The organism is Paenibacillus sp. JT31N11 (assembly GCF_056269285.1).
Window position 1 is genome coordinate 346,030 of sequence record NZ_JBWDNQ010000007.1, and the last position, 57,671, is coordinate 403,700.

Genomic DNA, 57,671 nt, shown 5'->3' on the forward strand with positions numbered 1-57,671 from the left:
TGACCATCAGCCCTTCAAGGCCGATATTGACAATCCCGCTCCGCTCGCTGAACAAGCCGCCCAAGGCCGTAATCAGAAGGGGGATCGTAAACATAATCGCATAGGGAAAAATTTGTTCAATCGTGGTCCACATCGTTTATCCCCCTTCCTTTCTTTCCAGCTTCCGTTCATCGGCAGGCGCGCGGCGCCTTGCCTTCAGCCAGCTGATCAGCCGGTCCATCAGCACGCTCGTCGCCGCAAAATAGATAATGATGGCGATGATGGAATCCGCGATCTCCGGCGGAATCTCCGTCATCGCGTTCATGAAGCCTCTTCCCGAATACAGCAGACCGAAGAAGAGGGCTGACACGAGCACGCCGACAGGGGAGTTCGCGCCTAAAAGAGCAACCGCAATGCCGTCATACCCCTGCGTGGGCAGAACCCCGATTTGAATATTCGAGCTGTTGCCCGCATACTGCGCAACCCCGCCAAGTCCGGCCAATCCGCCGGAGATGACCATGGACAAAATAATGCTCCGTTTAACCGGCATCCCGCCATATTCAGCCGCATGCCGGTTGAAGCCAACGGCTTTCAATTCGTAGCCAAGCGTAGTTTTATTGATGATAAAGGAAATGACGATCACGACGATGACAGCAAGAAACAGACCCAGGTTCACATAGGAACCGCCGAACATATCGGAGAGAAATGGCGCCTGCAGGGATGCATGCGCTGGCAGAGGCCTTGATTCCGTCTCCAGAAATTCCGCCTTCAAGTAGTAAGGCACGGCATAATAAATGGTCCAATAGGCGATCCAGTTCATCATAATGGTCGAGACTACCTCATGTACATTGAACCGCGCCTTCAACAAGCCGGGAATAAACGCCCAGCAGGCTCCGCCCAGGAATCCGGCGATAATCATGAGCAGCAGCAGCAGCGGTCTTGAGACATCGAGATTCAATCCGACAGCCGTCGCGCAAAAGCCTCCGAACAGCATCTGTCCGGCCGCTCCAATATTGAACAGGCCTGTCCGGAAGGCAAAGGCAACCGACAATCCCGTAAAAATCAGCGGCGTTCCCGTAGCAAGCGTATTCCCGATCCGCTCCGGGTTCTTCAGTCCGCCTTCGAACAGGAATCTGTAGCCTTCCATCGGCTGATGTCCGGTCAGGATCATCAGCAGCGCGCCTGCCAATAAGCCGAACAGAACGGCCAGCAGGGATATGATGATTTTTCTCACTGGTCATCCCCTTCTTTCCAGCCTGCCATCATCAGCCCGATTTCATTCTCATTGGACTCCTCCGGCTTCACGATACCCATCAGCTCACCGTTATACAGAACGGCGACCCGGTCCGAGACATTCATAATTTCATCCAGCTCCAGAGAGATGAGCAGAACGGCTCTTCCCTTATCCCGGTGCTCAATCAATCGTTTGTGGATATATTCAATGGAGCCGACATCCAGCCCCCGTGTAGGCTGTACGGCAATCAGCAGCGAAGGATTACGTTCAATCTCCCGCCCGATAATCGCTTTCTGCTGATTCCCGCCGGAGAGCGAGCGGGTCAGGGAGAGAGGGCCCTTGCCGGACCGGACATCGTAACTTGTAAGGACGCTAGCAGCATATTTGCGGATGGCGGTCTTGTTCATAATTCCCCCGCGGGAGTATGGAGCATCATTGTATATCTCCAGAATCATATTCTCCTCCAGCGTATAATCGAGAATCAGTCCCCGCTTCTGCCGGTCCTCCGGAATATGGCCGATTCCGCTGTGGATCCGCTCCCGGATTGTCCGGTTCGTAACATCCTGCCCTTGAACCGTGATCGTCCCGCCGCGCACCTTGCGTAGTCCCGTAATGGCTTCCACCAGCTCGGTTTGGCCGTTCCCCTCGACCCCGGCAATGCCCACAATTTCACCGGCACGCACCTCCAGCGAGAAATCCTTTAACGCCTGACTGTTCTTGTTATTATAAACAGAGAGATCCTCAAGCTTCAGCAGGACATCACCTGGAGTACTCGCTTCTTTCTCCACCTGGAAGCTCACATTGCGCCCGACCATCATCTCTGCCATCTTCAATTCGCTGGTCGAGCGGACATCAACCGTCCCGACCGTCCGGCCCCTGCGGATTACCGTACAGCGGTGGGCCACGGCTTTGATTTCCTTCAATTTATGCGTGATCAGAATGATCGACTTGTCCTCTGCAATGAGATTCAGCATAATCCGGCCCAGCTCCTGGATTTCCTGCGGCGTCAAAACCGCCGTCGGCTCGTCCAGAATCAATACATCCGCATCGCGATAAAGCATCTTGAGTATTTCCACCCGCTGCTGCATGCCAACCGAAATATCCTCGACCCGCGCATGCGGATCAACGTTCAGCCCATACTGCTTTGACAGCTGCTCGATCCGGCGGGCAGCTTTGGCAATGTTCAGCACGAAGCCCCTGGAGGGCTCATTGCCCAATATAATATTCTCGGTTACCGTAAAATTGCCGACTAGCTTGAAATGCTGATGCACCATACCGATGCCCAGCCTGTTCGCCACATTGGGGCTTGTGATCTTCGCATTCTTGCCATTAACCGTGATCGTCCCGCGATCCGCCTGATACATGCCGAACAGAATGCCCATGAGCGTGGATTTCCCCGCCCCATTCTCGCCAAGCAGCGCATGAATTTCGCCCCTCTTGAGCTGCAGCGTAATATCGTCATTGGCTACCACGCCAGGGAACTCTTTACGGATATTGATCATTTCCACGACAAAATCCATACCGCACGACTCCTTTCCTAAAATTACACGTAAATGCAACGAAGCGGCGTAATTCCGTTAATTCGAAGAGCGTCAAGAAGAAACCCAAATTTTATACCTTCTGATCGTTTGAAAAATGCTTCTTCCCTCAAAGATAGCAGAAAAGATCAGGTTTGAAACTTAAACAGGCTAAATAATTTAAAAAGAGACGGAGTTTCCCGTCTCTTTTCCGGTCTATTGGGCAAATGCGGCCATTACTTGATTAAGCTGCCCTGCTCGGCCGCTACTGTAATTTCTCCGCTTTTCAGTTTGTCCGTTACCTCGCCGACCTTCGCAATCGTGTCGTCGCTTAGATTCGGGTTCTCAGCCGGAAGCCCTACACCGTCGTTTTTGATATCGAGGGTCAAGGTTTGTCCACCCGGGAATGTTCCTTCCTTCTCCGCTTTGACCATGTCATAGGAGGCTTGGTCAATCTTCTTCATGGCAGAAGTCAGGATGACCGATTTCTCCCCTTCATAGACGCCATCGGCAAACTGATCCACGTCTACTCCGACAACCCATACGTCAGACCCGGCTTTGACACGGGTCTTCGCTTCGTTAATGGCGCCCACGCCAACACCACCGGCAGCGGCAAAGATGACTTTAACGCCACGGTCATACATCTGTGCAGCCAGCTGGCCGCCGGCAGCTACGTCGTCGAAGCTCCCTTGATAAACCACATTCTCCGGCTTGATCGTCAGCTTGGTGCCCAGATTGTCGTTGGCATATTTGACGCCCTGCTGGAAGCCCCAGTTGAATTTCTGTACAGACGGAATCTCCATTCCGCCAATAAAGCCCGCTTCCGCTTCCTTGAGCTGCAGCGCTGTTGCCACGCCGGCAATAAATCCGGACTCATGCTCCGCAAAGAAGATCGACACGGTATTCTCCTTCACTACCGGAGTCGGATCCTCAGCCGTATGCGGCGTTCCGTCGACGATGACGAATTTGGCATCCTTATACTTGTCCTGAGCGGCAAAGATCGCCGTTTCAAATTTAAAGCCCGGCGCCACGATAAATTTGTAGCCCGCATCGTAGAGATTGCCCATTTCCTTCAAATAATCCGCTTCCGTTGTTCCCGTTGGCCGCAAATATTTGGTTTCCAGTCCGAACTCGTCGCCTCCGCGCAAAATTCCTTCCCAGGAACCCTGGTTAAACGATTTATCGTCAATCGTACCGGCGTCCGTTACCATGCCTACCTTAAATCCAGCCGGCTCGGCCGCGTTCCCGCCATTGCCTGCATTTGTTCCCGCGTTTGTATCCGTGCCGCCCCCGTTATTGCCGTTTCCGCATCCGGCCGCAAAGGCAGCCACTATCATAACCAGAACCAAAGTAAATAAACTTTTTTTCATTGTCTCTACTCCCCATCTCATAATTTTCACGGGCCTTGCTCTTTATTCTTCTCTAATCTCCCTTCCCCCATAATTGAACAATTGTAAAATCGCGAATTTGCCATTTGTTTGATCTGTATTAAATATAAAACTCATCACACTATTTGTAAACTAATATTACATATAAAATTTATTTTTCACTGTCGAATTTGAAGAAATTTAGGCGGGACAAATCGTATCTGTTTTAGCCTCTTGAGAACTCGATGCATAAATATGACATGTAAGTAACATTTTATTCACCATATCATTTACCTAATAGAGGATAAATAAGGAAAATTACGGTTTGATTATGAATACCCCCGAAAGCCATGACGAATAAACGTTTGCCGGTTCGACAAACGCAAATGTCATAGGATGGCAGCCTGCACAGGCAGACGCACGAAACCGTGAGGCTACTGTTTTTTATAATAATCCAGCAGCTCCGAGGTTACTTCAACCAGCCTTTCGTGCAGGGAGCGCGGTTCCACGATCCGGACTGACCGCCCATAAAGCATGAGCAGATGCGGTACCATCCCGAGCGCTTTCTCTTCCATCCTCACATGGACATGGCGCTCCGAACGGTCGACGAGCATATGCCCGAACAGCCAATGATCGCATAAATCATTAATGGATTGCTCCATCCCTTCGATCCGGACGGAAACCAGATTTTCCGCATGCCCGGAGCGGGGAAGCAGATCCTGAAGAAGAAAGGCGCGCGCAGAAAAATCCTCCGGACGCTCGAACACAGCTCCGGTCCGGGAAATGCCGTGGATCCGGTCCACCCGGAAGCTGCGGACCGCCTGGCGGAGATGGCAGTAGCCGACGATATACCATTTGCCTTTCCACAGGACAAGGCCGTAAGGATCAATCGATCGCGGTTCAGGCTGCTTGCCGTGCGATTTCCTGTAAAGCATCAGCAGCGTAAAGCCGCCTGCCGCTGAGAGCTCAAGCTCCTGCAGCACGGATTCCAGCAAACCATTGTAGGGCGTGCTGATCACATCTATTCCGGCTTCATGGCGGTTGATCAGATTCAACTGGTCCTCGTTGGTATACTTTTTCAGCTTCGCCACTGCGCTTGTCAGCGACTCGCCAAACGGATACCCCGCCTCCTGCGCGAAGATCGCCGCATGGATGAGGGCTTTCTGCTCATTCATGTCAAAAAGCAGCGGAGCCTCATTGAATTCGGTGAGCAGGCTGTAGCCGCCGTTGTGCCCCGAATCCGAGATGATGGGAACTCCGCTTGCGCATAGAGCATCAATATAACGATAGATGGTGCGTATATGGATTTCCAGCTTTTCCGCGAGCTCCCTGGCCGTAATCCGCTTCTTTGTTTTGAGCAGCCACAGGATGGATAGCATATTGTCGGCTTTTGACACGATTAATTCCCTCCCTAAATCCCTCCTGAGGAGGGACCCCAAGGGCCCCGGCCCTCTGGACACCCGGAATGGCATAACGTCTGTGTTACAGAGAATCGCTTGTTAGCTGCTGCCTGCATGGATCGTTTTCGTCCCTTGCGGGACACACTTCCATTTACCGCTCCCGTGCCGCCTGGTGGACTTCGTCCCATCATAACGTTGGCGGGAATGAGATGCGTTTTTTGAACCCTTATTGTGTGGATAAAGTTTACGGTTTGATTTTCCTTAACGGAAAATGGAAACCTTAAAGGCTGATACATGGATAACTATAGTATATGGTATCCCGGAAGAGACGTAAATTGCGGTAATACCATGCTCACCGATCGGGTGTTCAAGAGATATTAATCAGAATGGGGAACATGAAATCCAACTAGCTGACCAGCCCTCTTAGATAGGGGATAAGCAGTTGGCTGAGCTCCTCCCGCTGAAGGCCAATCTCCAGGATCGCCTTGATATATCCGAATTTATCGCCTATGTCATACCGGCTGCCCTGCAGTTCAAGGGCAATTAATCCTTGGCTATCCCGGCGGGAAACCGTATTCGGCGCAATTTCTTTGCTGCTGCAATATGCATTCAACGCATCCGTGAGCTGGTATTCCCCGCCTGCACCTTTCTCTGTTTTCTCAAGAATATCAAAGATGGAGGGCTCCAGAATGTACCGGCCCATAATAGCCATATTGGAAGGCGCTTGATGAATCGCCGGTTTCTCTATAAGTCCCATTACTTCATGAACGCCTCCCCATTTGGGGACCGAATCGATAATCCCATATTTGTTCACTTCAGCATCTGTCACATGCTTGACGCCGATGACAGGTTTGCCGAACTCTTCATACACATGCACCATCTGCTTTAATGCAGGCGGTTCGGATACCATAATATCATCGCCCAGCAGAACCGCGAATGGCTCATCGCCAATGAACTGCCGCGCACAGAGAATCGCATGGCCAAGACCAAGCGGCTCCCTTTGACGAATGTAATGAATGGTTGCCATGTCGCTTATCGCCTGCACTTCGCCGAGCAGCGTAAGCTTGCCCTTCTCGAGCAAAGACTGCTCCAGTTCAACCGATTTGTCAAAATGATCCTCAATCGATTTCTTATTGCGACCCGTTACGATAATAATGCTTTCGATGCCGGATTGAACAGCTTCTTCGACAATGTATTGAATCGCCGGTTTATCTACGATGGGCAGCATTTCTTTGGGCTGCGCTTTGGTGGCCGGCAGGAATCGCGTTCCGAGACCTGCGGCTGGAATAACGGCTTTTCGTATGGCGGTCATAGGATGATCACTCCCGAAGCGTATTTTGCGACGAACGATGTTGATTGCCGAATGCCCAATACCGGGTGCCGATATAATTAATACCGACACTGAAGACGGTTGCGGCAATCTTGCATACCAGCAGTGAGAAAGGTGTATAAGCATGTAAAATCATCAGCAGCACGGTTGTCGCAGCGAGTGCAGCCAGATTCACTGCCGCAAACCGTACAGCCTGGCCTGACGCTTTCTTGTTCTTGTGAAACGTCCAGCTCCTGTTCATATAATAGCTGTTCAGAACTCCGCAGCTGTAGGAAATGACTTGCGCAGGCACAGCAGAGACACCAAGTACGGTCAATGCCGTGAACAGCGCAAGATCAATACCTGTATTAATGATCCCAACCGACCCGAATTTAACGACAGTTATGAACCTGGAGAAAATGATTCGCCGCATTAAGCATCACCCGCTTTAGCTGCTGCAGCCGGTACTGGATTTCTTCCTGCTCCTGTCCCCAGCGATCGGAACATCCACAGCAGGACGAATAGATTTACGATTGCCATCCAAACACCGGTCCCGTAATTGACGTTGTCATCCAGAACGATGATCAGGTTCATCAGAACCGTCAATGTGAGCAGCCCTGCGGGCAGCGTCCACTTCTTATCCTTCAATAGCACCAGCAAGGTAAACACAAGGGCAGGAATGCTGTAGCGTTCATGAATTTCAGTAGGAAGCATGAAGAATGCCAGGCATAGAGACGCTGAAGCTTTCAGAAGGACAGTGATGCTTTCTTCCCGAGAACGATAGATATAAAGACATATTCCGACCACCGCGAGGAATAATAACAGAAATCCAAAATTCCGCATGGTAATGCCGATTGCCATGTACTCCGTATCAGGGGTATTCGGATCGGTCCCCATGACATAAAACCAAATATTCATGGCATTCATCGTTGCAGATGTATAGAAGCCTACGGCATCTGTATAGGCTTGGCTGATCATTTTCCCCAAACTGCCGGCTGCGCCAAAATAGCCCAGTGTCGCGATCCATGGACAAACGAAGCCTGCAGCCCACATCAGAAGCGGACGGAATTTCCGATCCTTCGCAAGACCAGTCAGGAGCCATATCCCAATGACCGGAAATACGGTTATGGCTTGGAACTTGGTCAGCATCGCCAAAGCAAATATTATCCCGCTCATGAAAGGTCGCCGAGGCAGCCAGATAACGGCAAACAGCATCAGCATACTATGCAGGATATCGACTTGTCCCCAAACTGCGCTGTCGGTCATCAAGGCCGGATTGAGCGCGAAGAGCACGATAGTGAAAGAGCGCCAATTATAATTGCCCACACTTGAAGCAAGCTTTATCACAAGCGCAATGGCTGCCAGATCAATAAGAATAAGAAGAGATTTAAAGGAAACCGAACCCGCATTGGCGGAGATACCAAGTGCATGAAGCAAATCACCATACAGACCCATAATCCATAGAAACAGCGGCGGATAGTTAATTTGGCCGTTTGCTGCGAAGGCGCCGCCCAGTCCGAGTTCCCGGACCGACTCCATCCACTGTATGAACAATCTTTGATCGGATATAAAACCCGGATACTGCTCTGCCAGTGCAAGTCTTACCGCTGCTGCGCACAGGACGAGCAGAATAACGAATCCGGCAAACTTGCGCTTGTCCGCAATGCTTTCCAATTCAAGCGGATCATTCATAACGGCTTTTCCCGCTGGCCGGCGGGCCAGTCCTGACTGGCAATCCCGTAGCTGTCGCGGACGATATATAACGGCCTTCCTTTGGTCTCATCGTATATCCGCCCAATGTACTCCCCCAGTACGCCAAGCATTAACAGGATGAAACCATTAAAGATGAGCAGAACGCCAATGATGGAAGGCCAGCCTCTCATCGTCACATCCGTAAAGAAAGCCATGTAAAGCACATAAATGAAGTAGAGGAAACCTGACCCCGACAGCATGGCACCCAAGTATCCTGCCAATTTAAGCGGTTTGAAGGAGAAGGATGTAATCCCGTCCAGGCTGAGTTTGATCATTCGTTTCAGCGGATATTTGGTTTCACCTGCAGTCCGTTCATCCCTCTCATATTCCAGTGCGGTTTGGCGAAAGCCAACCCAGCTGACCAAGCCTCTCACAAAACGGTTATTCTCAGGCAGCCGCCTCAGCTCATTCACCACACGCCGGTCCATCAGGCGAAAATCGCCGGTATCGACGGGTATCGGCACATCAGTAGAAGCCTTGAGCACCCGGTAGAACAGGCTAGCAGACCATTTCTTGAATTTAGACTCGCCATTGCGCTTCGTTCTTTTCGCATAGACAACCTCGAAACCATCCTGCCATTTTGCGATCATTTCCAGTATCAGCTCCGGGGGATCCTGCAGATCGGCGTCAATAATAATAACCGCGTCTCCTGCGGCATAGTCCATACCGGCTGTGATTGCGATCTGATGTCCAAAGTTGCGGGAGAAATCGATTAGCTTAATAGTAGGGTCCCAGTAATTGTGCTCGCGAATGATCTCTGCGCTGCGGTCCCTGCTGCCGTCATTGATGAAGATAAGCTCATACGTTTCTCCTGCCCTGTTCATCACAGACTTCAGTCTTAGGCAGGTCTCCTGTATGACAGCTTCCTCGTTATACATCGGGACAATAACGGAATAGCGGATTTTGCTCTTCATTCTATTCTCCTCCTAAACTGTATTGGCTATGTCCATTTCCCACAGGCATAGTTAATTCAAAGAAACTTCATACAGCGTCTCGCCTCCGCCGCGGGAACCTGAATCATTAGCATCATTAGCCGTCGTGCCCGCTATCTGCTGATTTGATCCTGTACCCGTACTCTGCCATTCCGAGGACGGTATTTCGGTTCCGTTCTCCTGGATCCACTGCAGTACCTCCGAGTTTCCGCCGCGGCCGCCTACGATGAAATATTTCAGCTTGCCGGATTGAACAAGCGACTTCACTTCATTCATAGACAAGACCGGATCAGAGCCGGAGAACCCGCCCGTTATAATGATCTTCTCGCCGGAGTCGATAATATAAGGAGCAGCCGTTGTATAGCTTGTCGTTGCAAACAAGTAAGTCTCACCCGTATTATGAGTCTGCAAATATTGCAGAGACGTTTCGTCCAGGGTCGAAGTTTGCCCGAAGCCTCCGGCGGCATTCATTCCTCCGCCCATTTTTCCATCCGCGGCTATGCCTCCAGGCATTCCGGCTCTATTCGCTTTGCCTGGTCCTGCTTGCGGAAGCATACTGTCCTGTCCATACGCAATTGGTGTTGCAGCCCAGTACAGCGGGCCAACGAGCAGCATGAATAATCCAATCAATGCCGCCGGACGTGCAGCGCGCTCCACACGCTTCATTACAATCAGAAGAATTGAAGCAAAGAGGCTGCCTGCCAGCACCAATATCGACCAGCCGATTCCGATCGTATCGTCATAAGGATGCATAATGTACAGCTCGAAGCTCGCTGTAGCCGGGATTCCAGCCGGCAGCAGCCATGCGGTCCAGCCAGTTGATTGACGATATAGATTGACCAGCTCCTTCCAGCCTGCCCCTGCAAGAGCCGCGATCGGTGCAGCCAGCATGATTAAGTAATACTGATGAAAAAATCCGGCTACGCTGAAGAATCCCATCGCCGGAACAAGCCAGGCGAGCCAGAACATAGCTTCTTTGTGCTGCTGTGTAAAATGGCGTCTGCGCAGATTAGCAAACAATCCGATGCAGGCGAACGCCACGAATGGAAGAAGCCAGCTTGCTTGACCGGACAATCCGGATTGGAACAACCGCAGAGGTCCAGCCGGACCTGTCCCGAATCTGGATCCTCCCTGGCTGCCGCCGCCGAATCCGCCGCCTGCAGCCTGCCCTTGCCCGAAGCCTCCGCCGTCTTCACCGGGAGAAGATCCTCCCTGCGTGCCATTGCTTCCATCTGCTTGGCCTTGCTGCGGCGATTGAGCCGCATCGCTGCCGCTTGCTTCGACGTTCTGCTGGCCCCGTCCCCCTGAACCATCGCGCTGCATGCCGCCGCTTCCCGTCATTTCGCCGCCAATCTGTCCGCCGGCTTGAGTGCCATCGCCGCCACCCATCTGTTGGTCGCCTTGTGCATCGCCCGTCTGTCCACTGCCTTGGTCACCGCTGTCTTGTGAGCCGCTGTCTAGTGATCCGCCGTCCATCATTCCGCCGCCTTGTGGGCCGGCACCGCCGCCGCCCATCATTCCGCCGCCTTGTAGGCCGGCACCGCCGCCGCCCATCATTCCGCCGCCTTGTGGGCTGCCTCCGCCTCCTCCGCCGCCTTGTTCACCGGTTAGACGGGAAACGCCATTGTAGCCAAACGCAAGCTCCATTACGGAATTCGTTTGACTGCTGCCGACATAAGGCCTGCTGCCAGCCGGCACAGCATCAACGATCAAAGCCCAAGACATCGAGATAAGCAGCATAAGCGCACTGGCTCCGGCCAAGACGCCCAGCTTCTTTTTCCAGTTGATTTTCCAGGCTATGAGCGTGATGAAGAAGAAAGCCGGCAGGACCATAAAGGCCTGCATCATCTTCATATTGAAGGCCAGGCCGATCATCGCAAAAGCACCGATCAGGCTCCATATCCGATTGTTCCTGATACCACTTAACAGCAGCCATGCTGCGATGAGTAAAGCAAACACGAGCATACTATCGATATTATTGGTACGGCTTACCGATGCGACCACAGGTGTGCTCGCCATGACGAGGGCGCTGATCCTGGCAGCCGCCAGTCCGAAGGGCTGTTTAACCAGCTTGTACATCAGAATGACGGAACCTGCGCCTGATAGCGCCTGAGGCAGAATGACGCTCCAGCCGTGAAGACCAAAGATATACGCGCTTAGTGTTTGAATCCAGAATGTCAGAGGCGGTTTATCCACCGATACGAAGCCTGCTGTATCAAGCGATACAAAGAAAAAGTTATGAAAATTTTGCAGCATGCTTGCGACTGCAGTCGTATAGTAGGTGTTCGCATACTGATCATTCCATATTCCGTAGACATTCAAGAATAAAGCCAACAGGACAATTAAAGTTAAAGGAATATCCAAACGAAATTTAGATGTTATGTTCATTAGTACGAGTTCACTCCCTGAATTCACGATTTGCTCCTATAATCTGTTTGGTCCAAAGGATCGTGATCCCGGTTATCTTCCCCCTTGGCTTGCTCTCATTATGCCTTCCCTAACTGAAGTCTGCATGAATGATCGCTGAATGTTCGCTGAATGCTCTTTTGCTGCTCGATAACGGAGCCATCCGCATTCAGACAAAATTCAGCAAGTTAGGCCATAATAGAAGAAATAACGGACGGCGTTCAGGAGGTTAGCAAGATGAAAGCAATTAAAGGGGTCAAAATATTGCTTGTAGACGATGAAGCGCATATACTGCAATTTCTGGAAATGGGATTGATAAATGAAGGGTATGAAGTCAAGACAGCTCCTGACGGCCATGCTGCCCTGGAATCTCTGGAGAAATTCGCCCCGCATGTCATCATATTGGATGTGATGATGCCGGGTATGGATGGCTTCGAGGTCTGTAAGCGAATCAAGGAAACAGCTGATCATACCGCTGTCATTATGCTAACCGCCAAGGACGACGTCAGAGACAGGGTCAAAGGCCTAACGCTGGGTGCAGATGATTACCTGGTTAAACCGTTTAACTTTGAAGAGCTGTTGGCCCGAATCGGAGCGCGCTTGCGCAATCAATTTCCCGATTTGCTTGGTGAAGTGGTTCACGGCCCCTTCCAGATTGACGACCGGAGGAAAGAAATCAAGTACCGGGAAGAACCGCTTGCCTTATCGCCTACGGAATATGAGCTGCTCAAGTTCATGGTACTGAATCATGGAATTGTGCTTAGTAAAACGATGATTTTGGATCGCGTGTGGGGTTATGATTTTGGCGGGGAAGAAAATATCGTGGAAGTTTATATCCGTTCGCTTCGGGACAAGCTGCGCGACAAGGAGCATCGGCTTATTCGCACGCTCAGAGGCGCGGGCTATCGGGTGGATTTGATATGATCGCCAAATTTAAGCGGTACTCCAATAAACTGGCCTCTTCCCGCTCGCTCCGGTCCCAGCTATTGACCCGTTCCCTGTTCATATTGGCTGCGCTGCTAATGCTCATCGGCTTCCTGCAATTTCTGTTGACCAAGGATCTGCTCTACCGCAGCAAAGCCGACTCCATGCATGCTCAGATCATGATGCTGCCCAAGGATTTAATTAGCCGTTTTATGGACAGGAACGATGACCCGAGCCGCCCCGGTCAAAGCTCGAATATGGATAGAAATGACATGCCGCTGAATAATCGTCCTTTATTCTTGATGCCCGGCACTTCCATTGTCATTGTCAATCAAGACGGTACCGTGACTGATGCCGGAGCAGACAATGGAATTCCCGCTCCGCAGCTGAGTTTGGAAGATCTTCAATCGCTTGCCCGGGACGGCTTCAGAGGTGAAGGGAGACGAACCGATTATAAACTGGTTCGGGATGCGAACGGTAATGAGCAGCTTGTCATCGCAGGTCATCTGGGATTGCCAAGCAACCCGGATTCGGAAGATTATATTCAGATGGGTACGGAGACGGCTCCCATTACGAGGACATTAATGCAGCAGCTGCTAACCTTTATTTTTTTATCCCTGTTAGCACTGGCCGGCGGTTTGGCGCTATATGCGCCTGTGCTGAGGCGCACACTGATTCCGCTGTCCAGGATGATCAGCACGGTAGAGCAGATAGATTCCGGCAAGCTTGACCAGCGGCTGCCTCAAAACCAGGGCCAGCAGGAAATCGACCGTTTATCCCGTTCTTTTAACAGTATGCTGGGGCGGCTGGAGACCTCATTCGAAGCGGAGAAGGAAGCGAAGGAACGGATGAGACAGTTTATAGCGGATGCTTCCCATGAGCTTCGCACGCCATTAACGTCTATCCACGGCTTTCTTGAAGTGCTGCTCCGCGGCGCGGCAGCCAATCCCGAGCAGCTTAACGGTGCGTTAACCAGCATGCATGGTGAATCCAAACGGATTAATAAGCTCGTCGAGGACCTGCTCGTTCTGGCGAAATTCGATCAGGATTCCCGGATTCATACCGAGGACATCTCGTTGACCGAGCTTATCCGGGAGATGCAGCCTCAGCTTCGAATGCTTGCGGGGGACCGTGAGGTGCGTTACGTATTGACAGAGGAAATTCGCGGGAAATATGATTCGGACAAGATGAAGCAGGTTATTCTGAATCTATTCCAGAATGCCGTTCAGCATACGGATCCGCAGGCAGGCAGCATCATAATCCGGTTGATTCATGAGGGTGAACGTACCAGGTTGTCCATTCGGGATAACGGTGTCGGCATTGATGAGGATCATCTTTCAAGGCTGTTTGAGAGGTTCTACCGCAGCGATCATTCGAGGGCGCGCAAATACGGCGGAGCGGGTCTCGGGCTCTCCATCTCGCAATCCATTGTGGAGGCGCACGGCGGGGAAATAACCGTACGCAGCCGCATCGGTCATGGATCCGAATTTGATGTTATTTTTCCGGTCATCCAGCAGTAAAGCAGATGCTGCGGGAAGATTCCAAGCCTTTTATTATAAAGTAAGGTTCTTGACCCGGATTGAAGTCAAGAACCTGTGATGCAGGCCGGGTAATGACAAGTTGATATTGCCCGGTCGCAGCGGGTTAACCCCCGCGGTATGCTTTAATCCTTAATCGGAGCCAAGCTTTTTAAGCGCTTTGGTCGCCGGTCCTTCGATAACCTCTCCGTCATAGGAGAATCTTGAGCCGTGGCAGGGGCAATCCCAGCTTCGGTCGCCATTGTTCCAATCCAGCTCACAGCCCATATGGGTGCAGGTTGTATCAACCAGATGAAGTATCCCGTCAGGATCCTTGTAGGCGCCTGCGCGCTTTCCATTGAACGATACGACTCCGCCTTCCCCCTGCGCGAGCTCTTCGACATGCTTATGCACCATTTCCAGCTTTCCGGCGATCAAGTACTTGGCCACGTTCGCATTCTCCGATATCACGTTCTTCATGCTGGCACGGGCGTGAAAACGCTGAGGCGTATACAGCTCCAGATAGGGATTGCCGCGCCCGACGATGCTGTCGCTCAGCATCATCGCCGCAGCCGTTCCGCCGGTCATTCCCCATTTGCCAAAGCCGCTGGCAAGCTGGACATTAGGCATGCCCGAGGTGACAGCTCCCACATACGGCACCTTGTCGAGAGTCAACAAATCCTGGGCGGACCAGCGGTACGGTATCGAGGCCACGTTGAAATGCCTTACCGCATAATCCCGCAATGCCTCATAATACTGTATTGTGCACAGACCCTGTCCCGTCTTGTGGTTTTCCCCGCCGATCAGAACCAGCTTCTCACCATTCATCGTAGACGCCGTACGGATTGAGCGCTTCGGATCGTCGGCGCTCAGATACATGCCCTCCGGGAATGGTTCCTCATCCGCCATGCGTACTCCAAGTACATAGGAACGCTGGGCATGCAGCCGGGCAAAATAAAAACCATGCCGGTCGATAAACGGATAATGCGAGCAAACGACCACATGGGATGCTTTCACCCGATGCCCGTCCTTGGTGATAACAACAGGCTCCTCTCCATTCTCCACATCCACCGCCGTGGTATGCTCATAAATGCGTCCCCCTGACTCTGTGATACGGGGAAGCAGCGCGCTCAAGTACTGCAGGGGGTGGAACTGCGCCTGATTATGCATCACAACGGCGCCATGGGTCGGCACATCGAGCGGTATTTTGTCGATATAGCCGCCGGGAATATCCAGCTTGGCATAAGCCTCGGCTTCGTCATGCAGCTTGGTCAGCGTATCGACCGTTTGCGCATAGAGGTATGCATCCTGCTCGGAATAGCCGCAATCTATGTCCAGCGACTTGATCGTATGCCTGACAAAATCGAGAGCGTCGCGGTTGGCTTCATAATATAATCTGGCCTGATCCTCGCCCAGATCCTTGATCAATTGGGCGTAAATCAGATCATGCTGGGCGGTCAGCTTGGCTGTCGTATGCCCGGTGGTTCCCCCAAGAAGGGAATCCGCTTCAAGCAGCACCACGTTGACGCCTGCCTCAGCTAAGCGGTAAGCGGTCGTTATTCCTGCGATTCCCCCGCCTATAACGACGGTATCCGTCGATGTATCTTCTTCCAGCCTCGGGTAATCGGGAAGCTGTACGGAATGGCGCCAATACGATTCGGGTAGCTGCGGCAGCTCTCTTAACGGCTGGTTTGTAATTAACATCTGTCATCACTCCGGTCTATGGGCAGCCCCACTCTATTGTTCGCGGATAGGGTTTACAGATTTAACCTCTTTTATGTAAAGATGGCGGATATTGCGATGAAATCAGCCTCTCCTTAAGGTATAATGAAACAAATCGTGTTTATGCAAAGGAGAGAATGAACCATGTCTGAGTTTGACTGGATTCGCAATATTTATTGTGTGGGGCGCAATTATTCCCTTCACGCCAAGGAGCTGGGCAATGATGTGCCGAAAGAGCCCATCCTCTTCTCCAAACCCACGCATGCCCTTCGACCGGCCCATGGAACGACTGGGCTGCCCGGCCATATCGGCATTATCGATTATGAAGCCGAGCTGGTGCTCCGGATCTCTTCGGCTTACGACCCAGACAAGCCTGTTGGCGAGCTAATTGACGGTATCGCCCTTGGCATCGACTGGACGGCAAGAGACGTGCAGTCCCGTTTAAAAGCCAACCAGCATCCCTGGCTGCTGGCCAAAGGCTTTAAAGGCTCCGCTATTCTTTCCGAATTCCACAGCGTCTCCAGTCTGGAGCAAATCGCAGCTCTGCGCTTCAGTCTCCATATCAATGGACAAGCCGTCCAAACGGGCAACCCGAATGACATGACCTTCTCTGTGGAACAATTGGTTACCTATATCGGCAGCACCTATGGACTGGATGCGGGGGATATTATTTATACCGGCACGCCGGCCGGCGTCAGCGCTATCCATGATGGGGATTCGGTGGAGCTGAGGCTCACTGGATTGGACTCTGCTGCTGCAGGCGGGGAGCAAACCTTAGGCTCCTTTGAAGTTAAATTTCTAAACCAGTAAACTGTTAATCAGATGTAAAGAAAAGATCTTAATCCCATGATTAATTCGTGATATTAAATAAATATGAAGAGTGCGGCTCAAAGGTTTGCACAACGGACAAGTAGGGTAATATAGAAGCGTGCTTACATAATGAAAGGAGAGGAATTGCTATGAGCGTTATCTACACTGCGCATGTCACATCACGCGGAGGCCGGGAAGGCGTTGTCCGCTCCTCTGATGGTCATTTGAATTTGAAAACCACTCAGCCCAAGGAAGGTGCTGAAGGAACGAATCCGGAGCAGCTGTTTGCAGCCGGATATTCGGCCTGCTACCACAGCGCGCTGAAAGCCATTGCCAAGGGCAAAGGAATCGAAACGGAAAAATCGGAGGTTACCGCAACTGTCCAGCTTCATAAGGACGATGACGGCTTCAAGATCTCCGCCGTTCTTGCCGTGACTGTTCCGGGTCTCGACGAGAAGCAGACGATGGAGCTTGCGGAAGCGGCGCATCAAATGTGCCCTTACTCCAAGGCTACACGCGGCAATATTGATGTGGAGCTTAAAGTTGGAGCGGCACAAGCCTGATCTTATACGCGGCAGCTGACAAAAGGCTGTATCCTCAAGCGGGTAATCGACCCGCCAGAGGATACAGCCTTTCTTTTGAGCTTACAGCAGTAATACCGCATGTTATATCGTCAGCCCTGCAGCAGAACGCTTTTCCGCAGAAGGTTCCCTTATAACGACACCACCGCTCCGGCTATCCTGTCATGTCCGGGATAATTTCCTGCCTCGGTGCTCCACAGGCTGCTGCGGCTCCTCTTTCTGCGGAAACTGCAGCTCATAGAGCTGTTTGTATCGGCCGCCCTGCTCCAGCAGCGATTGATGCGTGCCCACCTCGACGACCTTTCCTTTGTCCAGGACATAGATCCGGTCTGCCCGCTGAATGGTTGATAAGCGATGGGCAATAACAAGCGACGTGCGGTTCTCCAGCAGATGCTCCAGCGCGTCCTGAATGGCCTTCTCCGATTCCGTATCAAGCGAGGAGGTCGCTTCATCGAGAATAATGAGCCGGGGATCCTTCAGAATTGCCCGGGCGATGGACAATCGCTGCTTCTGGCCGCCGGAGAGCTTCACTCCCCGTTCCCCGATTTGCGATTCATAGCCCTGCGGGAACGACATGATGAAATCATGGGCGTTAGCGGCGCGTGCAGCCGCTTCGATCTGGGCCGGTGTCGCTTCCGGCTTCCCGTACACCATGTTGTCTCGAATGCTCCCGTTCAGCAGAACGATATCCTGGGAAACAATTCCCATTTGCCGCCGCAGCGAGCTCAGGCTAAGCTGTGTCAGCGGATGCCCGTCAATAGTGATGCTCCCATGCTGCGGATCGTAGAAACGGGTGATCAGATGGGTGATGGTGGATTTGCCCGCTCCCGAGGAACCGACGATGGCGGTAACTTTGCCGGGCAGCAGCTCGAAGTTAAAATGCTCCAGCACCTTTGGACCTGTTTGGTAGGCAAAGCTTACATCATCGAACAGGACATGGCCGTGAACGCGGTCAAGCTCCCGGGCATGATCACTCTCCACCACCTGGGACTTCGTCTCGAGGATTTCCACTATCCGCTCGTAAGCTGCCGCCGATTGCTGAATGGTATTCAGCGTCCGGCTGAAGCGGCGGACCGGATTTTGCAGGAGCCGCAGATAAGCGAGAAAAGCAACGACGTTCCCTACGGTCAAAGCCCCGTCCATCGTTTGCTTGGCCCCATAAATCAGGACGGCCGCCATCCCGACGAAGTTGATCATATCGATAATCGGCTCATAGACCGAACGCAGCTTCACGGCGGCCAGATTCGCCCCCATATTCGCCTGTGTACGAACGGCGAAGCGCTCCGTTTCGTAGTCCTCCGTGGAGAAGGCCTTCATCAGCCGAATGGAGGACAGGGTATCCTGCAGATGATTGGTCACCTCGGCAACCGACTCCTGAATCCGTTTGGATGCGGCGCGAATCCGTTTGGAGAAGAACCGCGTCGTCAGAATCATCACAGGGAAGGTAATCATAATGATGACGGTCAGCTGCCAATCCACCCACAGCATATAGGCAAGAACAGCCACAAAGGTGAACAAATCCGTTACGATCGACATCATGCCGGACGATACCAGCTGCTGCAGCATCCCTACGTCGCTGGTTACGCGCGACATCAGATCGCCGGTCCGGCTGCGGTCGAAGAAGCCGACATCCAGCGATTGCAAATGCCGGTACAGCTGCTGACGCAAATCAAGTACGGCCTTCTGGCCGATAGAAGCCATCGCCATGCCGCTCGAATAATTAAAGATTCCCTGCAGGATTGCGGCAGCCAGGATACCCAATGCAATCCATACCAGCGTCATATAATGCTTGCCGGGAATAACGTGGTCAATGGTATACTGCGTAATCTGCGGAATCACAAAAGCCAGCAGGGAAACGGCCAGGATCGAGAAGAAGGCCACAAGGATAAGCCCACGCTGACCGCGAATATGGAAAAACATCCGTTTATACATGCTCCAGATGCTGCCGGGATTCGGTTTGGCAGGCTGCATGCTTATTCGTCGTCTTGCTAAATTGTCCATTCTTTCCATCACTCCGTATCGGCGGGCCCGGCATCTGTCGCGCCAGAGTCCAGATAAGCTTTTAACAGATTATTCATATCCGCAACCATTCCGGCAAGCTCTTGCTGCCTCGCCTCACTGCCGGCTGCGGATCGTTCCGCTCTCATCAACTGCCGCAGCACTTCATACGATTCTATACTTAGACCCAGCTTTCTGCGGAACCGCTCATGCCGGTGCAGATCCTCTTCTTCTCCCCTGTGCCGCTCTCCTCTTTCGCCTTCCCGGCCCTTGCCGCATGCGCCCCGCTCCGGCTCGGGGCTTTCGCTGAGCATCGTGCGGCCTTCCTCCGTAATCCGGTACACCTTCTTGCCACCGCTCTCCGCCGCCGCGATCAGCTCGCGGTCCTCAAGCATCTGAAGAGTAGGATAAATCGATCCTGCACTCGGAATATACAAGCCGCCGGATTGCTCCTCCAGAGCTTTCATCATCTGATAGCCGTGCATCGGCTCCTTCGTAAGCAGCTGGAGCAGCGCATATTTGACGCCCCCCCGGCCAAAATACCGTTTGGAGCTGCGGAAACGGCCTTCGCCGCCATCCTCCCTGCCTCCACGCCCCTCATGCTCTTCGTATCTCCTGCCCCTATGTTCAAAAAAATGATTAAACCGCTCATTCCGCATCGTTCAATCTCTCCCTTGTTAGCGAATACGATATATCGTAATATAAAAATAAACGATATATCGTATTGTGTCAATAACGACATTAATTACAATGCTGGCCGGCAGACGGGTAGAGTTCGTTCACCTTCTCTGGTAAATTATAGTTAGAAAGCGGTTCATGATGATCTGCTGCACAACAAACTGACAGAAAGCTCACGGATTTTTCATAGATCGCTCAAAAGGAGGCGTTTATTTGTCCCATTCTTCAGAATTTAACTTCCTTGCCGCACCACTTGCCGGACAGGCTCTGGCGCCATCCGGCTCCAATCTGGTGCTTGCCGAGTGGACAGCTTCAGGCACTTCGCCTGACATGACCGAGCGGCAGCTCATCGCTCCGCTCCATCTGCATCATTACGACGATGAAGCGTGGTACATCCTTGAAGGCACGCTCGGCTTCCAGATTGGCGATGCGGCGATTGAGGCCTCCGCCAATGACGCTGTCGTGGTCCCGCGGGGGACAGCGCACACTTATTGGAATCCGAAACCGGAGCCTGCCCGGTACCTCATTATCATGACCGTGCAGATTAGTGGGCTGATTGATGCCATCCACGCTGCAGACAAGCGGGATCCGGAATCCATGAAGCAGCTATTCGAACGGTTCGGTTCCGAATTGCTTGAGTAGGACGGGTCGCAGATACGGCAGCATGTATTTGGAGTGGGAGCAGCAATTATACGAGGAGGGCTATGATGAAGCATGATTTGAGCGGGATGAAAACGCCTGGGGGAGTAAGAATGCTTGAGCAGGTGCGCAAGATCTGCAAGGCGCTGCCTGAGGTCGCCGAGTTGATCGATGGGCATGGGCATACGACGTTCAAGGTAGCCAACAAATCGTTTATCATCATGAGCGACTATGGGATCACCTTCAAGTCGGATCTGGAGAATCAGGAGATTCTGATCCAGCAGGAGCGTTTCACGAGGCCTCCCTATATCGGCCATCACGGCTGGGTATCCATCAGCAATCCCGAGGACTGGGAAGAGATGGGCATTCAGTTGAAGGAAGCTTATTTGCGCGCTGCGCCCAAGCGGCTGTTCAAGCAAGTGATGGAAGAGGAATCGATATAACCTTCTGTGAGTCATGATGGGCTGAACGATATATCTATGAAAACGACTGGCTGCATGGTTAAATTTGATTCAGGAGGTGTCGACGATGAAAAAGGCGCTTATTTTGGGCGGAACACGATTTTTCGGCAAAAAGTTAGTGGAACAGTTGATCCATGATCAGGTCGACCTGACCATCGTAACAAGAGGGCTTACTCCCGATTCATTCGGAAGCTCGGTGAAGCGGCTCCAGGCTGATCGTACAGACCCGGCCGCTCTGCGCGCTGTACTGGGTACCTCGGATTATGATGTTGTTTACGACAACATTTGCTTCACGCCGCAAGAGGCGGAGGAAGCTGTGAATTTGTTTGCCGGGCGCACAGGAAGATATATCGTAACTTCATCGCTAAGTGTGTATCCGTTCGGAGAACCCGGAAAAAAAGAGAGTGATTTTGACCCCTACACCTATCCTATTCCGGAGCCCTATCCTGCGAACGCGGACTATGCTGAAGGAAAACGGCTGGTTGAAGCGGTATTGCTGCAAAAAGCGCCGTGTCCGGTGGCGGCTGTACGTTTCCCCATTGTTTTGGGACATGATGATTACACGCGGCGGCTGCATTTTCACATTGAGCATGTTGAGCAGGGGTTGCCCGTCGGAATACCAAACCTGAATGCGCAAATGTCGTTCATCAACTCGGATGAGGCTGCCTCCTTTCTCGCCTGGCTTGGCCGTTCCGATCTGGAAGGGCCGGTCAACGCCTGCTCGCACGGGGAGCTGTCCCCTGGACAAATCATGACGCTTATATCGCAGGCTGCGGGCAAAGAGGCGAATATCCTGAGCGAGACTGATAACATGCATATGTCGCCCTTTGGCATTCCCCAGCCCTGGTATATGGACACGGCCAAAGCCGAGGCTGCCGGCTTTTCGTTCCAGCAGCTCCGCGGCTGGATGCCGAATTTGATCCGGGAGATTGCTGCCGGGCAGGCAAAATAGACAAAAAATAACCGGCCAGACACATTAACCCTGTGTTTAGACCGGTTATTTCTCCTATATTTACCGGCGCTGCCGGACCGTCATCCATTCCGTTTAAACCTTCGCGGCCTGCCCTACCTCAGTCAAACGTTTCTTGGCTTCCTCATAGACATCATCCGCAAGCGGACCCTGATGGGCAAAACGCAGATTCTCCTTCAGATGCTCCGGATTCTTGGTGCCTACAATCGTTGTCGAGAGCTGCGGGTGGGACAAAGTAAAACGCAGCAGGAAGCCTGTCCGGCTCTCTCCTTCTTCGAGAAGCTCGTCCAGCTTCGCCGCTTCCCATGCCGACCAGCGGTCCTGGGAACCGCGTCCTGCTCCAGGCTCGCCCTGTCCTACGCCGCCGCGTATAATAATGCCCGCGCCAGCTTTCCCTGCCTTGGCAATAAGATTCTCATGCTCACGCTCCAGGGCGGAATATGGAATCTGGAAGGTGTCGAACGCACCGGTATCTATGTAGGCCGGGAGATGGGGCAAATAGGATGAAATGCCGATCCAGCGGACTTTGCCCGAGGCCTGGATTTCCTTCAATGCCTCGACGAGTCCGCCTTCTTCCGTCTGCTCCACTGTCGGCCCGTGCAGCTGCAGCAGATCGACATAGTCTGTTTTCATCCGTTTCAGGCTGGTCTCAATATTATGAAGGATATTATCGCGTGTCCAGACATGAGGCGTCTCGTCGTGATCACCCTTGTCCACCAAGGTGCATCCGCATTTGGTTGCAAGGAAATACTCATTCCGGCGATGGCTGATATACTTGCCGATCAGCTCCTCGCTTCTGCCGTAATCGTATGCGGTATCAATGAAGTTAATGCCGGCGTCCAGCACAGCGTTCAGAATACGCTCGGAATCCTCATCGGCTACGGGGCGCCCGTTCCATACCCGGGGACCGCGAATCTCCATGGCTCCAAAACCAAGCTTTGTCACCTGCAGGCCCGTCCGGCCAAGCAATGCTTTTTCCATTTTCGGTATTCCTCCTTTGATTCGGATCTTGAATACCCTTACATTATACCCTTGTCCAAGTGCCATGAACAATCCTTGTCCGGATTATCCCGGAATAAGCCCCTTTTTCCGACTGAGGAAAAGGGGCTTTCAGATGCGTCTTACGGGTCATCGCATCGCGAAAATCGTTCAACATGGATAACACATCAAGCGCATGAATGGATGAATAGCTGTCTTATCCGCTCTGCTGATTCAGGGCCGGCAGATGCCGTCCTGACCCGCCGCTGCTTACAATTGCTCGTATTCCAGAAAAGGATCCGCGATTTCAATCCTGTACGCTGCGGCATCCCCCGCTCCCACATAGAGATCCGCCAAGCCGCCTTCCCTGCGCACCAGACCGCCGCTGAAGATGACATCGGCAAGATCGGGGCGCTTGGCGGGGCCTGCGGGGAAGCTCCCCCGCCGGGCAATGATTTTCATCGGTGTCTTCTCCAGGGTGTCAGGGTTGAAGGCGAAGGTCATGGCATAGTAATGGCGGCTGCCATCCTCCTCATCGAAGGAGGCGATATGACCGAGTACACCGACAAGGCCATTGTCCAGCACATGCGCCTCATTGGCTCCGCCCCACTGCGTACCGGCAAACTGATCCTCGAATACGGGAGCCTCGCCGATCAGATAAGCGGTTACATCTTCGAGCCGGCCGACTTTGACGAAGCCGATCTGTCCTCTGCCGCCTTTGTAGCCCTGAGGACGGGTCAGCACGCCGATTTCTCCATCCGCAAGCTCGATCAGACGAATATCCTTCATATGGTATGGACCGCTGAGAAAATGCTGCAGGCCGGCGATATCCGCACCGCGATAGAATTCCGTCACCCAAGCCACGATGCAGTGCGGATGCAGCGGATCGGCAATAACCCTTACGCCGCCGAAGATCAGTTCCCCTTTGATTCGTGTAAAGAAGGGATCCTGCAGCTCATAAACCGGATAATCCGGATGGGGCTTCCAGACCTCGCCTTCCTTGCGAAAAAAAATAACCTCCGAAAATTCCGTGCTGCGTCCTTCCACTCGCCCTGCGATAACGAGATTTTCCCGGTCGGCAAAAGCAGCCGATATGTTATACACATCCCGGCCCTCGATACCTTCGAAGCGGATCCGCTCTCCGCCCGTTGCAGGCTCTTGATTCTCAAATTGCTGCAGCAGGTCCCTGCAGGTTTGAACCTTCGTTTGTTGTAGCAGCATACGTCCCGTCCCTCCGTAACCGTTCACGATTAACCGAGATGCTACTTTCGATGATGAATCCATTGATCAAGCGTTCTATACCCTCTTCATTGTTACACTCAGGCGGCTGGGCAATGGCCGCTGGATTGCAGAAAAATGGAGGCGCATCCTCACTGGGCAGGCAGTGCTTTCCATCAGAAATATTCGATGCTTTATCATATACCCGAATGGGTTCTGTCGTTCCGATCTTTTATCGGCAGCATGCTTATGAAATGTCTCTCGTATGCTCCAGCAGAAGGGGACCGCATCGCGACTAGCTCTCTATTGCCGCAATCTTCTGTTGTTCCATTAACTCTTGCTCCGCCCTGGCCTTCTCCTCGGCCTCCGTTAATTTAGCATGCAAGGCCTCATCCTTCCGTCCTGCAGCTTCAAGAGCAGATAGATAGGCATGAACCCCGGAGCGTATGATCGGATCTTCAAAATTACCATTAATATCCTCCTTCAGCATATTAATGGCCTGCTCGTAATCATGCCGGTTGTAATAAATTTGGCCCAGAGCCAGCCTCATCGTCGGGGTAACAATAAACTCATTGCCCTGAAGCTGTCCTTCCGGAAGCGATTTGAGGCGTTCGATCCGGTCCAGCACTTCCTGATACAAGGCAAAGGAGTGATCCCACTTGGCGTTTGCCGCCTGTTCATCCGTCTGCTTCCCGTTCATCCCGGACAAATAATACTCCATCATCCCCGCTTCATAGAAATACATATCCCACGGGAACCTGTCCAGACCTTCGTCGATCGTCTTCAAGGCACGGTCATTGTCTCCTATGCTTTTGTAATATTGGTATTCTTCTCTCAATAACTTATAGTCGTAAGGAGAATAGGATTTTAACTGAGTGATCAGCCGTCCCTGCTCCTGCCGGTACTGCTCATCCCGGGTTGAGTTGAACGCCTGCTTCATCCAGTCTATCTTGAGCAGCGTATAATCGGGATGCTCCGGTGAAATCGCAATCGCCCGGTCGATGTAGGTGAGCAGCTCATTAAGCGGCTTCCTCTCTGCGACTGCCATATTCAAGGAATGATCAAAGCTTGCGCGTGCCTCGTATTCCCTGTACGCCCCGATGAATAGAACAAGCGCAAGCAAAGAAATCGAGGAGGGAAAGACCCATCGCCAATTGACCTTTTGAAATGCTTGCCACGCCGGTATGAGAAATGTCTTGTGATAAGGTGCCAGCATGGCGCCCAGGCACAGGAACACAAGTGCGGAAAGAAACATGAAGCTCATATCGAAGTCGATTACACTATGCGCCAGAATGGACAGGGAAATGATGAAGAAATAAAATCCGCCGCCGCCGCGAAGCCCGGGATTTCTGATATAGGACCGGATAAACAGACCGTAAACGGTAATCAGGAATCCGAGCAGAACGAGGAGCCCCAGCCAGCCGATTTCAACCATGGTTTGTAATAAATAGCTGTGCGTCTGCTGGCTGCCATACGGATTGTTTTGATATTTCTGGTAAAGCGCTGCCCAGGCACCGCCTCCGCCGCCCAGGATCGGATACTCAGCCGAGATTTTGAATGAATCTCTGTAGAAGGTCTCGCGCTCCAGGACGCTGTGCTGCTGCAAATTGATATTTTCCAGGCGGTTCGCAATACTCACAGGCAGCAAGCTTCTGATTCCGCTGCTTGTAAGAACAAGAGTGACGGCCAATGTCCCCAGGATGATGAAGAGCGCAGGTACAGCGGCAATAGACAGCCTGGACTTTTCCAATCCGGTGGTTTTGGCTTCTAGAAAGCCGGATAACCGCGGGTGAATGAAAACAATCAGTGCTGCAAGTACCACAGAAATGCCCAGAACGAAGCTCCAGCCGTTTAAGGGGAGAGGATTCCAGAGGGACATGGTCTTCCCAAGCTCGGAGGCGGGCTCCAGTATAGCCGAGATATCGGTGCCTATTCGCGTCACATGGCTCAGGATCACGAAAGAAAACAGAACAGCCAGAACCATATAAATCAAATAAAGCAGCTGCCTGCCTATTTTCAGAAAAGGAAGAATGAACAAGACGATGACTGGCAGCAGAACAAGCGCCGCCCGGGAGTAAGTCAGCATGAGTGACAACCAGATCGGGACAAGCATGAAACTATGTATTGCCCGCAGGTACCACTGCCTGGTATGGATAGCTGAGAACAGGCCGCCCAGGAAAAGAGCGGTCAGAAATGCGGCATAGGAATTGGAATACTGAAAAACCGAGGTCAGACGGTAAGAGGTATCGGCCAGCCACAGTGCATTGGGATAATACACCTGTCCGAACCAATTCATGAATCCATAGATGACAATCGTGCAGCCGGATATTTGAATGGCCGCTTCCATGATGTTCCTGTGAAGCTTATTTTGCATCATATACAGACCGACGATAAAGAAAGCCGCGGTCATAAATTCAAGCTGAACCATCAGCTTCGCATTATGGGCGGAAGCCGCCTGGAAGGAAGACAGCACATACATAAGCGGGAGCATGAGCACTCCCAGAGACAACAGAAACCTGTAGTCATCCAGTCTCCAATTGTAGAGAAAGCGAATGCCGAGAAGAAAGACGATGACGGACGAATACATCAGGAATTCAAACAGGGGAGCTTCAAAATTCAATACGGCTCCGTTAAACAGCGCGTACCTGAATGGAAAAATAAACAGGAAAAGCGTTACCGCCGCTACGATCGCCCACTGAATGAGCGAAGTATTCGATGCCTCTTTTTCATGGACGCGAGGAAGTGTCTTTTTTTTCGTATTCAATTTCGTGAAGCTCCTTTACGACTGCGGATTTTTACTCATCTATCATTTATAAATTCCAGTTTTCATAATTCGCATAACATTTCCAAATATATGGACGAGAAAAAAAGAAAAAAGTTACAATTTTGGGTGATTTAATTTTTAATGAAATGAAGAGCAGAGGATGCATCAAGGAAGATCTTCCCCTTTGAAGCGAAGGAAAACGACAAAAAAGCCGGCGCCTGATTTCCCGGACACCAGCCTTATATTCACGTCATTGATAATAAGTTCTCTTAAGCTTTCACAGCATTCAGCCAGGCCTTGGCGATCAACGCACTCCCCGCAGGCGATGGGTGAACGCCGTCCGGCGCCCAATAAGCGGGGCCTGTTTGTGTACCCGCTTGAGCGAACAACCCGTCGAGCGGAACATACAGGGCTTGGAACTCGTTGGCGAGCTTGCGGACCACTTGAATCTTCGGGTCCAAATCCTCTCTCCAGGTCTTCTGGGCCTCGTTGACCGGAAGCACGAACGGCTCTACCAGGATCAGTTTGACATTCAGCTGCTCCTTCGCCTGCTTGATCAGTTTGCGGTAGGTGGTCTCATATTCCTCCGCGCTCGTCGGAATGCCCCTATCATACCGGCGCCAGGTATCGTTGATCCCGATATAGATCGACAACCAGGTCGGCTTCAGTTCCAGGCAATCCCGCTCCCACCTGCGTTCCAGATCAACCACGCGATCGCCTCCGATACCGCGGTTAAGGAAGCGGACCTGTTTCTCCGGGTGCTTGCTGGTAAACAGCGCTGTGGCAATATTGGCGTAGCCGCTGCCCAGACTATACCCATCCTCACGGTTGCGTCCTGCATCGGTAATGCTGTCCCCCTGAAACAGCACAACTGCATTGTTTTCGATTAATGTCATCAATAACACCTCCAGTTAACTATTATACATGCGATAATCCGCAGCGGGATAGGGGGATTTCAGCCGACCTTATGGGCCTTCTGCCTATACGGAAGCCGACTCCAGCAAGGAATTTCCGGCTTCCAGCACACGTTTCCCGCTCTACAGCTGGTCCAGCAAGTAATAACCTTACTGCAGACGCGCTCTCCCCGTTCACACCGCTCTCCGCCGACTCCAGCAAGGAATTTCCGGCTTCCAGCCCACCATTCCCGCTCTACAGCTGCTCCAGCAAGGAATAACCTTACTGCAGGCGCGCTCTCCCCGTTTACCCGCTCTCCGCCGACTCCAGCAAGGAATTTCCGGCTTCCAGCCCACCATTCCCGCTCCTGCAGCAGCTCCTGTATGGAGAAACTTTAAGCAGGCTGCAAAAGCGTGTAAACCGGCAGGCTTTTCAACACGGCGGCTTCGATAAACTCGTAACCTGCTGATGGACGCGCACAGAAGCGAGTAATGTTAACGCGCCCCGTCAGTGTCGGACTTCAGCCGCACAAGCGAAGCTTTCTTCGTCAGCAGCATTCCATTTGAAAAAGACGGCTGCCCGCAAACCGCCGGACAGCCGCCTTCTCATAAATCCCTACTGCGCAAATCCAAAATACTGCTGCGCGTTATTGTAGCAAATATCCTGCACAATGGTTCCAAGCAGCTCCCGGTCATGGGGAGCTTCGCCCTTCTCCACCCAGTCGCCGAGCATGTCGCACAGCAGCCTGCGGAAATACTCATGGCGCGTGTACGACAGGAAGCTGCGCGAATCCGTCAGCATGCCGACAAAACGGCTCAGCAAGCCAATGTTCGCGAGCGTGTTCATCTGCACCAGCATGCCGTCCTTAGTGTCGTTATACCACCAGGCGGAGCCAAGCTGCATTTTACCCGCAACGCCGCCGCCCTGAAAGCTGCCCATTACAGTAGCCAGCACCGGATAATTCACCGGATCGAGGGAGTACAGAATCGTCTTGGGCAGAGCATCAGCCGAGTTCAGAGCGTCCAGCAGTCTGGTCAGGGGATACGCAACCTGGCTGTCGTTGATGGAATCGTAGCCTGTATCCGGCCCCAGCTTGCCGAACATAAGGCTGTTATTGTTGCGGGAAGCGTTAATATGAAGCTGCATGGCCCAACCGAGCTTGTTGTACTGCCGGCCCAGGAACAGGAGCGTATGCGTCTTGTATTTTTGCTCCTCCAGGAGGCTCACTTCCGCGCCTTGCAGCGCTTTGGCGAAAATCTCCGCGGCTTCCTCTTCCGTCGTATCCGCATATGGCACATAATCGAGCGCATGATCCGATACCCTGCAGCCAACCGAATCGAAGAACTGTATCCGCGATTCGAGCGCGGAGAGCAATTCCCCGTAGCTGCCGATCGGCTGCCCTGCAGCCTCGCTCAGTCTGGCAATCCACGGCCTGAAGGTGGCGCGGTTAATCTCCAGACTTTTGTCCGGGCGGAAGGACGGCAGCACGACCGTATCGAAGCTGCTGTCCTCCTTCAGCTTGATATGGTATTCAAGCGAATCCGCCGGGTCATCCGTCGTACAGATCACCTTCACCTTGGAGCGTGTGATCAAGTCGCGGGCGCCGTAACCCCCTCCGGTCAGCAGCGCGTTCGCTTTCTCCCAGATCGCTTCCGCATTGCCCGTATTAATAAGCTCTTCAATGCCGAAGAACCGTCTAAGCTCAAGATGCGACCATTGATAAAGCGGATTACCGAGTGTTACCGGCACCGTAGCCGCCCAGGCGTCGAATTTGCTCCGATCGTCGGCATCTCCCGTAATCAGCTGCTCCTCGACCCCGTTGCTTCTCAAAGCGCGCCACTTGTAATGATCTCCGGACAGCCATACATCGGTAATATTGCGGAACGTCTTATTCTCGTATATTTCCTGCGGGCTCAAATGACAGTGGTAATCAATGATCGGCATATCCTTGGCAAAGCTGTGGTAAAGGTCGATTGCCGTTTCACTGTTCAGTAGAAAATTGTCATCCATAAACGGTTTCATTTTACCTGCTCCCTTCCCTTACGGTTGTCCTAGAACTTGACAAGATCGCTCACTCGAACCGGCAATCCGGTGCGTATGGAACGGTTGGCGGCAATCCCCGTCAGAATGGACATCGCGCCGTCCCGATGATCCGCGGCACGATTGAACTTATCCGGCACCGGCTCGCCAAATACATCATTGAGCAGCACAGGATCGCCGCCGCCATGGCCGCCTTCGCCTTCATCCACCTTCACGGTATATGGGGCGTCGAACATGGGATAAACGGTGATCGATATCCCTTCCACGGCACCCTCCTGGGACTTTTCCCCGCCCGAATTGACATAGGATTTCTCGACAATGGTCATCTCCAGCCGTCCTCTGGTTCCGTTGAATGCGATGCGGTAGCCTTCCCAAGGCAGATAAGCATTCAAGGAATACGTCAGAATCGCGCCGCTGTTGTATTTCACAAGCACGCCCATCGTATCCTCAATGGAAATTCCGTCGCCGAAGACGCTCTGATCGCGGCGGTAGCCGTCTTCATGCTCGGCATCCAGATACATCGCCTTCAGATGCTTATTTTTGTCGAGTTGGAGGGCGAACGGGTCATTCTCGGCGATCGGATTGCCCGTCGCGCGCTCATAGAATTCCGTCACGCCGCGGTTCTCGGCATTCTCACGGCCATAGAACATCAGATCGCCATATGCGAAAACAGACTTCGGTTCCGAGCCGATCCAGAAATTGACCAGATCGAAGTGATGCGTCGATTTGTGCACCAGGAGTCCGCCGCTGTTGCGCTTGTCCCGGTGCCAGCGGCGGAAATAATCCGCGCCGTGCTGGGTGTTCAGCAGCCATTCAAAATGGATCGAATTCACGCGGCCGATAGCCCCCTCCATAATAAGCTCGCGCGCTTTCGTATGATGCGGCGCATAGCGGTAGTTGAAGGTGACTCTGATTTTGCGGCCTGTGCGTTTGACGGCATCGAGAATTTCCTGAAGCTTGTTTTCATCCACTGTCATCGGCTTCTCGGTCACAATATCGCAGCCGAGCTCCATGGCCCGGATAATATATTTGTGATGCGTGCGGTCGACCGTCGTAACAATAACCGCGTCCGGACGCTCCTGCTCGATCATCTCTTCGAATTCGTCGGCGCGGTAGGTCCGCACTTCGGGATGATCATATTTGTCCACAAGCAGCTTATTCGCGTAAGCCATGCGGGTTTCGTTAATATCGCAGAAGGCTGTCAGCTCCGAAGTTGCCCGGTAATGCTCGGCAAGCGCTCCATAGAAGAATTCCGCTCTTCCGCCAGTGCCGACTAATACATATTTTTTACGTTGTGCCATTTTGCCACCGCTTTCATGCAAGATTTGAATGAGTTCGTCACAGCTAACTTTAGCGCAAATAAAACGATTTTTCACCGCAGTTTATGTATAAGCCACCCCTAACCCCGCTTTTATTGCTATAATATCATGAAGAAACATAGACGGGCGGTGAGCGAGACGAATGAATGCCTCCACACGAACCAGCTTTCAGGATCCATCCGGCGGATGGGATATCGATAATTTAAAACGCAAAGGGCATTTCTCGATGACCGCGAACCACTTCCACCCTTATTATGAGCTGTATTATTTATGTGAGGGCGAGCGAATGTACTTCGTAAAGGACCGCGCTTACCGGGTGAAGGCGGGGGATATGGTATTTATAGACCGGCAGGTGCTGCACAAAACCTCCGATACCGGAGTGCCCGACCACGAAAGAATTGTGATCAATTATCAGCATGAATGGCTGGAGCAGGCCTACCCTCATGATGCCGCCATACTGGTGGAGCCTTTTAGACGCGAATATCCCGTTGTCACCCTGCCGGCCCAGCAGCTTCCCGAGCTCAAGCGGGTCATTGCCGAAATCATAAACGAAATGCGGCTGCAGGAAACGGGATGCGCCATCCGCCTGCGCCACGCCATTATCGAACTGCTGCTGATTGCCGTCCGTGCAAAAAGCGGCGATCACGGCCAGCCTGCGCCCGCTGACGATGGTTCGCCCATGCATATACGAATGATCAAGGTAGTCCAGTTTCTCAATGAGCATTATGCGGGGCCGCTGTCTTTAACAGACGTAGCGAAGCAGTTCGCCATCAGCTCCTATTATCTGAGCCGCACCTTCAAATCCGCGACAGGATTTGCTTTCAGCGAATATATCAACCTGCTGCGCTTGAAGGAGTCCCAGCGGCTGCTTCGCGAAACGGATCTGAAAATCACGGATATCGCGCTTCGAACCGGCTTCGATAATTTCTCGCATTTCGGCAAAGCCTTCAAGAAAATGGCCGGGCTCTCGCCCCGCGCCTACCGCAGCGGCAGCCGGATGAACGCGATGCGGCAGCAGGTCTAGTGAGGCATAGGATAAAAACCCTTCCGGGTTAATGGGCTGCCGAGCGTATCCGATCCACGCTTGATTATTTGCCGTCAACATGCATCAGACGAAGCCCTGACGCTCCCGCCGGTACGCCCCGGGTGCCTGTCCGGTCTGCTTGCGGAATACGCGGATAAAATAATTATAATCCGGTATGCCGACCTTGCCGGCGATGACCGGCACAGAGTCGCGGGTCTGGACAAGCAGCTTCTTCGCTTCCTCCACACGAAGATAATGGAGGTATTTCATCGGGCTCATCCCGGTGTGCTTCTTCAGACAGCGGGTTATGTAATCAAAATGATAGGACAGCGCGGCCTCGAGGGCGCCTGAGGAGAAGGGCTGTTCAATGCTGCGGCGCAGAAACTTCTCCGCCTCCCGGCTGATCTCCAGCGACTTGGACGGCTGCTGCCCGGCAGCCACAATCGATTGCAGCTGGGTAAACAGCCTGGCCAGATAAGAATGCAGCTGAAGCGCGCCGAACAGCTGCAGACTGCGATGCAAGTCCAGCATTGCCTGAAGCGTGGGAATAAGAGGCAGCAGATCGAGGCCCTCTGCGAATTTCGGAATAAACATGTAATGCGCCGTTGGCTCCGTATCTGTATCCGTATCTTTACGCCGGATCGAGAACCAGGGGATATCATCGGCCTTTACCGTAATCGCCGGTCCCTTATGGACAAAGTGCAGCCAATAGATCTCCGTATCCTCCTCGCACGGCCGGTACCCAACATGCGTCCTGCCTGCCTCCAGCACCAGCATTCCGCCCGTTTTGATCGCGTATTCCACCCCGTCCTCAGCCATATACATCGTTCCCTTGGCCACAATCAGCATATCGTACACCTGGAAGGTCCGTTCAAAATGGCTGTCTCCCGGCTTCCAGACCGTATGGCCAATCGTCATAAACTGCGGAATTGGCGGTATTAACAGCTGCAGGCAATCCATGCCCATAACCTCCCCTCAAGCTCCTGCCGCTTCTATTCCTAACGATCCTGTTCAAGCTTGAAAACGTTCCGTTCAAAGTTATTATACGCTATATCCGGCAGTTAGAAGGAACTTGCTGCCGCCATCCTTCGACGGCAGGGAACGCTTATGCAGCCTATCCTTGCCCATTGTTCCAAAAAGTCGATATCGTCCTATTGAAATCGCTTACGTCCCTATACGCAAACAGAGCGGATGCGATAGATTAAAGCTGAAAGCCGCTTTTTTCACCAGCATTTACGCCATGTATACCGGTTAACGCCATTAAACGTAAAGGGGTTGTTTGTATCATGCGGTTCCGACAGGTCCATCTTGATTTCCATACGTCCGAAATGATCCCCGGCATCGGCAAATCCTTTGACAAAAAACAGTTCCAGCAGATGCTCCAAAAGGGTCATGTCGATTCCATCACGGTATTCTCCAAATGTCATCATGGCTGGGCGTACCACCCTTCGGAGGCCAACGAGACCCATCCCGGCCTCTCCTTCGATCTGCTTGGCTCCATGATCGAGGCAGCCCATGAGATCAACGTGAACACACCCGTCTATATCTCAGCCGGACTTGACGAGAAGCTTGCGCGGCGTCATCCCGAGTGGCTGATCCGCAGCAGGGACGACCAGACGCAGTGGGTCAAGGGATTCATGTTGCCGGGCTATCACGAATTCTGCATGAATACGCCCTATCTGGACGTGCTGCTGAAGCAGATTGAGGAAGTGGCCACCCGGTATGATGCCGATGGCATCTTCCTGGATATTGTGGGCGTTCGCAAATGTTACTGCCAAGCCTGTGTCGCCGACATTCGCGCCCAAGGTCTCGATCCCCGCGACGAAAACGTGATTCTGGCCTATGGCGAAACGGTTTATGCCCATTACACGGAATCCGTCAAACGCGTCATTCATGCCATCAAGCCGGATATGCCGATCTTCCATAATGGGGGCCATATCCAGCGGGGCCGCCGTGATTTGGCACATATGAATACCCATCTGGAGCTGGAATCGCTGCCGACGGGCGGCTGGGGCTATGACCACTTCCCGCTCTCCGCCCGCTATGCCCAGACGCTTGGCATGCCTTATCTCGGTATGACAGGCAAATTCCACACCTCATGGGGAGAATTCGGCGGCTACAAGCATCCCAATGCGCTGCGCTACGAGGTTGCGCTCAATCTTGCCAACGGAGCGCGCTGCTCCATCGGCGACCAGCTTCATCCGGAAGGCTTGATGGATGAGGCCACCTATTCCTTGATTGGAGCCGCGTATTCCGAAGCCGAAGCCAAGGAGGCCTGGTGCGTCAATGCCACAGCCGTTGCCGATGTGGCGCTGCTCTCCGAGGAGGCTGCCGCCAATGAGCATACCGGCCGGAATAAAACCTCCGATGTCGGCGCTGTGCGCATGCTTCTGGAAGGCAAGCTGCTGTTTGACGTTATCGACCAGGAGGCGAATTTCGGTGCCTATCGGGTCATCATTCTCCCCGACCATATACGCCTTGCGGAAGGGGAGGCATTGACGGCCAAATTGGAGGCCTATCTGGCCCAAGGAGGCAAGCTGCTCGCAACCGGCGAGAGCGGGCTGCGGAAGGCCAGCAGCGCCAACCTGACGGAGCCAGACGACGGCTTTGTGCTTGATTTGGGCGCTTCCTGGCTGGGCGAGAACCCGTATAAACCGGATTATTTCCGTCCGCACTTCGAGCTGCCCGCACTCGGCTCCGCCGCATATATTTTCTATTCGCAGGGGCAGAGTATAGCTCTGAGCAGCGGAGGAACGGAGCTTGGACACCGGGAGGATCCTTATTTCAACCGCGATGTATTCACGTTCTGCTCCCATCAGCATACGCCAAACAGCGGCAGCATCGCCGGTCCGGGCATGACTGAAAACAAGAACGGCATTTATCTGGCCTGGAATGTGTTCGAGGATTACGCGACCAAAGGCAGCCTGATCCTGAAGGAGACGGTGCTGTGGGCCTTGCGCCGGCTGCTCCCTGACATCACGCTGCGCACCAGCCTGCCGGCGCAGGGAGTGGTGACGCTGCAGCATCAGCCGGCGCAGGCGCGTTATGTCAATCATCTTCTCTATGCTTCACCCGTGAAACGCGGGGATGGCGTTGAGGTCATCGAAGATATTATTCCGCTTCATGATGTGGAGGTTGCGCTGAATCTGCCGGAAGCCGCGAAGCGCGTTTATCTGGCCCCACAAGGCACCAAGCTGCCGTTCCAGCAAAATGAAACGATCATCGCCTATACGGTCCCACGTCTGGAATGCCATCAAATGGTGGTCATCGAGACGTAAAAGTCCGGCGAAGAAGACAGCTTGCGCATGGAAGGAGAGCGCCTGCGCTTCTCAGACTATTTCCGCTTTCCGCTCTCCTGCGACTAGTCGGGCTTTTGAATCTTAAGCAATATTTCTGCCATGTACAAAAAAAAGCGAGCGCCTGCGCTTCAGACTCTTTCCGCTTTCCGCTCTCCGGCGGTTAGTCGGGCTTTTGTATCTTAAGCAATATTTCTGCCATGCACAAAGAAGCCGGAAGCGCTCAGGTCATCGCTTCCGGCTTCTTTTCAATAGCTATGCTTTCAGACAATCCATATGCAGATTCTATATCTGCCTCAATAGCGCGATCTGCTTTTGCAGCTCTTTAATTTCCTGCATCAGCTTTTTCTGCTGCAGCTCATTCTCCGGCTCCGCCTCGTTCATCAATCGGACCAGGCGGAGCTCAAGCTGTCCGCACTCATTCGCGCGTTCCTGCCCATCCGTATTAAGCGGATGAGTCCGGCTGCGGGACGCGTATTCCTCATATGTCCCGGGAAACAGCTCCGGAGCTTGATTATTGTCCATCAGGATCAGCCGGTTCGCCGTCTTGCGGATCAAATACCGGTCATGCGTAACGAGCAGCAGCGCTCCGGGATACTGCTGCAGCGCCTCCTCCACACGCTCCCGGGTGTCGATATCCAGATAGTTGGTCGGTTCATCCAGAACCAGCAGATTGGCGCGGCCAAAGTACAGCTTCAGGAAGGCCACCCGGCATTTCTCACCCATGCTCAGACCGGCGATTTTCTTGAAGACCTCCTCGCGCTTGAACATAAAGCAGCCAAGAATGGTCCGCGCCTGCGACTGCGTCATATCGGGAAGGGAAAGCAAGCTCCCGAGGATGGTCTCCTCCTCATCCAGATTGCCAAGCTCCTGGGCAAAATAACCGATTCTGGTCTGTGGATGCAGACGCACGGCCCCGGAAGTCGGCGGCAGCAGGCCAGCCGCCAGCTTCAGCAGCGTGGATTTGCCTGCGCCGTTAGGCCCCAGAATGGCAATCCGGTCGCCGCGGTTCACCGACAGCTGGAGGTGCCGGAATATCTCGGGCGTTCCCTCATACGCAAAGCCCGCATTCTCGAGCCGAAGCAGAGTCGATGCTGCGAATCCCGCGTCCTCCAGCCGCATGCTCAAGCGGGCCGATTCGCGCGGCTTCTGCACCCCTTCCTGTTCCAGCTTATCGAGCGCGGATTCCTTGGCGTGCATGCGGGAGACGTTCTTCTTCGCCTTCGACCGGTAGAAATCATTCTGGCCCGCAGCCTTATGCGATTGCTGAAACCACTCCGAGTAGCGGCGGATACTCTCGAGAAGCTTCTCCTTCTCCTGCTGCTGCTTCGCATACAGAGTTTCCTGCGTCCGCAGCTCCAGATCCTTCTGCTTGCGGTAATCGGTGTACCCGCCGGAATAACGACGGCAGCCGTGACGGGACAGCTCCATCACAGCCGTTGCCGTTTGGTCTATAAAAGCGCGGTCGTGCGATACATACAGCACGGTGCCCGGATAGGACCGCACCCACTCCTCCAGCCAGCCGAGCATCTCCGCATCCAGATGGTTAGTCGGCTCATCCAGCACAATAAACTCAGGCTCCCGGACCATCAGCGCCGCCAGCTGCGCTCTTGTTTTCTGCCCGCTGCTCAGCTGGCAGAACGGCAGCTTCCACAGCGCCGGATCCAGTTTCAGCTGCTGCAGGCATTTCTCCGTCTTCACTTCCCAGCCGTACCCGTCCAGCTGCATATATCTGTCGTACGCTCGGCTGTACTGGTCCATAACGTCAGATTCTTTGTCTCCGGTACTTAAGCGCGTCTGCAGGTCGTGTAATGTGCGCTTAAGATTATATAGCTCGGTCGAGCCAAACTGGACAAATTCCAGTGTGGACAGTTCATCCCCCTGCTCCACCAGCTGATCGATCGAGCCCCAATCCGTTAGCGGAAGCATGCGGTGAATATCCCCGCCCGTCAGATGGATCCGGCCAAACAAGCCCTGGAGCAGCGTAGTCTTCCCGATGCCGTTGCTGCCGAACAGAGCCACCCGCTCGCTCTTCCTGATTTCCAATTCAATATCTTCAAACAGCGGTTCCCCGCCATATTCATGTTTTAGTCCAGACGCCTTGACGATATACATAGTCATTCCCCCGATCCCAAATGGAAACACAAAAAACCGCGGCCAGCAGCTCGCGGTCTTATACGTGTCCGGGGGAAGCAGAGGAACAGCATGAACCATGCCGCTAATATGCCTGAACGCTAGCTGAAGCGCCTGAAATAGACACCTCTGACAGCGTCAAGCATTTCGCAGTCCATCCGTACCCTGCTTCATATAAAAGGAGTACCCCCGCGTTGACACACGTATCCCAGACCGGTTCGCGCTACAGGCGAACGCTGCTTGCACATTGACAAGTTATCTTGGGATTCATGTGATTAATTCATCGGCGTGGGTCCTCCGTAAGGTCATTGGAATATTGGAACGGTTCCATTATATATCGATTAACAGCATCAATTCAAGCCGCATCAGGGAAAATGGCCGAATTCAGCAGACCGCTTACAGGATTCTGTCATACTGCTTCGGAAGCAGTCCCTTCCATTCGCCGCCGGTAGCGCGAATTGCATGCGCCGCCCAATACGGGTCGTTCAGCATTCCCCGTCCAACCGCGACCAGATCCGCATCTCCATTTGCCACTGCCGCAAGCGCAAGCTCCGGATCGTCCAATATGCCAACCGCGATAACCGGCACGCCCAGCGCTTCCTTGAATTTTCGTGCAAGCGGCAGATGGTAACCTGGATAATTGCCCGGCTTGAGCTTGCCGACAGGGCCATCCCCGCCGCTGCTCACGTGAAAGATATCCACACCCGCATCAAGATAACGGCGTGCCATCTCAAGCGCATATTCGACGCCGTATCCTCCATCCATATATTCAATTGCCGATATTCGCATGATGAGCGGCATGTCGGACGGCATTTGAGCCTTAACCGCCTGCAGCACTTCAACACCGAACAGAGCACGGTCCTGTCCGTATTTATCATCGCGATTGTTAATCGACGGCGAGTGGAACTGATGAATCAGATAGCCATGTGCCCCATGCACCTCAATCGTGTCCACGCCCGCCTCCACTGCCCGTCTGGCGGCATCTCCGAATTTGACAACCATGGCTTCCGTTTCTTCAGTCGTCAGCGCATGCGGCTGCTTGAAGGTTTCACTAAAACGAATGGCAGAAGGACCGACCGGCACTTCCGCATCCCCTGCCTTACGTCCTGCATGGGCGATTTGAATGCCGGCTTTGGCGCCGAAACGGTGTATGCCCTCAATAACGCGGGCAAACGCCGGCACATGCTCATCCGACCATATGCCAAGATCATAATCGCTTATCCGTCCGTCCGGTTCCACATCCGTCATTTCTATGATGATCAGCCCGGTACCCCCTACAGCACGGGAAGTATAATGCACATCATGCCACTCATTCGGCTTGCCGTCCTTGGCGCTGACGGAATACTGACACATCGGAGGCATGACAATCCGGTTGCGGAGGGTCAGGCCTTTAATTGAGAAAGTTTGATTTAATCTGGACAAGGTTGTTTCCTCCTCTACAATATTACTTTAAGTTACTTTATAATCTATAGAGTATTATAACCCTTCATCTTTCCAATTGAATAGTGGGAGCATTATTTTATTTTACCAGGATATATGTGAATTTATAAATTTTATCATGCATCGACCTAAGCAGAATATCCCGATGAATGTTCATCGGGATAAAATCTTGCGGTCACAACCACACCGTTATTGGGTATTGCAGCAGTGCAAATGTCAGAGCGCGATTGAAACGCAAAGCAGATATTTAATGGTATAAATCAATCACCGTACATTATATTCTCCTTGAATGGGAGGAGATTCTTTTATGCAAGGCCAGACGGGCGAGAATGAGGAAGAAGCTGATCGTGATGGCGATATCCGCCACATTCATGCTTCCTCCCCCTTTTCCGAGCGAGATAAAATCCGTCACCTTGCCGAATACCGCCCGATCAATAGCATTACCCAGCGCTCCGCCAACCATTAGCCCTGTAATCAGCTCCAGCATCACGCCGCGCAGCTCCCCTTGACGCCGGTAGTAAAGCACGGCCGCAGCAAGGACCACCGCAACAATGACAAAATAACGGCCAAAGCCCTGAAAGGAGCTCATGGCTGCACCGGTGTTTTCGTAATGAATAAATCGCAGGACGCCTGGCCAAATGGAAATCGTCTCCCCCACTTCCATCGACATGCGGATAAGGCCTTTTGATATTTGATCAATAAGGATAACCACTATAGAAATGATATAAAATAGCATTCGTTCATCTCCATTTCACTTACCTGTCATGACTGATTCCTTCGAAGAGCGGCATCTATCATGCAGGAAACCAGAATTCCAATACTGTAGCGGAGCAAATCCACAGCCAGGAACCCTTTTCCCAGTATCAACGAGCCCGCAAGCGTGCTCCTTATACCATTGATCCAATCCGCCTGATAGAGCTGGCTGAACTCAATGGCAAAGCTAAATATCAAGCTCACCCCGAATGCCCAGAATAAGCGCTTGTGGACCCATAAGAAACGAACGCCAAAATAGATCATACCCGCCCAAAGTGCATCTCCGAAGTGCTCGGACACAAAACCGGGCAGCGTTTCGGAATATGCTCTGGAACCGAAGCCCAGCACCATAACGATAAATACCGCCATGATATAATACATTCTTGCCTTCATGGCCTCCACCAACTATTTTCAAATGACTGTCCGCGCCAGCCTCTACAGCTCAATCCAGAATCTCCTGATGATATTCCCATTCGCTTCGGTGAACTCCGATTCAAATATGCCGCCATTTTTGAGAATGGTTTTCTCGGAGCCGATATTCCCTTGGTCGCAAACAACCAGCACCCGGTTCAGGCCAAGCTCTCTGGTTCTGATCAGGGATTTGGCCAATAAAGCTCCGGCGTAACCCTTGCGCCTCTCGGAAGGACGGATGCCATAACCAATATTCCCGCCGCTTTCGGATAATTTCTGATTCAGCCGGTGGCGGATATTGACTGCGCCAACAAGCTTATCCGCTTCATTGATCAGCCAATAGGTAGAGTGGGGCACCCAGCTCTCTCTTGTCAGCTTGTCCTCGCTATCTTCCGCATACAAGAATGCAACATATGCCTCAAAATCAGAGGGATCCCTCTCAATCACCCAGGGCACCATGTCCTCACCGCTCTCAAGCCAGTCCTCATGAAAATCCATATATAAATCGCGGTACTCCAGGGATGGTTCGACCAGTCTAACTTGGTTTATCATAAATGCGCCTCCCATAATGGATCATGGTCTGTTCTATTGCATATGCATGTTGCGAATCAGGAGGTCCCGATAGGTATATGATAGTGCTAGCATGAATGCTTGCCAGCGATGCTCTTCATATTGAATTTAATTTACCATAAAAGCCGGGATGGCAGCAAACATATGTGCTTATTTATGTTCCAATAATATCCATTTACAGAATCAGTCTGCTGCGAAATAAATCCGCGATGACGGCATTGACATTGACGCGGCGTAAAGGTGTACATTTAGAAATGTCAGGAGGCGAAGGCATGGAATATACCGTACAGAAGCTTGGCAGGCTTGCTGGAATCAGCACAAGGACGCTCCGCTATTACGATCAGATCGGCATTCTCAAGCCGGCCCGGATCAATTCGTCCGGTTACCGGATCTACGGTCAGGCGGAGGTCGACCGGCTGCAGCAAATTTTGTTTTTCAGAGAGCTTGGGTTCCCGCTGGAACGGGTCAGGGAGGTCGTGACCGCTCCATCCTTCGACAGTGCCGAGGCGCTCCGGACGCATTACGCACAGCTCCTTGACAGACGCAGGCAGCTTGATACGCTCATCGCCAATGTGGAACAAACCATTTCAGCGGCAGAAGGGAGAACGACCATGACCGATCAGCAGAAATTTGAAGGCTTCAAACAGAAGATGGTTGAAGACAATGAAGACAAATACGGAGAAGAGATTCGCCGGAAATACGGAAACGAGGCAATCGACAAGTCCAATCAGAAATTTATGAACATGACGCAGGAGGAGCATGCCGAGGTGACCCGCCTGGCGGAAGAATTAACGGTCACACTCGCAGAAGCATTCAAAGAGGGCGATCCGGCGGGCGGGCTCGCCCAGAAGGCGGCCGACCTGCACAAACAGTGGCTCACCTTTTATTGGAGCAATTACAGCAAGGAAGCCCATGCCGGGCTCGCGCAAATGTACGTCGACGACGAGCGGTTCAAGGCCCATTATGACGCCGCTCAGCCGGGAACGGCAGAATTTCTGAGAGATGCGATTCACATCTACACCGGTGCGGGAAAATAAAAAATAATCAAAACCCCATCCCCCGGCATGGCCGCGTGGACGGGGTTTTGATCCTCACAAGCGCAGCAAGCGGCGTACGGCCCGTTGGTGGAGGGCCGCAGCCCAAGCCGCGCTGCCCATGATAGGCCGCTATGGGAAAGCTGTCAGGAAGGATTCGGCTGAACGCCTTCCTCCTGCGCCAGATACCTCTGCAGCATATTCAGCTCCCGGTACAGCTGGAGCAGCTCGGACTCCTTCCCCTGGATGAGCCGGGACAGCTCGTCGATTTTCATCACGATATCGGCGATATCCTTCTCCTTCACCGACAAGCTGCTGCTGAAGCATCCAAATGACTGCTTCGCCCACCGCTCCGCCGAGCCCCGGCCATCCTTGCGGTAAATGGTTGTGAACGCATCAAAAACCGCGTTGATCACCTGGCGGCGCTCGAAGCTCAGAACCCCCAACCCGTTCTTGGCATGCGCCACCGCCTGCATAAGCTGAAAATCATTCAGCTTGCCATGCGCGACCTCACCCCGGTCAATCTCTCCTATTAAATCCGGATAAACGGATTGAAACAGCTCCGCCTCCAGGATCATTTCTTCCATTGTGATTAAGGACCGATCCTGCATTCCACCACATCCCTTATCATTTTAAAGTCCTCTATATACAATTCGTATCAAATTTCTATTTAAGTCGCTTTCCCATACCCGGTCCGCAGGTTTGCGTAGAAAAAAAACGCCTGAATGGAACCATATGCCTCTGAAACGAAGCATAAGATCTATCCGGACGTTTTTGATTAGATCGTCTTCCTGTTTAATTAAACTCCATAATCCGTTAATGAATCCTTATAATAAATACTGGCCAGCTTGGATGTATTGCTCTCCGATACCGTTGAAGCCAGCCCGATGCCAAGCCGCGCGTTCTCCGGATGATTCGTGTCGGGAATCTGGACGGCCATACCTTCAGGCTCCCTGAAGGTGAGTGTGTAGCCTGCCTTGGTCAGCTGCTTGTCGCTGACAATGCCGTTATTCAGGTTAACACTGGTAATGTACGTGTTGCCGTTCGGATAGATAGAAGTGGTCGAGTTGTACGAATTTCCCTCCAAGAGGTACAAAGTGCTTCCGAAGGAGGTGAAGCCCTGGAATGTGCCAAGACCGGACGGCTGGGCAATATCCGCAAGAGCTGTGTAATTCCCTGCTTTCACCTGAGCCAGGCTGTACACGCCATAGCGGAAAGAACCGTCCTCACGATAACGCATGGTCAAATACCCGTGGGTCATATCGATACTGACTGTTGTGCGGTCTGCGCCCGGTACGAGCTCGAACTTCGTCAAAGAAGAGGAAGCTGAGGTCAGCACCTGACCGTTCACGAATTGAAACCGTGCCAGCTTGGAGCCCCATCCGGATGTTCCATCGCTGAGCGCATCAACCTCTGTCCACAAATACGAAGCGGAACCCACCGGCTCAACACCGATTTGAACACCATGCCCAAATCCCTTCAAGAACATATATCCTTCTACATTCCCTGACAAGTCCAGCTTCGTCACGCATAAATCGCCATTCAATGCCCGGTTGGCGCCAGATACAGGAGCAGATTCCCCAGGCAGCTGCTGGCCTCCCGCCATGTGCTGGACCGTGAAGATTTTCTTATTGGTATTGTCAAAAGCAAACGACTGCAGGACGGTATTATTGTGCAAAGCCTTCGAGCGAATGAGCTGCGTGGAAGGGTCCGTTAGATCAAACCTTTGCGAGACGGGTACAGCTGCCTGCGTATAACTTTCGAACGTGATGGCCGCGAGCAGAATGAACAGCAGAGCTCCGGCCCATTTGGCCATCGGACTGCGCATGCATATTTTCATCATTTTCATCTCCTCCTTACTCTACTTATCCCGAATCAGACTATCGTCATTCCCTCTTTTACCCGAACCTCCTTTTATTATGCATCTGCACTGACGGGCAGTACTTATAAAATACTGACGATGATCGTCCCAGTCAACCGCTCCGGGTATTAATTTTCTCTAAACAGGTCCTTCTAAAAAAATAAACACAGCCTGTTCCCGTTGCAGGAGACAAGCCGCGCTCGTATGTAAACCCCGGGAGTGGCCCAGGTTCAAATATTATCCGTCGCTAATGCGCTTAGCGCCTTGACGGCTTCTTTGATGTCCGTATCATGCCGGGTAGGGGAGCCTGTCTGCCCGCCGTACCAATAAAGAATAAGAACATTCTTCACTTCATAAATGGCCGGGATTTGCATATCAAATTTCGCTTTTTGCTGATTGAAATCCGTGAGTCCCTCTTCGCGCTTCTTCTCGGTGGGGAATAAATAGAAGGAAACCGATTCGTCATTCTCCAGCTTGTAGGTAGTAGCTTTCAGGCCTTTCAGCACAAAATGATTCTTTGTCCCGTCCTCATTCAGCAGCATTATCCCTTTGTCCGCGAATACGGTCTTTAGATCATCCAGATTGAGATCCGCCTCGGTGGTGCAGGCTGTCGCCACAGCCAATATCATGAGCAGCGCAAGAACGATTCGTTTCATTTTCCACTCCCCCTTTGTTCATAGTAACGGATAACAGGAGAGCTGCCAAATTATACTAAAAATCCGGCTGAGCCCAAGACTTGGCGCACAGGAGTTTCCAGCTGATTATCATGACTAAACGTGTTGAACAACCCCAGCAGCCGATAAACGGATTTCAATGCCGCTGGGATCCAGAACAACAACCGTCCCATCCCCGTGATGCGCCACAGGAACTCCTTCTTCCTGCAAGCGTCCAAGGACAGCAGAAAGCGCAGCCTGGTCCGGCAGACCGATCACATAATAGGCGAGTCCCGCCGCATCCTTGGGTGTTAGCGGAGCTCCCACGCCAGCCCAGGTATTGAGTCCGATATGATGATGATAGCCGCCGGCGGATATAAACAAAGCCGCATTGCCCATCCGCGCCATAACAGCAAACCCGAGCACATCGATATAAAAACGCTCAGCCGCGGCCAAATCGGATACATGCAGATGGATATGCCCGACCGTGGTCCCTGCGGGCAGACCGTTCCAGGGATCATCGCCCGCCTCCGCAAGCAGGCCGTCCCAATCGATCGGATCAACCGCCATGATATAATGGCCTGCAGCGTCGCGCTGCCATTCTTCCCGCGAACGGTCGCGATAGATCTCAATGCCGTTATTGTCGGGATCCGCAATGTAGAGAGCCTCGCTCACAAGATGGTCGGATTGGCCGATGTGAATGCCTGCACGGATGAGATTGCGCAAGGATAATCCCAGCGATTTGCGGTCCGGCAGCAGGATGGCAAAATGGTACAAGCCCGCTCCTGATCTTCTGGGGCGCTGAACGGCTCCTTTTATTTCCTCCAGGAGCAGCATGGGAGCCGCGCCCTCCACGGAAAGCTCGGCCGTTCCGTTCTCTTCCTTGATCAGCTTTAATCCCACTACATCCTGATAGAACCCGATTGAGCGTTTCAGATCGCTGACCCTCAGCTTGACAAGCTTGATGCCCGTTTCCGGGTGAATCGCGTTCGACATTACAATCACCTCTTTCGCGTTTTTCTCATATTGCGCTTATTTGGAATCGCAGGTTGATGATTATCAGAATATCTGATATAGTTGTAACTATAATTGTTACAGGTTACTTTTGTCAAATACTTTATTGCTCCCGTATCCCCGTTGACATTTCATGTCCGTTGTTAGACGATGATAGAGGACGAAATGAGGTGCTTCTTATGGCAATCAGCAGCCGGCTCGCTGTGGCGGTGCATATATTAGTATTAATCGAAACGCATGAGGGTAAGCGGATCACATCCGACTATATTGCAAGCAGCGTCAATACGAACCCCGTTGTCGTAAGACGGCTTATGGGCGTATTGAACAAAGCGGGCATCATTGCCACAACGCCGGGCATTCCCGGCGCCACCCTGTTAAGGCCAGCCAAGGACATCAGTCTGGCTGATGTATACTGCGCGGTGGAGCATTCCAGTCAGGAAGGGCTGTTCTCCCTGCATGAGAATCCTAATCCCAACTGCCCGGTAGGAAACAATATTGAACATGCTTTAGAGGACACCTTCGGCAGAGCGCAGATTGCCCTGGAATCGGAGCTTGCTGCTGTGACGATCGCAGACATCGCTTCAGAATGTGCAAAAATGTCTTTGAATCAGCAGCAGCCGTAGCTTCAATCCAGCTGCAGAATGATTGATCTCCCCCTTTTCATGAAGGGGGCTTTTTACTGTGGGAAAACACAAAATTTAATTTCTGTTGACAAGCGTTTTTTTCTAATGATAGAATCGAAAAAAATAATTCCAATCTTATCAATCGGAATTAAGGTTATTTGCCATTACACTCGGGGGGAATTATTCATGTACAGAAAAATCTCGTATCCAAAATGGTTGGCCGCTGCCGTTTTATCCATGTCATTATTATTGGCGGTTCCGCTAAGCTCTGCCGCAGCCGGGGCTGCTGCCAGCCCTCTTGCTCCAGCTGTTGACCAGACCGGTAATTATTCATTATTTCTGCAGGAGAAATTCGATCTGACGATTGGAGATTCAACGACGAAGGGTGAATTGCTTCAAGATCTCGCCCTGATTTTGAACTACAAGCCCACAGCTGACGCTGTCACCTTCAGCGACTTGAGCCCATCCAGCCCGTATTATGAAGCTGCAGCTGCGCTTAGCCAGCAAGGAATTGTGAGCGGCCCGGCCATTCATCCGGATGAACCGATCGGTGGTTTCCAGGCCGTATTCATCGCTTTGAAAGCAGCCGGATTAAAGGAGTTGGCCTATACCTATCCGGAAGCGAAGACCGCTGCCGCGCTGAACAAGCTTCATTTGAAGCCGGATGCTTTCCAGTCAGAAACCGCTGCACAGGAAATCGCTGCTGCTGTGGACACCGGTCTCGTGGCACCTTCGCTTTATGGCGAGCTCAAGCCCGGCGCACTGGCATCGAAGACATTCCTTGAACAGCTTCTGGGTCAAGTGCTGGTAAGCAAGGGCCTCTATGAGCACTATATTGGCCTGACCGGCGATTCGGATATTTATGCGAAGCTGATTGACGCTTACTCGACCTCCGATGTAATTGAGGCTCCCGAACTGGAAACGATCGTTAACGGTGCGCTGGAGAAGGGTCTCGTAACGGGCTATAATCTGAAGGACTCCCGTTACGATCCGAATTTCATTGACTCGCTGACGATTACATACGGCCACTCCGATATTCAGCATGCGGTGCAGCTGATCGGACTGCTGCGCAGCGAAGGACTGCAGGCCAAGGTCCAGTTCGAGCCTAAAACCTCCGCCTTCGTTCATTTGCTGGAATGGGGCGAGCCTGCGCCGGATCACGATAACCACTACAAGAAGCTGGAAAACGGCAACTATATCGCATCCGCCAAGGAATATGATATTTCGTTCGAATTCGCAACAGCCGCCGACAAGCAGCGCTTCCAGCCAGTCGTGCTTGCTTATGCCAAGAAAGACAGTGACGACGAGCCTGGACTGATTGCCGCTTCCTGGTGGCAGCCGCTCTATTATACCCAAACCAAGCTGAAAGATTACGATCTCATCACCAACAACAAAATTACCGGCAGCGGCTTCTATTACGCGCAATCCTTCTCCCTGAACGAGCAGTCCGCAGCGATTGTCCAAGGATTCAAGGCGATTGATCCGGCCATTGACATCACCACCTCGACCTTCTGGGTGGACAGACCGTTCTACAGCTACCTGAAGGGTGACGATTTTAAATAAACATTCTCCTGTAAGAAGAAATGGCAGAAACCGTCCTTTGGCGGTAAAGTTAGTTTCTTCCCTCAGAACATAAGCAAAGTATGATGGAATTTCATACTTTCTTAAATTTCAATAAAACAAGGCATCCCGTCACTGCCCACCCGGCAGCGGCGGGATGTTTGTTTTTATTTCCTCCACAATCATCAGGCAGGCCATCCCGATCCTGTGTTAAGATAAAATGATGACGCCCTTGTTGCTAAGCTATCTGGAATAGATGAAGCCTTAAGAAGGAGTATGAACAGCATGAATCATCACAAAATATGGACCAGGGATTTCGTGGCCATCTGCCTCAGCAGCTTTTTTATTTTTTTGAATTTCTACATGCTTGCAACCACGCTGCCCCAGTATGTGTCGGAGCGCCTGTCCGCAAGCGGCCAGCAGATGGGGCTGGTCATTACCGTATATGTTCTTGCGGCCGTTATTATGCGGCCTCTCGCCGGCCAGTGGGTGGACCGCTACGGCAAGATTGCCGCTGTTCTTTCGCTCGCTTTATTTTTCGCAAGCACCCTGCTGTATCCCGCTATCCACAGCCTGCTTCTTCTGCTCGTGCTCAGAGCCATCCATGGCGGAAGCTATGGCATGTCCTCCACCATGACCGGGGCGATGGCTGCAGAGCTGATTCCCGCAGCACGCAAAGGGGAAGGCATCGGGTACTTCAGCATGTTCATGAGCCTGGCGATGGTTATCGGACCATTCCTTGGGCTGACACTGGTTCATCAGGCCAATTACACGGTGCTTTTCATCGTGTGCATCTGTCTGACCGCCTTCTCGCTGCTTTTCGGATTCCTGACGAAGGAAGCTCCGAAGGAGGCGTCAGTCAAGAACAAGCCCTTCAGCTTGAGCTGGTCCTCCATTGTGGAAGCCAAGGCGCTGCCGGTATCGCTTGCGGGATTCGTCCTTGCGTTCTCATACAGCTCTCTGACTTCTTTCATTTCCGTCTTTGCCAAAGAAATCGATCTGACCGAGGTCGCGAGTTACTTTTTCGTCGTCTTTGCCGTTATGATTGTGCTTCCCCGCCCCATTATCGGCAAAATATTCGACCGCTACGGCGAGCATGTGCTGGCTTATCCCGGCATTGCCTTGTTCGTTATCGGCATGCTGATCCTGGGCAGTGCGCATTCTCCGGCCGTCTTCCTGTTATCGGGAGCTGTAATCGGGCTTGGCCACGGCGCCATTATTCCCTGCTTCCAGACCGTGGCGCTCCGCTCGGCTCCAAGCGGCCGCAGCGGACTTGCGACGGGCACCTTCTTCCTCATGTTCGACCTGGGCTACGGGATCGGTTCCTATGTCCTTGGCGTGGTTGCCCAGCATACCCATTATGAAACCATGTACCACATTGCCGGACTTCTGGTTATTCTGTCGGGCGTTGTCTACTATGTGCTTCACCACCGTGTACAGTCCAGAACACAGCTTGGCAAAGCGGTCTGATACTTAATCCCTTTAAAAAACAGCAATGAAGAAGAAACGGCAGCCGCCTTCCTTTTTGTGGCGCAGTAAGTTGCTTCCCTCAATAATACAAGCAAGTACAGGTCAAATTTTATGCTTTCTTATCATTCAAAAAAGGCCATCCTTTGCAGGATGGCCTTGTCTTTGTAAAACATGCTTGGAAAATGTTTCTGCCCGAGGCTGGCTCAGTCAGAACCCTTAAACAACCGGAAACCATCCAGGTACGTTAATAAGCATGTTCCATAATGCGTCCGGTATGGTCAGGTCTTTTTGAGCCGTTCTGGGCAGGGTCGTTCTAATCTCGTTTTCTTGATCGTTCAGAACCTTTTCAACCCATTTCGGTTCCATAATGATGGCATGCGCTAAAGCTAATAGAGGTACCCCGGCGTTCAGCGCCTTATTAACATCTTCCGGTGAAGATAATTCGCCAACCCCGATTACGGGTACACGGCTGCCTGCCCGTTCCTGGATGAGCAGAACACGTGATTTCGTATCCGTCTCATCCCGCATTGATCCATCCCAAAAACCTCTTACGGAGACATGAATGTAGTCCAGCTTCTGCTGTGCCAGAACGTCAACTAACTGAAGCGTGTCTTCCATGGTTATACCCGGGTTTTCTCTTTCTTCAGGCGACAATCTATATCCGACAATGAACGGATTTTTCGCATTTACAGCAACTGCCTGTTTTACGCTCTCGATTATGGCAAGAGGAAATGTCATTCTTTTTTCAATCGTACCTCCCCACTTATCAGACCGGCGGTTGGAATGAGGGGAGAAGAATTGCTGAACCAGGTACGTATTTGAGCCTTGAATCTCCACGCCGTCAAAACCTGCTTCGATTGCTCTGCGGGTTGCTTCCCCAAAGGCTTTAATCATATCCTTGATATTTTCTTCCGTCATTTCTCTTGGAACAACCGAACCTGGACGTTCTGAGGCTGCAGCGCTTGGGCTTATCGGCTGTTTGCCGCCTGTAAGCTCAGGCGAGGCCATTCTCCCCGCATGGTAAATCTGTAAAATCGCTTTAGCCCCCTGTCCTTGAATCGTACTTGACAGTTTTTTCAATCCAGGTATTAAAGAGTCATCATATACGCCAATTTCATTAATAAAAGCCTTCCCTTCTGGCGAAACATGGCTGCTCGCTGTAATGACCGCACCTACTCCGCCTGAACGCACACGATAATAATCCAATTCTTGCTCTGACACGCCTCCATCCTCAAGAGAGGAAGAGTTTGTCATTGGCGCCATTAATACGCGGTTCTTAAGCTGTACTCCCGAAGGGAAAGTAAATGGTTCAACTATGGGTTTATAAGCCGGATTCATGTTTTGTTGTCTCCTTTTCGATAAATTAGTTCTGATCGGATGTTGGAGCCTCCCCATCAGATGCCTCTGTTTCACAAATCAAGTTAAATCTTGCAAACTCCGTCCCCGCAGAGGCCGCCCTCGGAATCGCCATCTGGACCTGAGTCAAGCATCTGCAAAGGATGTTCTTCTCTCCACACTTGTTCAAGCAGCTCCAGGAACACGCCGCTTGGCCGTACTCCGGAAACAGCATACTTATCATTGATGATATAGAAAGGCGTGCCTGTAATCCCTAGCCCGGATCCATGCTGCCGCTCTTTCTTTACCGTATCCTTGTATTTATCGCTGGACAGCATATCAAGAACCTCTTGGGCATCAAGACCGCTCTCGCCCGCAAGCCTGGCAAGTGTTTCGTGATCGCCGATATCCAGCGAATCGGTAAAATAGGCTTTATAAACCTGAGCCATCCACTCTCCTGCTTTACCCTGTTCCTGCGCATAAACGGCCACGCGGAGAGCATCTGACGTATTTGATGGAATCAATGTGTCGAGATTATAGGTAAGGCCAACATCTTTGCCCATCTTGACCACCGTTTTATTTCCTTCTCTCACATAATCAGTGGACATCCCTCCGCCATGAATTTCGGCTGTCCAGGTGTAATAATCTTTGCCGGTGTTGCTCGGAGCATTCGGGAACAGCTGGAACGGTCTGTAGACGAGTTCGACTTCAGCCTTATGTTCAAATTGTTCTAGGGCTGTTTCCAAATTTGTTTTGCCTATATAGCACAACGGGCACATGATATCTGACCAGACCTCTATTTTCATCATTCCTTCGCCTCTCTCCTGTGATTTGGAATAACTCTACATGTATGAATGCTGCCGATTCATTTAATCAACAGTCATCGATTAATTAACAACAATTGATTAATTAACATGTATTGATTTATATTATAAAGAGTCGCAACAAAATCTCAATCGTTAAAAAACCGGCTTTTGTCAACTAATCAACATATGATTTGTTTTTGTTCATAATCATCGAAGGACGGTGATCCAACCATCATGCCTAAAGTAGACAGAAGAATAATGAAAACGAGGGAAGCCATCAATAACGCTCTAATTGAGTTGATGTCCGAGAAGAGCTTCGAAAACATTACGATCAACGACATCTCGGAAAAAGCGAATCTTAACAGGGGGACACTTTATCTTCACTATACGGACAAATATGATTTGCTCGACAAATGTATAAAGGATCATTTGAGTCATATGCTGGAGTTTTGCACGTTATCGAAGCCTGGCGAGGAAAAATTGGATGTTATCAATTCCCCGCTGCCGATGTTTCAATATTTTGAAAAACATTATTTATTCTATTCCTCCATGCTGAGCAATAAAGGTATAACTTGTTTTCAGGAGCAGTTGATCCTGATGGTCAAAAATGGAATTACCGAGCGATTGAATACCGGGGAAGTTAACCATGGGGATAACAAAGAGGTTGTCATTCAATATATGGCATCTGCTTTCGTCGGAGTCGTGGAATGGTGGATTAAAAATAAAATGCCGCTCTCTCCGGAAATGATGGCGCAGCAATTATGGGACATCTTCAAAAAAAATTTTTCCCAGTTAGTGAGTGCCGTCCCCCAAAACGGGCAGTTGACTTGACCAGCGTTAACCTTGACTATGTAAGGTCTACAGCTCTTATAAGCCATACAAATAATCCCGCCTGATGACGGGATTATTTGTGCTTGTTCCTTGTATGTCGTACAGCTTACAGATTCCTCTCCAACAATACCCCCAGTTGTTCTGCCAAGACCTGATGCGGGATTGGCTTTTCATTCATAAACCACCATTCCACTACCCCTACGTAAGCCGATGCAACAAACCTGACAAAAGCATCCTCATGTAATCCCTGGTTTTTCCCTTTGGTTACATCCACCTCATTCCTGAACTGCTCGACAAGAAAGTCAAGAAACCGGGTACGAAAATAAGGAGCTCCTTTACTCGCTAACATCATCGAAAAGAATAAATAATTTCGTTCAAAATATTCGGTCCAGAGCGGTGACCCGCTTATAAAATCCATATCAGCTGCCGCTGTGCACTTTTTCCGGAGTTCATTGATATGTGTCTCTATAAGCTTATCGAGCAAATCATATTTATCCAAATAATGAAGGTAGATGGTCCCGCGACTCACATCTGCCCTGTCGGAGATATCCTGTATCGTAATGGCATCAAAATTTTTCTCGGACATCAGTTCAATAACCGCTTTTTTTAACGCTTCTTGCGTTTTGAGAATTCTTCTATCCACTTTAGACATTAAAGGACCACCAGACTTTCTGAAAATAATAAACAATACTTAAGCGATTGTTCACTAATTGACAAATCACGCTCATCTAACAATTGCATGCTTTTTGTATCCGTTTATAATTATAGACAGATGTTCATTAATACATCAAGGTTTATTATTGGATTACCGTTTAATTATGAAGAAAGGAGAAAGCCTGTTGGAGAGCGAACCCGCAATTTATTAATCATCGTAACGCAGCAGAAACTAAAAAGGAGATGTTAAAATGACCGTTTTAAACAAACCTCTATCCGGTAAAATCGCATTCGTAACGGGCGGATCCCGCAGCATTGGCGCGGCGATTGTAAGGAGACTTGCAAGCGAAGGGGCATCCGTAGCCTTCACCTATGTCAGCGCGCAAAATAAAGCGGAAGAACTGGTTCGGGAAATTCAGGAAGACGGCGGCACCGCCTTGGCCGTTCGTGCCGACAGCGCCAATGTCGATGCTGTAAAAGGCGCGGTCGCGGAAACGATCAACGTATTGGGCGCCATCGATATTGTGGTGAACAATGCAGGCATCGCCAATGTGAAGCCCTACGATGAGGTTACGATCGAAGAATTCGACCAGATGGCGGCCGTAAATTTCAGGGCGGTGTTCGTGGCGATCCAAGCCGCAGGGCCGCAAATGAAAGAAGGAGGCCGCATTATTAATATTGGCAGTATTAATGCCTCCTGGAATCCCATCCCCGGAAACAGCCTGTACGCTGCAAACAAGGCCGCTGTGGCCGGATTGACGCGCGGTCTGGCCCGTGATCTGGCTCCAAAAGGCGTTACGGTAAATAATATTCAACCGGGACCGGTCGACACGGATATGAACCCGGCAGATGGCCCTTACGCATCGCTCGCCAAAGGGATGATTTCGCTGGGGCGGTACGGCAAAGCTTCCGAAATCGCAAGTATGGTCGCTTATCTCGCCTCGCCCGAAGCCAGTTTCATTACAGGGGCGACCATCAATGTCGATGGCGGTGTCGTAATCTAAAGGCGGATCGAAGACTTTAACGAATAAGCTTGCCGGTATTATTGTAAAATAACATGAAAACCTGACTATATCATAAAAAGAAACGAATGGGTCAAGACCCCATTTGGTGTACAGTAAAAAGCAAGCTGGCGCCTGGTACTTAACCGGTGCCAGCTTCATTTTCTTTGCACCTTCTGTGATGGTAAAACAGGAAGCAATCTCAATTCTGACGTATAATTGCTATACAAGAAGAAACGGCTTCGCTGTCCTTCGGAGGTGCAGCAAGAAAAATGCACCCCCTAGAATTCATCGGATCCCTCGGGGGTTTTATCCAATGTCTATTCTAAAGGGTGCACTTCACACAAGTGGGGGGAGGTTCTTTTGGCATAAACGATATAGCTCCAGGCGGGAGCTAAAAAATCATCAAACAGCCTTGTGTTCAATATCATTAAATATTAATAGGACAGATGTTTTTTAGTTGCCACCAGCTAAGGCGTTATTGCATGCGCGGCCGGATTTTCCAAGCGGTATAGTGGACGCCGAGGCTTTGCTCCTGAATGAACGCATTGGGCGTACAAAAATCAAGCTGCAGCGATGCGCCCAGCGCAATCGGACCGAGCGGACAATGCGGCGCTACAGCCACATCGTAGGCTTCCGCCATACCGGCATCAGCCTGACACATCGCTTTGGTTAAACGATTGTCATTTCGCAACGTGTTCCAGCAGCTCAGCCGTAATGTCTGCGAGGCGAGCCGCCGACCCGGGTGAGAACAGACTGCTTCGAACACTAAGTTCAGTGTACATATTAAATGCGCTGAGCGGTTCCTTGGGTGGATCGTCAAGGAGGCGGACGATCGGAGGTACGACATCGGCAGCAGGTTTGGCCAGCGCCTTCTGCTTTTCGATATATGCCGCCGTCGGAGCATCGAACTCGCCGGCGAAGCTCGTCGAAGTCGTTCCCGGGTGGAACAGCACATACCTGACCGGGCCCTCGCCATGGCGTTTGGCGAAGGTGACCCCGAGCAGATCATTGAACCGCCCGGTCATGAACATCGCTTTCACACCATCGTATTGCCGGGCGCTCTGCAGATCTTCCCAATCTATCGGTGTTTCGTGGCCTGGACCGGACACGTTTACGATAACCGGGTTATCCGCTCCCTCGAGGGCGCCGAGAAGCCCGTAGCTAAAGAGAACGCGACTCAGATAGAAAAGCGCAAAGTTGTCTTCGAATCCTTCGGAGGTCACTGACCGGTACGTCCGGAAATAACGAGCGCACATAACAAGGCCGTCTATTTGGGGATAGGCCTCGATTACTTCGCTGACGGTTCGCTTGGTGCTCGACACCAGACTGAGATTATCTGCCGGGACGAAGGCTGCGCTTCCTGGCGCACTGGACGCCTCCTGGATGAGCCGGTCACCCTTCTTCGGGTCCGTTCCGATCACTATGACATGGTCTCCCCTCCAAAACAGCGCGCGGGCGACGGCTGCACCGATACCATCTGTTCCACCTGTAATCACATAGGTCTTTGTCATGCCATATCTCCTTTTACCTGCGATAACTTTTGCACGTAAATAGTATAATATAAGGTGATTTCCAATAAAATTGAATCATTTTGATGTTATCATTCAATAATTTTGAATAAAGGAGTGCTCAAAAATGGAAATACGTCACCTTTTTACATTTCGCACCGTTGCCTCGACATTGAATTTCTCCCGGGCAGCAGAGGCGCTCAATTATGTGCCTTCTAATGTAACCATGCAAATTCAAGCTTTGGAAGAGGAACCCATGTCATGACCCAGATGCTGCGGCATAAGGATAAATGGTTGTCGCCTGCGATAGAAGCTTTCATTGATGTGGTTAAGGATGTTTTTGAACCGGCACCTGGCTCTCCCCAAAGCTAGCCGTTACAACTACCGTAAATGACGAACACGTTCAAATGAATGAGTTCAAACCAAGCGGAGGCATAGTGCGTTGAAGGATGAAGCGCGTATACATACAGATTGATTAGAGAACTACTATAACGTTCAAACTAAAATTTCAGTAATATGGAGTATGATCAAATGCCTTTCATTGCTTTGGACATAATATTCATACTTGCGGCATGGCGCTGGGGAGATTGGAGACATTGGCAAAGATATCATTCGACCATTTTGTATTTCTTGCTTGGAGACGTTATTTATATGGTGCTGACAAGCAATTATCCGCTATGGCAGCATCAGCCCTGGCCGCCAATTCATTTTTATTTAGGTGTCGAACTATGCTGTTTGGTGTGCTTTGCATCTACCGCGCTGATATACCTTGGTTTATTCCCAAACGGGGTCGATAAGTCAATATTATGGATTGCATTTTGGGTAATCGTTTATTCGTTAATCGAGGTATTTTATTTGTTTTGTGGGGCGATTAAACATTTTAACGGTTGGACCATGCTTTATTCCGTTTTATTCAATATGATCATGTTCCCGTTGCTTCGATTACATTTTTCCCGGCCATTACTAGCGTACACGATCTCCATACCGCTTGCTATTGCAATACTGGTCATATTCAGGGTTCCGATTAAATGATGATTGGGAGCGACCCATGCTGACCTGAGAGCAGCGCACGGATAGCCTCCACGATCGAGGTCACCGGCAACCAGCAAGCGAACGACGAACCCTGATTTGACCAATAAATGGAAAGCAGACCGATTTGAAATAGATATCGGTCTGTTTTTTACACAGGAATGGAAGAAATCACACGGTTATATCTGGCCAATCGCAATTTTTATATCTGTGAAGCGTCTAAGCAAAGTACAAAGGCAACTTTTGCTTCCAATCGGCCGCCAGGGGGCTGACCGTTGGGTGTCGTGGGTTGAGGACGGGCATACCAGGCGCGGGCTCGTTGTCAGTCTTCGATTGCCTGATAGACTGTGGTCCAGAAGTCGTGGATAAGATGCACGGAATCCGCAGTGGACATCCCGACCTGGGTGAGCAGGATTCCGGTGAGCTGATTGACCGGGTCGGCGTAGGTCGAGGTGCCGGTACCGCCGTCCCAGCCGAACTGGCCGATGGGCGCGTAGTTGCCGCGGTAGGTGCGCACCGCCATCCCAAAGCCCCAGCCGCCGTGAGACGCATGGCCGATGTTCCTGTACATGGTGTCCCGGGCAGCTTGTTGCTCGGGCGTGAGGCGATTAGTGGTCATCAGCTCGACGGCGGTCCGGGACAAGATCCGTTCGCTCCCGTGCACACCGTGATTCAGCAGCATCTGGAAGTAGGCGTGATAGTCGTCGACGCTGGAGACCAGCCCACCGCCGCCGCCCTGAAACACTGGAGGCTGGCTGAACCTTCCGCCTACCGCCTCGTCCCACATGAGGAATTCTCCGGTCTGTGGGTCGGGCCCGTAAAGGGGCGGTAGCCGGTCGATCTTGCTGGCGGGCACATGGAAACCGGTGTCCTTCATCCCCAGCGGATCGAGAATGCGCTCACGCAGGAACGTCTCCAACGGTTTGCCGGTGACCCTGGCGACAAGCACGCCCACTACCTCGTTGCTGAGGTCGTACTGCCACCGTTCTCCGGGCTGATACGATAGCGGCAGCTCGCCAAGGCGGCGCATCCACTCATCTGGATCAGGCGCCGGCCCGGATGCCACGCTGTAGTCGGTCCGCTCGAAGGTCGCGGCCCTGATCGGGGACTGCATCAACGCGAAATCTACTCCGAGCCCAAACGTGGAAGTCAGCAGGTCCCGTACGGTGATCGGCCGCCGCGCCGGCACGGTGTCCTCCAGCGGGCCGTCGGCCCGTTTCAGCACCCGACGGTCGGCGAGTTCGGGCAGCCAC

50 protein-coding genes and 2 pseudogenes (2 of these 52 only partly in view) are annotated in these 57,671 nt (G+C 51.9%); 17 read left to right on the forward strand and 35 right to left on the reverse strand.

What is annotated here, in order from left to right; translation table 11 throughout:
* The 10 genes from AC0YNV_RS24115 to AC0YNV_RS24160 form a co-directional block, all read right to left on the reverse strand.
* Nucleotides 1-133 carry the start of an ABC transporter permease gene (locus tag AC0YNV_RS24115; RefSeq protein WP_210038632.1) on the reverse strand. The gene continues 824 nt to the left of window position 1, outside the view, so only the first 133 of its 957 coding nucleotides appear in the window; its start codon is at nt 131-133; its stop codon lies beyond the left edge, outside the window.
* A gap of 3 nt (nt 134-136) precedes the next feature.
* On the reverse strand, nt 137-1,213 hold the full coding sequence (locus AC0YNV_RS24120; RefSeq protein ID WP_379113480.1) for an ABC transporter permease: 1,077 nt from the start codon (nt 1,211-1,213) through the stop codon (nt 137-139).
* A complete protein-coding gene (locus AC0YNV_RS24125; RefSeq protein WP_475770288.1) occupies nt 1,210-2,733 on the reverse strand; it encodes an ABC transporter ATP-binding protein in 1,524 nt (507 codons plus the stop codon). Before AC0YNV_RS24125 ends, AC0YNV_RS24120 begins: the two co-directional genes overlap by 4 nt.
* 233 nt (nt 2,734-2,966) lie before the next feature.
* Nucleotides 2,967-4,100, reverse strand: coding sequence for a BMP family lipoprotein (locus AC0YNV_RS24130; protein ID WP_210038630.1), 1,134 nt, complete (start codon nt 4,098-4,100; stop codon nt 2,967-2,969).
* A 431-nt stretch (nt 4,101-4,531) separates the two neighbouring features.
* On the reverse strand, nt 4,532-5,494 hold the full coding sequence (locus AC0YNV_RS24135) for a helix-turn-helix transcriptional regulator (protein WP_475770289.1): 963 nt from the start codon (nt 5,492-5,494) through the stop codon (nt 4,532-4,534).
* Between the two features lie 409 nt (nt 5,495-5,903).
* A complete protein-coding gene (gene galU, locus AC0YNV_RS24140; RefSeq protein WP_475770290.1) occupies nt 5,904-6,809 on the reverse strand; it encodes a UTP--glucose-1-phosphate uridylyltransferase GalU in 906 nt (301 codons plus the stop codon).
* A gap of 7 nt (nt 6,810-6,816) precedes the next feature.
* Entirely contained in the window at nt 6,817-7,239 is a 423-nt protein-coding gene (locus tag AC0YNV_RS24145; protein WP_475770291.1) for a GtrA family protein, read from the reverse strand.
* Nucleotides 7,239-8,498, reverse strand: coding sequence for a hypothetical protein (locus tag AC0YNV_RS24150; protein ID WP_475770292.1), 1,260 nt, complete (start codon nt 8,496-8,498; stop codon nt 7,239-7,241). Before AC0YNV_RS24150 ends, AC0YNV_RS24145 begins: the two co-directional genes overlap by 1 nt.
* Nucleotides 8,495-9,472 carry a glycosyltransferase family 2 protein gene (locus AC0YNV_RS24155; RefSeq protein WP_475770293.1) on the reverse strand — a complete coding sequence of 326 codons (978 nt, stop codon included), beginning with the start codon at nt 9,470-9,472 and terminating at the stop codon, nt 8,495-8,497. Before AC0YNV_RS24155 ends, AC0YNV_RS24150 begins: the two co-directional genes overlap by 4 nt.
* A gap of 51 nt (nt 9,473-9,523) precedes the next feature.
* Nucleotides 9,524-11,878 carry an ArnT family glycosyltransferase gene (locus AC0YNV_RS24160; RefSeq protein ID WP_475770294.1) on the reverse strand — a complete coding sequence of 785 codons (2,355 nt, stop codon included), beginning with the start codon at nt 11,876-11,878 and terminating at the stop codon, nt 9,524-9,526.
* Nucleotides 11,879-12,133: 255 nt separating this feature from the next.
* Between AC0YNV_RS24160 and AC0YNV_RS24165 the strand changes: the two genes are divergently transcribed.
* Entirely contained in the window at nt 12,134-12,820 is a 687-nt protein-coding gene (locus AC0YNV_RS24165) for a response regulator transcription factor (protein ID WP_210038623.1), read from the forward strand.
* The gene (locus AC0YNV_RS24170; RefSeq protein ID WP_475770295.1) at nt 12,817-14,340 is read left to right on the forward strand and encodes a sensor histidine kinase; all 1,524 of its coding nucleotides are present in this window, start codon (nt 12,817-12,819) and stop codon (nt 14,338-14,340) included. Before AC0YNV_RS24165 ends, AC0YNV_RS24170 begins: the two co-directional genes overlap by 4 nt.
* Nucleotides 14,341-14,490: 150 nt before the next feature.
* On the opposite strand, the gene AC0YNV_RS24175 is transcribed toward AC0YNV_RS24170, so the two are convergent.
* Nucleotides 14,491-16,041 (reverse strand): FAD-dependent oxidoreductase, encoded by a 1,551-nt coding sequence (locus tag AC0YNV_RS24175; protein ID WP_475770296.1) that lies wholly within the window; start codon nt 16,039-16,041, stop codon nt 14,491-14,493.
* A 162-nt stretch (nt 16,042-16,203) separates the two neighbouring features.
* Here AC0YNV_RS24175 and AC0YNV_RS24180 point away from each other — a divergent pair, with 162 nt between their 5' ends.
* Both AC0YNV_RS24180 and AC0YNV_RS24185 read left to right on the forward strand, forming a co-directional pair.
* A complete protein-coding gene (locus AC0YNV_RS24180; RefSeq protein ID WP_475770297.1) occupies nt 16,204-16,869 on the forward strand; it encodes a fumarylacetoacetate hydrolase family protein in 666 nt (221 codons plus the stop codon).
* Between the two features lie 149 nt (nt 16,870-17,018).
* A complete protein-coding gene (locus AC0YNV_RS24185; RefSeq protein ID WP_475770298.1) occupies nt 17,019-17,432 on the forward strand; it encodes an organic hydroperoxide resistance protein in 414 nt (137 codons plus the stop codon).
* 180 nt (nt 17,433-17,612) lie between these two features.
* Here AC0YNV_RS24185 and AC0YNV_RS24190 read toward each other — a convergent pair whose 3' ends face one another.
* Together AC0YNV_RS24190 and AC0YNV_RS24195 are read right to left on the reverse strand one after the other, a co-directional pair.
* On the reverse strand, nt 17,613-19,451 hold the full coding sequence (locus AC0YNV_RS24190) for an ABC transporter ATP-binding protein (protein WP_475770299.1): 1,839 nt from the start codon (nt 19,449-19,451) through the stop codon (nt 17,613-17,615).
* A gap of 8 nt (nt 19,452-19,459) precedes the next feature.
* Nucleotides 19,460-20,107: a PadR family transcriptional regulator gene (locus AC0YNV_RS24195; protein WP_210038617.1), complete on the reverse strand. Its 648-nt coding sequence runs from the start codon at nt 20,105-20,107 to the stop codon at nt 19,460-19,462.
* A gap of 232 nt (nt 20,108-20,339) precedes the next feature.
* On the opposite strand from AC0YNV_RS24195, the gene AC0YNV_RS24200 reads away from it, so the two are divergent.
* The 3 genes from AC0YNV_RS24200 (at nt 20,340) to AC0YNV_RS24210 (ending at nt 22,178) form a co-directional block, all read left to right on the forward strand.
* Complete coding sequence (locus AC0YNV_RS24200) at nt 20,340-20,768, forward strand: cupin domain-containing protein (RefSeq protein WP_475770300.1); 429 nt, start codon at nt 20,340-20,342, stop codon at nt 20,766-20,768.
* Nucleotides 20,769-20,830: 62 nt separating this feature from the next.
* Nucleotides 20,831-21,208, forward strand: coding sequence for an MmcQ/YjbR family DNA-binding protein (locus AC0YNV_RS24205; RefSeq protein ID WP_475770301.1), 378 nt, complete (start codon nt 20,831-20,833; stop codon nt 21,206-21,208).
* Nucleotides 21,209-21,293: 85 nt separating this feature from the next.
* Nucleotides 21,294-22,178, forward strand: a complete 885-nt coding sequence (locus AC0YNV_RS24210; protein WP_475770302.1) for an NAD-dependent epimerase/dehydratase family protein — start codon at nt 21,294-21,296, stop codon at nt 22,176-22,178.
* Nucleotides 22,179-22,271: 93 nt separating this feature from the next.
* Here AC0YNV_RS24210 and AC0YNV_RS24215 read toward each other — a convergent pair whose 3' ends face one another.
* The 6 genes from AC0YNV_RS24215 to AC0YNV_RS24240 form a co-directional block, all read right to left on the reverse strand.
* Entirely contained in the window at nt 22,272-23,177 is a 906-nt protein-coding gene (locus AC0YNV_RS24215; RefSeq protein ID WP_475770303.1) for an aldo/keto reductase, read from the reverse strand.
* 267 nt (nt 23,178-23,444) lie between these two features.
* On the reverse strand, nt 23,445-24,395 hold the full coding sequence (locus AC0YNV_RS24220) for a DUF1861 family protein (protein WP_475770304.1): 951 nt from the start codon (nt 24,393-24,395) through the stop codon (nt 23,445-23,447).
* A 292-nt stretch (nt 24,396-24,687) separates the two neighbouring features.
* Nucleotides 24,688-27,156 (reverse strand): O-antigen ligase family protein, encoded by a 2,469-nt coding sequence (locus tag AC0YNV_RS24225; protein WP_475770305.1) that lies wholly within the window; start codon nt 27,154-27,156, stop codon nt 24,688-24,690.
* Nucleotides 27,157-27,425: 269 nt separating this feature from the next.
* Nucleotides 27,426-28,052 (reverse strand): SGNH/GDSL hydrolase family protein, encoded by a 627-nt coding sequence (locus tag AC0YNV_RS24230; protein ID WP_475770306.1) that lies wholly within the window; start codon nt 28,050-28,052, stop codon nt 27,426-27,428.
* A 613-nt stretch (nt 28,053-28,665) separates the two neighbouring features.
* Nucleotides 28,666-30,072, reverse strand: coding sequence for a glucuronate isomerase (gene uxaC / locus AC0YNV_RS24235; protein WP_475770307.1), 1,407 nt, complete (start codon nt 30,070-30,072; stop codon nt 28,666-28,668).
* Between the two features lie 29 nt (nt 30,073-30,101).
* On the reverse strand, nt 30,102-31,391 hold the full coding sequence (locus AC0YNV_RS24240) for a Gfo/Idh/MocA family oxidoreductase (RefSeq protein WP_475770308.1): 1,290 nt from the start codon (nt 31,389-31,391) through the stop codon (nt 30,102-30,104).
* Between the two features lie 160 nt (nt 31,392-31,551).
* Here AC0YNV_RS24240 and AC0YNV_RS24245 point away from each other — a divergent pair, with 160 nt between their 5' ends.
* A complete protein-coding gene (locus AC0YNV_RS24245) occupies nt 31,552-32,433 on the forward strand; it encodes a helix-turn-helix transcriptional regulator (RefSeq protein WP_475770309.1) in 882 nt (293 codons plus the stop codon).
* A gap of 84 nt (nt 32,434-32,517) precedes the next feature.
* Here the strand turns inward: AC0YNV_RS24245 and AC0YNV_RS24250 are convergent, their stop codons facing one another.
* Entirely contained in the window at nt 32,518-33,393 is an 876-nt protein-coding gene (locus tag AC0YNV_RS24250; protein WP_475770310.1) for a helix-turn-helix domain-containing protein, read from the reverse strand.
* Between the two features lie 326 nt (nt 33,394-33,719).
* On the opposite strand from AC0YNV_RS24250, the gene AC0YNV_RS24255 reads away from it, so the two are divergent.
* Complete coding sequence (locus AC0YNV_RS24255) at nt 33,720-35,711, forward strand: beta-galactosidase trimerization domain-containing protein (RefSeq protein ID WP_475770311.1); 1,992 nt, start codon at nt 33,720-33,722, stop codon at nt 35,709-35,711.
* A 303-nt stretch (nt 35,712-36,014) separates the two neighbouring features.
* Here AC0YNV_RS24255 and abc-f read toward each other — a convergent pair whose 3' ends face one another.
* From abc-f to AC0YNV_RS24280, 5 genes are all read right to left on the reverse strand, one after another.
* Nucleotides 36,015-37,844, reverse strand: coding sequence for a ribosomal protection-like ABC-F family protein (gene abc-f / locus AC0YNV_RS24260; RefSeq protein WP_475770312.1), 1,830 nt, complete (start codon nt 37,842-37,844; stop codon nt 36,015-36,017).
* Between the two features lie 414 nt (nt 37,845-38,258).
* Nucleotides 38,259-39,284, reverse strand: coding sequence for an NADH:flavin oxidoreductase/NADH oxidase (locus AC0YNV_RS24265; RefSeq protein WP_475770313.1), 1,026 nt, complete (start codon nt 39,282-39,284; stop codon nt 38,259-38,261).
* 292 nt (nt 39,285-39,576) lie between these two features.
* A complete protein-coding gene (gene lspA / locus AC0YNV_RS24270; protein ID WP_475770314.1) occupies nt 39,577-40,038 on the reverse strand; it encodes a signal peptidase II in 462 nt (153 codons plus the stop codon).
* A 26-nt stretch (nt 40,039-40,064) separates the two neighbouring features.
* Nucleotides 40,065-40,448, reverse strand: coding sequence for a ribosomal maturation YjgA family protein (locus AC0YNV_RS24275; RefSeq protein ID WP_475770315.1), 384 nt, complete (start codon nt 40,446-40,448; stop codon nt 40,065-40,067).
* Between the two features lie 42 nt (nt 40,449-40,490).
* A complete protein-coding gene (locus AC0YNV_RS24280) occupies nt 40,491-41,018 on the reverse strand; it encodes a GNAT family N-acetyltransferase (protein WP_475770316.1) in 528 nt (175 codons plus the stop codon).
* Nucleotides 41,019-41,308: 290 nt separating this feature from the next.
* On the opposite strand from AC0YNV_RS24280, the gene AC0YNV_RS24285 reads away from it, so the two are divergent.
* Complete coding sequence (locus AC0YNV_RS24285) at nt 41,309-42,073, forward strand: MerR family transcriptional regulator (protein ID WP_475770317.1); 765 nt, start codon at nt 41,309-41,311, stop codon at nt 42,071-42,073.
* Between the two features lie 143 nt (nt 42,074-42,216).
* On the opposite strand, the gene AC0YNV_RS24290 is transcribed toward AC0YNV_RS24285, so the two are convergent.
* The 4 genes from AC0YNV_RS24290 to AC0YNV_RS24305 form a co-directional block, all read right to left on the reverse strand.
* On the reverse strand, nt 42,217-42,681 hold the full coding sequence (locus tag AC0YNV_RS24290; RefSeq protein WP_210038594.1) for a hypothetical protein: 465 nt from the start codon (nt 42,679-42,681) through the stop codon (nt 42,217-42,219).
* 188 nt (nt 42,682-42,869) lie between these two features.
* Nucleotides 42,870-43,913 carry a phage baseplate protein gene (locus AC0YNV_RS24295; RefSeq protein WP_475770318.1) on the reverse strand — a complete coding sequence of 348 codons (1,044 nt, stop codon included), beginning with the start codon at nt 43,911-43,913 and terminating at the stop codon, nt 42,870-42,872.
* Nucleotides 43,914-44,161: 248 nt separating this feature from the next.
* Entirely contained in the window at nt 44,162-44,587 is a 426-nt protein-coding gene (locus AC0YNV_RS24300; protein WP_475770319.1) for a hypothetical protein, read from the reverse strand.
* A gap of 114 nt (nt 44,588-44,701) precedes the next feature.
* Nucleotides 44,702-45,580 (reverse strand): VOC family protein, encoded by an 879-nt coding sequence (locus AC0YNV_RS24305; RefSeq protein WP_475770320.1) that lies wholly within the window; start codon nt 45,578-45,580, stop codon nt 44,702-44,704.
* Nucleotides 45,581-45,777: 197 nt separating this feature from the next.
* On the opposite strand from AC0YNV_RS24305, the gene AC0YNV_RS24310 reads away from it, so the two are divergent.
* The 3 genes from AC0YNV_RS24310 to AC0YNV_RS24320 all read left to right on the forward strand — a co-directional run bounded on the left by AC0YNV_RS24310 (nt 45,778) and on the right by AC0YNV_RS24320 (nt 49,251).
* Nucleotides 45,778-46,221 carry an Rrf2 family transcriptional regulator gene (locus AC0YNV_RS24310; RefSeq protein ID WP_475770321.1) on the forward strand — a complete coding sequence of 148 codons (444 nt, stop codon included), beginning with the start codon at nt 45,778-45,780 and terminating at the stop codon, nt 46,219-46,221.
* A 186-nt stretch (nt 46,222-46,407) separates the two neighbouring features.
* Complete coding sequence (locus AC0YNV_RS24315) at nt 46,408-47,784, forward strand: S-layer homology domain-containing protein (protein WP_475770322.1); 1,377 nt, start codon at nt 46,408-46,410, stop codon at nt 47,782-47,784.
* Between the two features lie 282 nt (nt 47,785-48,066).
* Complete coding sequence (locus tag AC0YNV_RS24320) at nt 48,067-49,251, forward strand: MFS transporter (RefSeq protein ID WP_475770323.1); 1,185 nt, start codon at nt 48,067-48,069, stop codon at nt 49,249-49,251.
* 216 nt (nt 49,252-49,467) lie between these two features.
* Here AC0YNV_RS24320 and AC0YNV_RS24325 read toward each other — a convergent pair whose 3' ends face one another.
* Entirely contained in the window at nt 49,468-50,589 is a 1,122-nt protein-coding gene (locus AC0YNV_RS24325) for an NADH-dependent flavin oxidoreductase (protein ID WP_475770324.1), read from the reverse strand.
* Between the two features lie 83 nt (nt 50,590-50,672).
* Entirely contained in the window at nt 50,673-51,395 is a 723-nt protein-coding gene (locus AC0YNV_RS24330) for a DsbA family oxidoreductase (RefSeq protein ID WP_475770325.1), read from the reverse strand.
* A 255-nt stretch (nt 51,396-51,650) separates the two neighbouring features.
* Between AC0YNV_RS24330 and AC0YNV_RS24335 the strand changes: the two genes are divergently transcribed.
* Complete coding sequence (locus AC0YNV_RS24335; RefSeq protein ID WP_475770326.1) at nt 51,651-52,223, forward strand: TetR/AcrR family transcriptional regulator; 573 nt, start codon at nt 51,651-51,653, stop codon at nt 52,221-52,223.
* Between the two features lie 106 nt (nt 52,224-52,329).
* On the opposite strand, the gene AC0YNV_RS24340 is transcribed toward AC0YNV_RS24335, so the two are convergent.
* Nucleotides 52,330-52,875 carry a TetR/AcrR family transcriptional regulator gene (locus AC0YNV_RS24340; RefSeq protein WP_475770327.1) on the reverse strand — a complete coding sequence of 182 codons (546 nt, stop codon included), beginning with the start codon at nt 52,873-52,875 and terminating at the stop codon, nt 52,330-52,332.
* Nucleotides 52,876-53,128: 253 nt separating this feature from the next.
* Here AC0YNV_RS24340 and AC0YNV_RS24345 point away from each other — a divergent pair, with 253 nt between their 5' ends.
* A complete protein-coding gene (locus AC0YNV_RS24345) occupies nt 53,129-53,881 on the forward strand; it encodes a 3-oxoacyl-ACP reductase family protein (RefSeq protein WP_475770328.1) in 753 nt (250 codons plus the stop codon).
* A gap of 508 nt (nt 53,882-54,389) precedes the next feature.
* Here the strand turns inward: AC0YNV_RS24345 and AC0YNV_RS24350 are convergent.
* Both AC0YNV_RS24350 and AC0YNV_RS24355 read right to left on the reverse strand, forming a co-directional pair.
* Nucleotides 54,390-54,527: pseudogene (locus AC0YNV_RS24350) on the reverse strand (enolase C-terminal domain-like protein); the annotation flags it as partial.
* 34 nt (nt 54,528-54,561) lie between these two features.
* Entirely contained in the window at nt 54,562-55,392 is an 831-nt protein-coding gene (locus AC0YNV_RS24355) for an SDR family NAD(P)-dependent oxidoreductase (RefSeq protein WP_475770329.1), read from the reverse strand.
* 124 nt (nt 55,393-55,516) lie between these two features.
* On the opposite strand from AC0YNV_RS24355, the pseudogene AC0YNV_RS24360 reads away from it, so the two are divergent.
* Both AC0YNV_RS24360 and AC0YNV_RS24365 read left to right on the forward strand, forming a co-directional pair.
* Nucleotides 55,517-55,642 (forward strand): annotated as a pseudogene (locus AC0YNV_RS24360) (LysR family transcriptional regulator); the annotation flags it as partial.
* Nucleotides 55,643-55,920: 278 nt separating this feature from the next.
* Nucleotides 55,921-56,421, forward strand: coding sequence for a CBO0543 family protein (locus AC0YNV_RS24365; protein ID WP_475770330.1), 501 nt, complete (start codon nt 55,921-55,923; stop codon nt 56,419-56,421).
* A 319-nt stretch (nt 56,422-56,740) separates the two neighbouring features.
* Here the strand turns inward: AC0YNV_RS24365 and AC0YNV_RS24370 are convergent, their stop codons facing one another.
* Nucleotides 56,741-57,671: the 3' portion of a serine hydrolase domain-containing protein gene (locus AC0YNV_RS24370; RefSeq protein ID WP_475770331.1), read on the reverse strand. It continues 323 nt past the right edge of the window; the window shows 931 of its 1,254 coding nt (coding positions 324-1,254); its start codon lies off the right edge, out of view; the stop codon is at nt 56,741-56,743.

Coding starts and splice junctions, on each gene's coding strand:
- AC0YNV_RS24315 (WP_475770322.1), top strand. CDS start 46,408: ATGTACAGAAAAATCTCGTATCCAAAATGGTTGGCCGCTGCCGTTTTA.
- AC0YNV_RS24245 (WP_475770309.1), top strand. CDS start 31,552: ATGAATGCCTCCACACGAACCAGCTTTCAGGATCCATCCGGCGGATGG.
- AC0YNV_RS24145 (WP_475770291.1), bottom strand. CDS start 7,239: ATGCGGCGAATCATTTTCTCCAGGTTCATAACTGTCGTTAAATTCGGG.
- AC0YNV_RS24275 (WP_475770315.1), bottom strand. CDS start 40,448: ATGAAGGCAAGAATGTATTATATCATGGCGGTATTTATCGTTATGGTG.
- galU (WP_475770290.1), bottom strand. CDS start 6,809: ATGACCGCCATACGAAAAGCCGTTATTCCAGCCGCAGGTCTCGGAACG.
- AC0YNV_RS24130 (WP_210038630.1), bottom strand. CDS start 4,100: ATGAAAAAAAGTTTATTTACTTTGGTTCTGGTTATGATAGTGGCTGCC.
- AC0YNV_RS24310 (WP_475770321.1), top strand. CDS start 45,778: ATGGCAATCAGCAGCCGGCTCGCTGTGGCGGTGCATATATTAGTATTA.
- AC0YNV_RS24340 (WP_475770327.1), bottom strand. CDS start 52,875: ATGTCTAAAGTGGATAGAAGAATTCTCAAAACGCAAGAAGCGTTAAAA.
- AC0YNV_RS24125 (WP_475770288.1), bottom strand. CDS start 2,733: ATGGATTTTGTCGTGGAAATGATCAATATCCGTAAAGAGTTCCCTGGC.
- AC0YNV_RS24170 (WP_475770295.1), top strand. CDS start 12,817: ATGATCGCCAAATTTAAGCGGTACTCCAATAAACTGGCCTCTTCCCGC.
- AC0YNV_RS24190 (WP_475770299.1), bottom strand. CDS start 19,451: ATGGACAATTTAGCAAGACGACGAATAAGCATGCAGCCTGCCAAACCG.
- AC0YNV_RS24290 (WP_210038594.1), bottom strand. CDS start 42,681: ATGCAGGATCGGTCCTTAATCACAATGGAAGAAATGATCCTGGAGGCG.
- AC0YNV_RS24230 (WP_475770306.1), bottom strand. CDS start 28,052: ATGACATTAATCGAAAACAATGCAGTTGTGCTGTTTCAGGGGGACAGC.
- AC0YNV_RS24295 (WP_475770318.1), bottom strand. CDS start 43,913: ATGATGAAAATATGCATGCGCAGTCCGATGGCCAAATGGGCCGGAGCT.
- AC0YNV_RS24155 (WP_475770293.1), bottom strand. CDS start 9,472: ATGAAGAGCAAAATCCGCTATTCCGTTATTGTCCCGATGTATAACGAG.
- AC0YNV_RS24160 (WP_475770294.1), bottom strand. CDS start 11,878: ATGAACATAACATCTAAATTTCGTTTGGATATTCCTTTAACTTTAATT.
- AC0YNV_RS24175 (WP_475770296.1), bottom strand. CDS start 16,041: ATGTTAATTACAAACCAGCCGTTAAGAGAGCTGCCGCAGCTACCCGAA.
- abc-f (WP_475770312.1), bottom strand. CDS start 37,844: ATGTATATCGTCAAGGCGTCTGGACTAAAACATGAATATGGCGGGGAA.
- AC0YNV_RS24240 (WP_475770308.1), bottom strand. CDS start 31,391: ATGGCACAACGTAAAAAATATGTATTAGTCGGCACTGGCGGAAGAGCG.
- AC0YNV_RS24300 (WP_475770319.1), bottom strand. CDS start 44,587: ATGAAACGAATCGTTCTTGCGCTGCTCATGATATTGGCTGTGGCGACA.
- AC0YNV_RS24165 (WP_210038623.1), top strand. CDS start 12,134: ATGAAAGCAATTAAAGGGGTCAAAATATTGCTTGTAGACGATGAAGCG.
- AC0YNV_RS24180 (WP_475770297.1), top strand. CDS start 16,204: ATGTCTGAGTTTGACTGGATTCGCAATATTTATTGTGTGGGGCGCAAT.
- AC0YNV_RS24335 (WP_475770326.1), top strand. CDS start 51,651: ATGAAAACGAGGGAAGCCATCAATAACGCTCTAATTGAGTTGATGTCC.
- AC0YNV_RS24255 (WP_475770311.1), top strand. CDS start 33,720: ATGCGGTTCCGACAGGTCCATCTTGATTTCCATACGTCCGAAATGATC.
- AC0YNV_RS24365 (WP_475770330.1), top strand. CDS start 55,921: ATGCCTTTCATTGCTTTGGACATAATATTCATACTTGCGGCATGGCGC.
- lspA (WP_475770314.1), bottom strand. CDS start 40,038: ATGCTATTTTATATCATTTCTATAGTGGTTATCCTTATTGATCAAATA.
- AC0YNV_RS24205 (WP_475770301.1), top strand. CDS start 20,831: ATGATGAAGCATGATTTGAGCGGGATGAAAACGCCTGGGGGAGTAAGA.
- AC0YNV_RS24210 (WP_475770302.1), top strand. CDS start 21,294: ATGAAAAAGGCGCTTATTTTGGGCGGAACACGATTTTTCGGCAAAAAG.
- AC0YNV_RS24285 (WP_475770317.1), top strand. CDS start 41,309: ATGGAATATACCGTACAGAAGCTTGGCAGGCTTGCTGGAATCAGCACA.
- AC0YNV_RS24220 (WP_475770304.1), bottom strand. CDS start 24,395: ATGCTGCTACAACAAACGAAGGTTCAAACCTGCAGGGACCTGCTGCAG.
- AC0YNV_RS24250 (WP_475770310.1), bottom strand. CDS start 33,393: ATGGATTGCCTGCAGCTGTTAATACCGCCAATTCCGCAGTTTATGACG.
- AC0YNV_RS24150 (WP_475770292.1), bottom strand. CDS start 8,498: ATGAATGATCCGCTTGAATTGGAAAGCATTGCGGACAAGCGCAAGTTT.
- AC0YNV_RS24320 (WP_475770323.1), top strand. CDS start 48,067: ATGAATCATCACAAAATATGGACCAGGGATTTCGTGGCCATCTGCCTC.
- AC0YNV_RS24345 (WP_475770328.1), top strand. CDS start 53,129: ATGACCGTTTTAAACAAACCTCTATCCGGTAAAATCGCATTCGTAACG.
- AC0YNV_RS24305 (WP_475770320.1), bottom strand. CDS start 45,580: ATGTCGAACGCGATTCACCCGGAAACGGGCATCAAGCTTGTCAAGCTG.
- uxaC (WP_475770307.1), bottom strand. CDS start 30,072: ATGAAACCGTTTATGGATGACAATTTTCTACTGAACAGTGAAACGGCA.
- AC0YNV_RS24195 (WP_210038617.1), bottom strand. CDS start 20,107: ATGCGGAATGAGCGGTTTAATCATTTTTTTGAACATAGGGGCAGGAGA.
- AC0YNV_RS24325 (WP_475770324.1), bottom strand. CDS start 50,589: ATGAATCCGGCTTATAAACCCATAGTTGAACCATTTACTTTCCCTTCG.
- AC0YNV_RS24355 (WP_475770329.1), bottom strand. CDS start 55,392: ATGACAAAGACCTATGTGATTACAGGTGGAACAGATGGTATCGGTGCA.
- AC0YNV_RS24280 (WP_475770316.1), bottom strand. CDS start 41,018: ATGATAAACCAAGTTAGACTGGTCGAACCATCCCTGGAGTACCGCGAT.
- AC0YNV_RS24185 (WP_475770298.1), top strand. CDS start 17,019: ATGAGCGTTATCTACACTGCGCATGTCACATCACGCGGAGGCCGGGAA.
- AC0YNV_RS24215 (WP_475770303.1), bottom strand. CDS start 23,177: ATGGAAAAAGCATTGCTTGGCCGGACGGGCCTGCAGGTGACAAAGCTT.
- AC0YNV_RS24330 (WP_475770325.1), bottom strand. CDS start 51,395: ATGATGAAAATAGAGGTCTGGTCAGATATCATGTGCCCGTTGTGCTAT.